This window comes from Paracoccus laeviglucosivorans (assembly GCF_900182695.1).
In the GTDB taxonomy this organism is placed as follows: Bacteria; Pseudomonadota; Alphaproteobacteria; order Rhodobacterales; family Rhodobacteraceae; genus Paracoccus; species Paracoccus laeviglucosivorans.
Map to the genome: position 1 here is coordinate 225,092 of NZ_FXTK01000004.1, position 56,989 is coordinate 282,080.

General features: G+C 63.6%; 56 protein-coding genes and 1 other RNA gene (2 of these 57 cut by a window edge). 33 read left to right on the top strand and 24 right to left on the bottom strand.

All coding sequences use genetic code 11. The annotated features are described in order from the left end of the window. The 4 genes from purB to gap form a co-directional block, all read left to right on the top strand. Positions 1-602 carry the 3' end of an adenylosuccinate lyase gene (gene purB / locus FN835_RS06695; RefSeq protein WP_142662430.1) on the top strand. Its footprint begins 715 nt before the window's first position, so 602 of the gene's 1,317 nt are visible here — the last part of the coding sequence; its start codon lies off the left edge, out of view; it ends in the stop codon at positions 600-602. Between the two features lie 60 nt (positions 603-662). After that, the gene (locus FN835_RS06700; protein ID WP_142662431.1) at positions 663-1,700 is read left to right on the top strand and encodes a FliG C-terminal domain-containing protein; all 1,038 of its coding nucleotides are present in this window, start codon (positions 663-665) and stop codon (positions 1,698-1,700) included. 65 nt (positions 1,701-1,765) lie between these two features. Continuing rightward, complete coding sequence (locus FN835_RS21190) at positions 1,766-1,909, top strand: hypothetical protein (RefSeq protein WP_185958605.1); 144 nt, start codon at positions 1,766-1,768, stop codon at positions 1,907-1,909. A gap of 151 nt (positions 1,910-2,060) precedes the next feature. Next, positions 2,061-3,062, top strand: a complete 1,002-nt coding sequence (gene gap / locus FN835_RS06705; protein WP_142662432.1) for a type I glyceraldehyde-3-phosphate dehydrogenase — start codon at positions 2,061-2,063, stop codon at positions 3,060-3,062. A gap of 80 nt (positions 3,063-3,142) precedes the next feature. On the opposite strand, the gene FN835_RS06710 is transcribed toward gap, so the two are convergent. Beyond that, complete coding sequence (locus FN835_RS06710; protein ID WP_246098664.1) at positions 3,143-3,442, bottom strand: antibiotic ABC transporter; 300 nt, start codon at positions 3,440-3,442, stop codon at positions 3,143-3,145. 138 nt (positions 3,443-3,580) lie between these two features. Here FN835_RS06710 and pyrC point away from each other — a divergent pair, with 138 nt between their 5' ends. From pyrC to FN835_RS06750, 8 genes are all read left to right on the top strand, one after another. Beyond that, positions 3,581-4,624, top strand: a complete 1,044-nt coding sequence (pyrC, locus tag FN835_RS06715) for a dihydroorotase (protein ID WP_142662434.1) — start codon at positions 3,581-3,583, stop codon at positions 4,622-4,624. After that, positions 4,621-5,292, top strand: coding sequence for an orotate phosphoribosyltransferase (locus FN835_RS06720; protein WP_142662435.1), 672 nt, complete (start codon positions 4,621-4,623; stop codon positions 5,290-5,292). The genes pyrC and FN835_RS06720 overlap by 4 nt, the downstream gene beginning before the upstream one ends. Before the next feature lie 151 nt (positions 5,293-5,443). Then, positions 5,444-6,943: a replicative DNA helicase gene (locus FN835_RS06725; protein ID WP_142662436.1), complete on the top strand. Its 1,500-nt coding sequence runs from the start codon at positions 5,444-5,446 to the stop codon at positions 6,941-6,943. Beyond that, complete coding sequence (locus FN835_RS06730) at positions 6,940-7,302, top strand: DMT family protein (RefSeq protein ID WP_142662437.1); 363 nt, start codon at positions 6,940-6,942, stop codon at positions 7,300-7,302. The genes FN835_RS06725 and FN835_RS06730 overlap by 4 nt, the downstream gene beginning before the upstream one ends. A 57-nt stretch (positions 7,303-7,359) precedes the next feature. Next, positions 7,360-8,556, top strand: coding sequence for a multidrug effflux MFS transporter (locus FN835_RS06735; RefSeq protein ID WP_142662438.1), 1,197 nt, complete (start codon positions 7,360-7,362; stop codon positions 8,554-8,556). A 64-nt stretch (positions 8,557-8,620) separates the two neighbouring features. Beyond that, positions 8,621-10,015: a helix-turn-helix domain-containing protein gene (locus FN835_RS06740; protein WP_142662439.1), complete on the top strand. Its 1,395-nt coding sequence runs from the start codon at positions 8,621-8,623 to the stop codon at positions 10,013-10,015. 399 nt (positions 10,016-10,414) lie between these two features. Then, complete coding sequence (locus tag FN835_RS06745) at positions 10,415-11,707, top strand: M23 family metallopeptidase (protein WP_142662440.1); 1,293 nt, start codon at positions 10,415-10,417, stop codon at positions 11,705-11,707. After that, positions 11,697-12,203: a bactofilin family protein gene (locus FN835_RS06750; protein ID WP_142662441.1), complete on the top strand. Its 507-nt coding sequence runs from the start codon at positions 11,697-11,699 to the stop codon at positions 12,201-12,203. Before FN835_RS06745 ends, FN835_RS06750 begins: the two co-directional genes overlap by 11 nt. Before the next feature lie 165 nt (positions 12,204-12,368). Here FN835_RS06750 and coaD read toward each other — a convergent pair whose 3' ends face one another. From coaD to FN835_RS06765, 3 genes are all read right to left on the bottom strand, one after another. Beyond that, positions 12,369-12,863, bottom strand: a complete 495-nt coding sequence (gene coaD / locus FN835_RS06755; RefSeq protein ID WP_142662442.1) for a pantetheine-phosphate adenylyltransferase — start codon at positions 12,861-12,863, stop codon at positions 12,369-12,371. Positions 12,864-12,974: 111 nt separating this feature from the next. Further along, complete coding sequence (locus FN835_RS06760; RefSeq protein ID WP_142662443.1) at positions 12,975-13,412, bottom strand: CBS domain-containing protein; 438 nt, start codon at positions 13,410-13,412, stop codon at positions 12,975-12,977. Between the two features lie 70 nt (positions 13,413-13,482). Next, the gene (locus FN835_RS06765; protein ID WP_142662444.1) at positions 13,483-14,403 is read right to left on the bottom strand and encodes a LysR family transcriptional regulator; all 921 of its coding nucleotides are present in this window, start codon (positions 14,401-14,403) and stop codon (positions 13,483-13,485) included. A 105-nt stretch (positions 14,404-14,508) separates the two neighbouring features. On the opposite strand from FN835_RS06765, the gene FN835_RS06770 reads away from it, so the two are divergent. Then, a complete protein-coding gene (locus FN835_RS06770; RefSeq protein ID WP_142662445.1) occupies positions 14,509-16,008 on the top strand; it encodes a CoA-acylating methylmalonate-semialdehyde dehydrogenase in 1,500 nt (499 codons plus the stop codon). Between the two features lie 56 nt (positions 16,009-16,064). Here the strand turns inward: FN835_RS06770 and FN835_RS06775 are convergent, their stop codons facing one another. Beyond that, the gene (locus tag FN835_RS06775; RefSeq protein WP_142662446.1) at positions 16,065-17,495 is read right to left on the bottom strand and encodes an NCS1 family nucleobase:cation symporter-1; all 1,431 of its coding nucleotides are present in this window, start codon (positions 17,493-17,495) and stop codon (positions 16,065-16,067) included. A gap of 217 nt (positions 17,496-17,712) precedes the next feature. On the opposite strand from FN835_RS06775, the gene FN835_RS06780 reads away from it, so the two are divergent. The 3 genes from FN835_RS06780 to FN835_RS06790 all read left to right on the top strand — a co-directional run bounded on the left by FN835_RS06780 (position 17,713) and on the right by FN835_RS06790 (position 20,048). Next, the gene (locus FN835_RS06780; protein WP_142662447.1) at positions 17,713-18,720 is read left to right on the top strand and encodes an enoyl-CoA hydratase/isomerase family protein; all 1,008 of its coding nucleotides are present in this window, start codon (positions 17,713-17,715) and stop codon (positions 18,718-18,720) included. Beyond that, a complete protein-coding gene (gene mmsB / locus FN835_RS06785; RefSeq protein WP_142662448.1) occupies positions 18,717-19,592 on the top strand; it encodes a 3-hydroxyisobutyrate dehydrogenase in 876 nt (291 codons plus the stop codon). Before FN835_RS06780 ends, mmsB begins: the two co-directional genes overlap by 4 nt. Before the next feature lie 195 nt (positions 19,593-19,787). Further along, complete coding sequence (locus tag FN835_RS06790; protein ID WP_142662449.1) at positions 19,788-20,048, top strand: hypothetical protein; 261 nt, start codon at positions 19,788-19,790, stop codon at positions 20,046-20,048. On the opposite strand, the gene recN is transcribed toward FN835_RS06790, so the two are convergent. The 13 genes from recN to FN835_RS06855 all read right to left on the bottom strand — a co-directional run bounded on the left by recN (position 20,049) and on the right by FN835_RS06855 (position 34,452). Then, the gene (gene recN / locus FN835_RS06795; RefSeq protein WP_142662450.1) at positions 20,049-21,692 is read right to left on the bottom strand and encodes a DNA repair protein RecN; all 1,644 of its coding nucleotides are present in this window, start codon (positions 21,690-21,692) and stop codon (positions 20,049-20,051) included. Positions 21,693-21,698: 6 nt separating this feature from the next. After that, complete coding sequence (locus FN835_RS06800; RefSeq protein ID WP_142662451.1) at positions 21,699-22,544, bottom strand: outer membrane protein assembly factor BamD; 846 nt, start codon at positions 22,542-22,544, stop codon at positions 21,699-21,701. 153 nt (positions 22,545-22,697) lie between these two features. Then, a complete protein-coding gene (gene lpxC / locus FN835_RS06805; protein ID WP_142662452.1) occupies positions 22,698-23,636 on the bottom strand; it encodes a UDP-3-O-acyl-N-acetylglucosamine deacetylase in 939 nt (312 codons plus the stop codon). 240 nt (positions 23,637-23,876) lie between these two features. Then, on the bottom strand, positions 23,877-25,535 hold the full coding sequence (gene ftsZ / locus FN835_RS06810) for a cell division protein FtsZ (protein WP_142662453.1): 1,659 nt from the start codon (positions 25,533-25,535) through the stop codon (positions 23,877-23,879). Positions 25,536-25,752: 217 nt separating this feature from the next. Continuing rightward, positions 25,753-27,087, bottom strand: coding sequence for a cell division protein FtsA (gene ftsA / locus FN835_RS06815; RefSeq protein WP_142662454.1), 1,335 nt, complete (start codon positions 27,085-27,087; stop codon positions 25,753-25,755). Positions 27,088-27,108: 21 nt separating this feature from the next. Further along, positions 27,109-28,140, bottom strand: coding sequence for a cell division protein FtsQ/DivIB (locus tag FN835_RS06820; RefSeq protein WP_142662455.1), 1,032 nt, complete (start codon positions 28,138-28,140; stop codon positions 27,109-27,111). Then, positions 28,128-29,051 (bottom strand): D-alanine--D-alanine ligase, encoded by a 924-nt coding sequence (locus tag FN835_RS06825; RefSeq protein ID WP_185958606.1) that lies wholly within the window; start codon positions 29,049-29,051, stop codon positions 28,128-28,130. The genes FN835_RS06820 and FN835_RS06825 overlap by 13 nt, the downstream gene beginning before the upstream one ends. A 122-nt stretch (positions 29,052-29,173) precedes the next feature. After that, positions 29,174-30,094: a UDP-N-acetylmuramate dehydrogenase gene (gene murB, locus FN835_RS06830; protein ID WP_142662457.1), complete on the bottom strand. Its 921-nt coding sequence runs from the start codon at positions 30,092-30,094 to the stop codon at positions 29,174-29,176. A 55-nt stretch (positions 30,095-30,149) separates the two neighbouring features. Further along, on the bottom strand, positions 30,150-30,512 hold the full coding sequence (locus FN835_RS06835; RefSeq protein WP_142662458.1) for a hypothetical protein: 363 nt from the start codon (positions 30,510-30,512) through the stop codon (positions 30,150-30,152). Between the two features lie 4 nt (positions 30,513-30,516). Beyond that, entirely contained in the window at positions 30,517-30,777 is a 261-nt protein-coding gene (locus tag FN835_RS06840) for a DUF2484 family protein (protein WP_142662459.1), read from the bottom strand. Further along, entirely contained in the window at positions 30,774-32,201 is a 1,428-nt protein-coding gene (gene murC, locus FN835_RS06845; RefSeq protein ID WP_142662460.1) for a UDP-N-acetylmuramate--L-alanine ligase, read from the bottom strand. Before murC ends, FN835_RS06840 begins: the two co-directional genes overlap by 4 nt. Next, a complete protein-coding gene (locus FN835_RS06850) occupies positions 32,198-33,286 on the bottom strand; it encodes a UDP-N-acetylglucosamine--N-acetylmuramyl-(pentapeptide) pyrophosphoryl-undecaprenol N-acetylglucosamine transferase (RefSeq protein WP_142662461.1) in 1,089 nt (362 codons plus the stop codon). Before FN835_RS06850 ends, murC begins: the two co-directional genes overlap by 4 nt. Next, a complete protein-coding gene (locus FN835_RS06855; protein ID WP_142662462.1) occupies positions 33,283-34,452 on the bottom strand; it encodes an FtsW/RodA/SpoVE family cell cycle protein in 1,170 nt (389 codons plus the stop codon). Before FN835_RS06855 ends, FN835_RS06850 begins: the two co-directional genes overlap by 4 nt. A gap of 196 nt (positions 34,453-34,648) precedes the next feature. Here FN835_RS06855 and FN835_RS06860 point away from each other — a divergent pair, with 196 nt between their 5' ends. From FN835_RS06860 to FN835_RS06895, 8 genes are all read left to right on the top strand, one after another. Next, positions 34,649-35,512 (top strand): ATPase, encoded by an 864-nt coding sequence (locus tag FN835_RS06860; RefSeq protein ID WP_142662463.1) that lies wholly within the window; start codon positions 34,649-34,651, stop codon positions 35,510-35,512. A gap of 1 nt (position 35,513) precedes the next feature. Further along, positions 35,514-36,440 carry a homoserine O-succinyltransferase gene (locus FN835_RS06865; RefSeq protein ID WP_142662464.1) on the top strand — a complete coding sequence of 309 codons (927 nt, stop codon included), beginning with the start codon at positions 35,514-35,516 and terminating at the stop codon, positions 36,438-36,440. A gap of 1 nt (position 36,441) precedes the next feature. After that, positions 36,442-37,347 carry a polyphosphate kinase 2 gene (gene ppk2 / locus FN835_RS06870; protein WP_142662465.1) on the top strand — a complete coding sequence of 302 codons (906 nt, stop codon included), beginning with the start codon at positions 36,442-36,444 and terminating at the stop codon, positions 37,345-37,347. A gap of 3 nt (positions 37,348-37,350) precedes the next feature. Beyond that, entirely contained in the window at positions 37,351-38,250 is a 900-nt protein-coding gene (locus tag FN835_RS06875; protein ID WP_142662466.1) for a TPM domain-containing protein, read from the top strand. Between the two features lie 128 nt (positions 38,251-38,378). Continuing rightward, positions 38,379-39,431, top strand: coding sequence for an ABC transporter substrate-binding protein (locus tag FN835_RS06880; protein ID WP_142662467.1), 1,053 nt, complete (start codon positions 38,379-38,381; stop codon positions 39,429-39,431). A 177-nt stretch (positions 39,432-39,608) separates the two neighbouring features. Beyond that, positions 39,609-39,963, top strand: a transfer-messenger RNA (tmRNA) gene (ssrA, locus tag FN835_RS06885). Positions 39,964-40,030: 67 nt separating this feature from the next. Beyond that, positions 40,031-41,302 (top strand): glutamate-5-semialdehyde dehydrogenase, encoded by a 1,272-nt coding sequence (locus tag FN835_RS06890; RefSeq protein ID WP_142662468.1) that lies wholly within the window; start codon positions 40,031-40,033, stop codon positions 41,300-41,302. Beyond that, entirely contained in the window at positions 41,283-42,263 is a 981-nt protein-coding gene (locus FN835_RS06895) for a hypothetical protein (RefSeq protein WP_142662469.1), read from the top strand. The genes FN835_RS06890 and FN835_RS06895 overlap by 20 nt, the downstream gene beginning before the upstream one ends. Here the strand turns inward: FN835_RS06895 and FN835_RS06900 are convergent. Further along, positions 42,260-42,913 (bottom strand): histidine phosphotransferase family protein, encoded by a 654-nt coding sequence (locus tag FN835_RS06900; protein ID WP_142662470.1) that lies wholly within the window; start codon positions 42,911-42,913, stop codon positions 42,260-42,262. The two genes, FN835_RS06895 and FN835_RS06900, sit on opposite strands and share 4 nt — an antisense overlap. 43 nt (positions 42,914-42,956) lie before the next feature. On the opposite strand from FN835_RS06900, the gene FN835_RS06905 reads away from it, so the two are divergent. From FN835_RS06905 to olsA, 3 genes are all read left to right on the top strand, one after another. Further along, positions 42,957-43,133, top strand: a complete 177-nt coding sequence (locus tag FN835_RS06905; RefSeq protein WP_142662471.1) for a DUF3553 domain-containing protein — start codon at positions 42,957-42,959, stop codon at positions 43,131-43,133. Between the two features lie 150 nt (positions 43,134-43,283). Continuing rightward, positions 43,284-44,066: an L-ornithine N(alpha)-acyltransferase gene (olsB, locus tag FN835_RS06910; protein ID WP_142662472.1), complete on the top strand. Its 783-nt coding sequence runs from the start codon at positions 43,284-43,286 to the stop codon at positions 44,064-44,066. Next, on the top strand, positions 44,063-44,911 hold the full coding sequence (gene olsA, locus FN835_RS06915) for a lyso-ornithine lipid O-acyltransferase (protein WP_142662473.1): 849 nt from the start codon (positions 44,063-44,065) through the stop codon (positions 44,909-44,911). Before olsB ends, olsA begins: the two co-directional genes overlap by 4 nt. Here the strand turns inward: olsA and FN835_RS06920 are convergent. The 4 genes from FN835_RS06920 to ubiE all read right to left on the bottom strand — a co-directional run bounded on the left by FN835_RS06920 (position 44,908) and on the right by ubiE (position 49,946). Continuing rightward, complete coding sequence (locus FN835_RS06920) at positions 44,908-46,686, bottom strand: SLC13 family permease (RefSeq protein ID WP_142662474.1); 1,779 nt, start codon at positions 46,684-46,686, stop codon at positions 44,908-44,910. The two genes, olsA and FN835_RS06920, sit on opposite strands and share 4 nt — an antisense overlap. Positions 46,687-46,788: 102 nt before the next feature. Then, positions 46,789-47,607, bottom strand: coding sequence for a TIGR00282 family metallophosphoesterase (locus tag FN835_RS06925; RefSeq protein WP_142662475.1), 819 nt, complete (start codon positions 47,605-47,607; stop codon positions 46,789-46,791). 51 nt (positions 47,608-47,658) lie between these two features. Beyond that, positions 47,659-49,194 carry a 2-polyprenylphenol 6-hydroxylase gene (gene ubiB, locus FN835_RS06930; protein ID WP_142662476.1) on the bottom strand — a complete coding sequence of 512 codons (1,536 nt, stop codon included), beginning with the start codon at positions 49,192-49,194 and terminating at the stop codon, positions 47,659-47,661. Then, the gene (gene ubiE / locus FN835_RS06935; protein ID WP_142662477.1) at positions 49,194-49,946 is read right to left on the bottom strand and encodes a bifunctional demethylmenaquinone methyltransferase/2-methoxy-6-polyprenyl-1,4-benzoquinol methylase UbiE; all 753 of its coding nucleotides are present in this window, start codon (positions 49,944-49,946) and stop codon (positions 49,194-49,196) included. The genes ubiB and ubiE overlap by 1 nt, the downstream gene beginning before the upstream one ends. 76 nt (positions 49,947-50,022) lie before the next feature. Here ubiE and mutM point away from each other — a divergent pair, with 76 nt between their 5' ends. The 6 genes from mutM to recF all read left to right on the top strand — a co-directional run bounded on the left by mutM (position 50,023) and on the right by recF (position 56,308). After that, entirely contained in the window at positions 50,023-50,868 is an 846-nt protein-coding gene (gene mutM, locus FN835_RS06940; protein ID WP_142662478.1) for a bifunctional DNA-formamidopyrimidine glycosylase/DNA-(apurinic or apyrimidinic site) lyase, read from the top strand. Between the two features lie 72 nt (positions 50,869-50,940). After that, on the top strand, positions 50,941-51,717 hold the full coding sequence (locus tag FN835_RS06945; RefSeq protein WP_142662479.1) for an enoyl-CoA hydratase: 777 nt from the start codon (positions 50,941-50,943) through the stop codon (positions 51,715-51,717). 149 nt (positions 51,718-51,866) lie between these two features. Next, complete coding sequence (gene rpsT, locus FN835_RS06950; RefSeq protein ID WP_142662480.1) at positions 51,867-52,136, top strand: 30S ribosomal protein S20; 270 nt, start codon at positions 51,867-51,869, stop codon at positions 52,134-52,136. A 525-nt stretch (positions 52,137-52,661) separates the two neighbouring features. After that, positions 52,662-54,017 (top strand): chromosomal replication initiator protein DnaA, encoded by a 1,356-nt coding sequence (dnaA, locus tag FN835_RS06955; RefSeq protein WP_142662558.1) that lies wholly within the window; start codon positions 52,662-52,664, stop codon positions 54,015-54,017. A gap of 102 nt (positions 54,018-54,119) precedes the next feature. After that, positions 54,120-55,238, top strand: coding sequence for a DNA polymerase III subunit beta (dnaN, locus tag FN835_RS06960; RefSeq protein ID WP_142662481.1), 1,119 nt, complete (start codon positions 54,120-54,122; stop codon positions 55,236-55,238). Then, positions 55,235-56,308 (top strand): DNA replication/repair protein RecF, encoded by a 1,074-nt coding sequence (recF, locus tag FN835_RS06965; RefSeq protein WP_142662482.1) that lies wholly within the window; start codon positions 55,235-55,237, stop codon positions 56,306-56,308. Before dnaN ends, recF begins: the two co-directional genes overlap by 4 nt. Here the strand turns inward: recF and FN835_RS06970 are convergent. Continuing rightward, positions 56,291-56,989, bottom strand: partial view of an adenine deaminase gene (locus FN835_RS06970; protein WP_142662483.1) — the 3' end only. 1,083 nt of this gene lie beyond the right edge of the window; 699 of the gene's 1,782 nt are visible here — the last part of the coding sequence; the start codon falls outside the window, past its right edge — the gene reads right to left on this strand; its stop codon occupies positions 56,291-56,293. The two genes, recF and FN835_RS06970, sit on opposite strands and share 18 nt — an antisense overlap.

Here is a 56,989-nt window from a genome sequence, read left to right on the forward strand (position 1 = left end):
TCGCCATCGAAATCCGCCACATGCAGCGCACCGAGGTGCTTGAGGCGGAAGAATTCTTCAGCCCCGGCCAAAAAGGCTCGTCGGCGATGCCGCACAAGCGCAACCCGGTCCTGACCGAAAACCTGACCGGCCTTGCCCGTCTGGTCCGCATGGCCGTCGTCCCCGCGATGGAGAACGTGGCGCTGTGGCATGAACGCGACATCAGCCATTCCTCGGTCGAGCGTGGGATCGGGCCGGACACCACCATCACGCTGGATTTCGCGCTGAACCGTCTGGCGGGCGTGATCGAAAAGCTGGTCGTCTATCCCGAAAACATGCTTAATAACATGAACAAATTCAAAGGTCTGGTGATGTCGCAGCGCGTGCTTTTGGCGCTGACGCAGGCCGGTGTCTCGCGCGAGGATGCTTACCGGCTGGTCCAGCGCAACGCGATGAAGGTCTGGGAACAGGGCGCGGATTTCAAGACCGAGCTGCTGGCAGATGCCGAAGTGACCGCCGCCCTGTCGCCCGCCGAGATCGATGAGAAATTCGATCTGGGCTATCACACCAAGCATGTGGACACGATTTTCGCCCGCGTCTTTGGTGAAAACGGCGGGCGTTAACCGCCTGTTCGGATTTAGCTGCCAGATTGCCCCCGAAGACACGGATTCGGGGGCTTTCTCATGTCCATCGCCATATTGGCAGCACCACAGCTGACCCATCGCCAAAAGGCTGCGGTGATCGTGCGCCAAGTGCTGGCAGAAGGTGGCGATATGGACCTTGCCCGCCTGCCCGCGCCACTTCAGGCAGAACTGGCGCAGGAAATGGCGCTGATGGGCCTGATCGACCGCGACACCCGCAATTCCGTCATCGCCGAATTCTGCGACAAGCTGGAAGCGGTGGGGCTAAGCTTTCCCGGCGACATCGACGGCACGCTGGATCTGCTGGACGGCCATATCTCGGCCGATACCACCGACCGCCTGCGCCGCATGGCTGCACTGAACGGCACGGGCGATCCGTGGGAACGCATTGCTGCGCTTTCGACGCATCTGCTGGCGGAACTGGCCCGGACCGAGGCGGTAGAGATTGCGGCCATCCTGTTTTCGCGCCTGCCCGTCCCCCGCGCGGCCGAAGTGTTCGGGCTGCTGGATCCCGACCGCGCGCGGCAGATCGCCTATTCCATGTCGCTGACCGGCACGGTCGAGGCGCCCGCGCTGCGTCGCATCGGGCTGGCTCTGATACAAGCCGCAGACGCCATCCCGCGTTCCGCGATCGAGGGCAAGGCCGTGGACAAGGTCGGTGCTATCCTGAACTTTACCCCCGCCACCACGCGCGACACGGTTCTGGCGGGACTTGATGACGATGATGCCGACTTCGCTGGCGAGGTGCGCAAGACCATCTTCACATGGGCCAATATCCCCGCCCGGATCGATCCTCGCGACATCGCCCGCATCACCCGAGAGGTCGAGGGCACGGTGCTGATCAAGGCGCTTGCGGGTTCGAAAGGGGCAAATCAGCCCACGGCGGATTTCCTGTTGGGCGGCCTCTCCTCGCGCCTGGCCGAGTCGATGCGAGAGGAGATGGAAGCTTTGGGCAAGGTCGCCAGCAAAGACGCCGAGGAAGCGATGGATCAGATCGTCGCAGCCATCCGCCGGATGGAGACGGCAGGCGATTTGTTCATGATCGCACAGGACCCGGACGAGGAGGAGATCGGTGCCTGACCCTTGCCCCCCTGTCGTGGGTGGCCTAGCACTTGGGCGCGAAACCAGGCATCGGGAAAGACAGCATGACCAACCGCATCGCTTTAGTGCTGGGCCTGATGGTGATCGCGATGTTCGCCATCGATTCCGCATTTTTCGCCGGTTCTCTGCCGCTGTTCCTGGGCAAAAAGATAGCCTCGCTGATCGAATATGTCAGCTTCTGGCGCTAACATCGGCAGGCAGGCGCGTTCCCCTGTCGAGTCAAGGCGCTAACATACGAATTTCAGAAACTTTCGCCGCTTTTCGGCCCTCTGGCATTTGCATTCGCCCGCATTTGCGGTCTATCAGCACGACGAAGCATCTCATCGGCGGAGGAATCCCATGGCTGTCAAGGTGGCGATCAACGGTTTTGGCCGGATCGGACGGAACGTGCTGCGCGCGATCATCGAATCGGGGCGCAATGATATCGAGGTCGTGGCGATCAACGATCTTGGCCCGGTTGCGACGAACGCGCATCTGCTGCGCTACGATTCGGTCCATGGCCGCTTCCCGGCTACGGTGACGGCGACCGAAGATACGATCGACGTGGGCCGCGGCCCGATCAAGGTCACCGCGATCCGCAACCCCGCCGAACTGCCCTGGGGCGACATCGACGTTATCATGGAATGCACCGGTATCTTCACCTCGAAGGAAAAGGTGCAGCCGCATCTTTCGACCGGCGCAAAGCGCGTGCTGATCTCGGCCCCTGGCGACAACGCCGACAAGACCATCGTGTTCGGTGTGAACCACGACACGCTGACCAAGGATGACATCGTCGTCTCCAACGCAAGCTGCACGACGAACTGCCTGTCGCCCGTCGCCAAGGTGCTGAACGACACGATCGGAATCGCCCGCGGCTTCATGACGACGATCCACAGCTATACCGGCGACCAGCCGACGCTGGACACCATGCACAAGGATCTGTATCGCGCCCGCGCCGCCGCGCTGTCGATGATCCCGACCTCGACCGGCGCTGCCAAGGCCGTGGGCCTGGTGCTGCACGAACTGAAAGGCCGTCTGGACGGCGTCTCGATCCGCGTGCCGACGCCGAACGTCTCGGTCGTCGATCTGGTGTTCGAAGCATCGCGCGACACCACCGTTGCAGAAATCAACGACGCGATCCGCGCCGCTGCCGATGGCCCGCTGAAAGGCATCCTTGGCTATACCGATGAGCCGCTGGTGTCCTCGGACTTCAACCACGACCCGCATTCGTCGGTTTTCCACATGGACCAGACCAAGGTCATGGAAGGCAAACTGGTCCGCATCCTGTCGTGGTATGACAACGAATGGGGCTTCTCGAACCGCATGTCCGATACTGCGGTCGCCATGGGCAAACTGCTCTGATCGCTGCCCCGCCCCGGAAAACACGAACGCGCCCCCATCGGGGCGCGTTTCGAATTTCCGGGCCATGGCTGGCGTCGGGATCAACCGCGGGTCAGGCGCTTGACATTGGCACGGGTGCGCTTGCGGTAAGGCTTCAGAGCAGCGGCCATTACCTCGTCCGCGCGCTGACCACGCCCCGCGGCGCTGATCGCGGCAAACATCGCCTCGGTCGCGGCATCGGCCTTTTCGACGACCATGCGCGTCGGTTCGGTCGCTTCCTGACGGACAAGGCCCATCATGCCCGCCGTCCGCAGCGCGATGACCATCTGCGCTTCCCATGTCATGCGCGCCATCTGGCCCCACAAAACCAACGGAGCCTGCGCCGCACCAAGATTGAACATACCGTAACCCATAACGCACTCCGATCCGTTGCCAGGGATGCGAATAGCTGCACCCGTTGGCGCCTTTTGCCAAGTCATCCTTTCGGACAGATGCCAACGGCTATTTCCATGCATCCACGCTGGGTATAGAGGGAAACCATGACGAAATCCGTAACGCTCCGCCGCCCCGACGACTGGCATCTGCATCTGCGCGATGGCGCGATGCTGGCCGCAGTTGCAGCATATTCCGGCCATTTCGGCCGTGCGATCATCATGCCAAATCTTGTGCCGCCGGTCCTGACCGGCGCGCAGGCCGCCAGCTATCGCGACCGTATTCTGGCCGCACTGCCCGAAAATGTGACGTTGCGTCCACTTATGACGCTTTACCTGACCGAAACCACCGAAGCCGCCGATCTGGTTCAGGCGCATCGCGATGGAATCATCTCGGCGGTCAAGCTGTATCCGGCAGGCGCCACGACCAATTCGGCCTCGGGCGTGCGCGATTTCGCAAAGGTCCGCCCCGTGCTTGAGGCGATGGCCGAAGCCGGCATCCCCCTTTGCATGCATGGCGAAGTTACGGATCCCGCCGTCGACATCTTCGACCGCGAGGCGGTGTTTATCGACCGCGTGCTGGACCCGATCCGGCGCGCAGTGCCGGCATTGCGTGTGGTGATGGAACATATCACCACGCAGGACGGGGTCGATTACGTCAGCGCCAACGACAATATCGGCGCAACGATCACCACGCACCACCTGGTCATCAACCGCAACCACATCCTGGTCGGCGGCATCCGCCCGCATTACTACTGCCTGCCGGTCGCCAAGCGCGAAACCCACCGTCTGGCGCTGCGCAAGGCGGCAACCTCGGGCGATCCGCGCTTCTTCCTCGGCACCGACTCGGCCCCTCATCCCGACCGCGCCAAGGAAAGCGCCTGCGGCTGCGCAGGTTGCTTCACTGCACCGAACACCATGTCGATTCTGGCACAGGTCTTCGAAGACGACGTTGCGCTGGACAAACTGGAAGGCTTCGCCTCGCTTCACGGCCCGGCCTTCTACCGCATGCCGGTGAACGACGACACCATCCGCCTGGTGAAACGCGACACGCCCGCCGCCTACCCCACCCATATCACCGCGGGGGACGAAACCGTCACCGTCTTCGACCCCGGCTTCCCGCTTTACTGGCATGTCGAGGATCAAGCATGACCCTGCCCTTCCCCCCGCGCGAGGAAATCGCCCGCCTCACAGCCCGTATGCTGCTGGAAATCAAGGCCGTGCATTTCAACGCGGCCGAGCCCTATACCTACGCCTCGGGCCTCAAGGGGCCGACATATATCGACTGCCGCAAGCTGATCTCCTATCCGCGCATCCGCTCGACGCTGATGGATTTCCTCGCGGCGACCGTGCTGCGCGATGCGGGCTTCGACGCTTTCGACAATATCGCGGGCGGCGAAACGGCGGGCATCCCCTTCGCGGCCTTCGTGGCGGAACGGCTTGAACTGCCCATGACCTATGTCCGCAAAAAGCCCAAGGGTTACGGCCGCAACGCCCGGATCGAAGGCGCGATGTCCGAAGGTCAGCGCGTCCTGCTGGTCGAGGATCTGACCACAGATGGCGGCTCGAAGCTCAGCTTCGTGGATGCCATCCGCGAAACCGGCGCGACCTGCGGCCACACTGCGGTGATTTTCTATTACGGCATTTTCCAGGAAACCACGCAGCGTCTGGCCGATCATGGCGTGCAACTGCACCACCTCTGCACATGGTGGGACGTGCTGGCCGAGGCGAAATCCCAAGGCTTCTACGACGAAGCAACCCTTTCGGAAGTCGAGAAATTCCTGACCGATCCGCGCGCCTGGCAAGCCGCGCATCCCTGATCTTCTTAGTTCTTCAAATACCCATGCCGCCCCTGCCACCTGCGCAAGGGGCGGCATTTCATTCACAGCTTATCCACAAGATATCCCGATGGACCCACGGGCGCATAAGGTGGATAAGAACCTTCTACCCAAATTACCCGGAGCCCGAGGGATGAGCGAATTGCGCGCCGTCGAAATCAGGAACCCCAGCGAGATCGCCGAAGCGGTCGCGGCTCAGGCCGTTCCCTTCTCGATCGAGGCCGAGCAGCAGCTTCTGGGCGCGCTTCTGACCAACAATGAGGTCTATGACCACGTCTCGCGCGTCATTCAGGGCAAGCATTTCTACGACCCCGTGCATCGCCGCATCTATGAGATCTGCGTCGAACGCATCGCCAAGAACGCGCTGGCAAGCCCGGTGACGATCAAGGCTTACATGGAAAACGACGCCGGCCTCAAGGAACTGGGCGGCCCGGCCTATCTGGCCCGTCTGGCGGGCGCGGCGATTTCGTCCCATGCCGCGCGGGATTATGCCCAGATGATCCGCGAATTCGCGCTGCGCCGCGACCTGATCCATCTGGGTCAGGAAATTTCGTCGCGCGCACAGACCGTCTCGGTCAGCGATTCCGCCGAGGATCAGATCAAGGAAGCCGAGCAGACGCTTTACAAGCTGGGCGAACAAGGTGTCGCGGAACGCGGCTTCCAAAGCTTCCTTGCCGCCGTCAGCGGTGCGCTGAATGCGGCCAATGCGGCATTCAGCCGGGGCGGCGGTCTGTCGGGCATCTCCTCGGGGCTGATCGATTTGGATGGCAAGATGGGCGGTCTGAACCGCTCGGACCTGATCATTCTGGCCGGGCGCCCCTCGATGGGGAAAACCTCGCTGGCCACCAACATCGCCTTCAACGTCGCCAAGGTGCACAAGATGGGCGAAATGCCCGACGGCAGCCAAGGCAGCGTCTCGGGCGGTGTCGTGGGCTTTTTCAGCCTTGAGATGTCGGCAGAGCAGCTTGCCGCCCGAATCCTGTCCGAAGCCGCCGAGGTGCCCAGCGAATCCATCCGCCGCGGTGACATGACCGAGGATGAGTTCCGACGCTTTGTCAAAGCCGCGCATGATCTGCAGAACTGCCCGCTTTACATCGACGACACGCCCGCTTTGCCCATCAACCAGCTGGCCGCGCGCGCGCGCAAGCTGAAACGGACCATGGGTCTTGATCTGTTGATCGTGGACTACCTGCAACTTCTGCGCGCCGCATCCGCCAAGGACAGCCGCGTGAACGAGGTGTCCGAGATCACCCAAGGGCTGAAAGCCGTCGCCAAGGAGCTCGACATTCCCGTCATCGCCCTGTCGCAGTTGTCGCGCGCCGTCGAAAGCCGCGAGGACAAGCGACCGCAGCTTTCCGACCTGCGCGAATCCGGCTCGATCGAGCAGGACGCCGACATCGTGATGTTCGTCTTCCGCGAGGAATATTACCGCGAACGCGAAAAGCCCGCCGACCACGAGTTGGACAAGATGGCCGCCTGGCAGCAGATCATGGAATCCTGCCATGGCAAGGCCGAGGTCATCATCGGCAAGCAGCGCCACGGTCCCATCGGCACGGTCGAACTCAGCTTCGAAGGCCGCTTCACCCGTTTCGGCAATCTTGAAAAGCATCGCAGCTGGGATAACCGCGAATGAACCTGCCTGTCCCGGTCCTGACCATCGGGTTGCTGATCGCCTCGAACATCTTCATGACATTCGCGTGGTATGGGCATCTGAAATTCAAATCGGCGCCGCTGATCACCGTGGTGCTGGTCAGCTGGGGCATCGCCTTCTTTGAATATCTGCTGCAGGTGCCCGCGAACCGCTTCGGCTATGGTCATTTCAGCGCCGCCCAGCTGAAGACCATCCAAGAGGTCATCAGCCTGTCGGTCTTCGTGCTGTTTTCATGGTTCTATCTGGGCGAGAAGATCACCTGGAACGTCGCGCTTGGCTTTGCGCTGATCTGTCTGGGCGCGTTCTTTATCTTTCATCGCTTCGGCGGTCCGGCACATTAATCGACTACCATACAAACGGCAGTTGCCTTTGTCCGCGCACCAAGCGATGACTTCGCCATGACCGCATCCGTCCGCAGACCCAGCCTGTTGACCTTGGTTTCCATCACGGGAACCGGGGCGCTTTCGATGAATATCTTCCTGCCGTCATTGCCCGGCATGGCGCGGCATTTCGACGTGCCCTATGCCACGATGCAGCTGTCGGTTTCGGGCTTTCTGGCGGTCAGCGCCGTCCTGCAACTGCTGTGCGGGCCGGTCAGCGACCGCTTCGGACGCAGGCCCGTGGTGCTGGGGTCGCTGTCGATCTTTCTGCTGGCGACGCTGGGAACGCTGCTTGCGCCCTCGGCGGGGTTGTTCTTGTTTTTCCGCATGGTGCAGGCCGTGATCACCTGCTGCTTTGTGCTGAGCCGCGCGGTCGTGCGCGACATCTTTCCGGCAGAACGCGCGGCCAGCATGATCGGTCTGGTGACCATGGCGATGTCGTTGGTCCCGATGATTGCGCCGACCATCGGCGGCGTGCTGGACGAAGGGTTCGGTTGGCGCGCCAGCTTCGTCACCATGGGCATCGCCGGCATCGCGGTCTGGCTGCTGTGCTGGTTCAACCTGACCGAGACGGCGCGCGGCGGCGGCATCCCGCTGCGCCAACAGATCGCGACCTATCCCGTCCTTGCGCGCTCGCATCGGTTCTGGGGCTATGCGCTGGCCGCGATGCTCAGCGCCGGGGGGTTTTACGCCTTTCTGGGCGGTGCGCCCTTTGTCGGGCAAAGGGTGCTGCAGATGACGCCTGCGCAGGTGGGTTACTGGTTCGCCGCGCCTTCGATCGGCTATGCGCTGGGAAATTTCATATCCGTCCGCTGGTCCACCCGTCTGGGCATGAACCGCATGATCCTGATCGGCGCGGTCACCTGCACCGTGCCTTTGGCTATCGCGCTGGTCATCGACCAGATGGGCGGACAATCCGCGCTGGTCTTTTTCGGTTCGGTCGCGTTCATGGGACTGGGCAACGGCATCCTTTTGCCCAACGCGAATGCCGGCATGATGAGCGTGCGGCCGGAACTGGCAGGCACGGCCAGCGGGCTTGGCGGCTCGATGTCGGTCGCGGGCGGGGCGGGGCTTGCAGCACTTGCCGGGGCATTTTTGCATGACGACGCGGGCGCGGCCCCCTTGCTGATCATCATGGTCGCCGTCGCGGCAGGTTCGATTGTGGCAATCCTTTGGGTCATGGCGCGCGAACGCAAGGTGCTGGGCCTGAACTGACGGGACTTGCGCGGGCGGCTTTGCAAAGCCTAGAAATGACTTTGCAAAGGAAAGGACGCAGCTCTTGGCCACGCAGAAGATCTATGCCGGGGTAGCGCTTCGCGACACGCGGGGCCGGGCTGGGCTGACGCAGCGCGCCTTTGCGGACCGGCTGGGCGTGTCGCTGCCCTATCTGTCGCAGATGGAGAACAACCACCGCCCGGTTTCAGCCGGTGTGCTGCTGCGTCTGGCGTCGGAATTCGCGGTCGATCTGGGGGCCATCGCAATGGGCGATGCCGAACGCATGGTCATGGACATGACCGAGGCGCTTGCCGACCCGATCTTTGACGCGCCCCCGCCCCGCGCCGATCTGCGATTGGCCGCGACGAACGCGCCTGCGCTTGTGCGCGCCTTTCTGGACCTGTATCGCGCCCATCGCGACGGTCAGGAACGGCTTGCGGCACTGGATGAAGCCTTGGGCGCGGGCGGGCAAAATGCCACCTCCTCACCATGGGAGGAGGTGCGCGATTTTTTCCACTATTGCGACAACTATATCGACGCGGTGGACCGTGCAGCGGAACATTTCGCCCGCAGCCATCCCGACACGACACCGCTGCAACGCGCGTTTGCCGGGCTGTCCCGGCGCGGCCTGACGGTGCAGATGGCGGAAATGGGCGGCGCTGCGGTCTATCTGCGCGATGCCAACCGCATCACGCTGAACGCCGCCGCCGGTCAAGCGACGCAGGCTTTTCAGCTTTTGCACCTGCTCGCGCTTGAGGCGCATGGCGATCTGCTGGACGCCACGCTGGAACTGGCGCGGTTTCGCAGCAACAGCGCCCGCGACATCGCACGTCTTGGGCTGGCCAATTACTTCGCGGGCGCCGCGATGATGCCTTACGGACCCTTTCTGCGCGCTGCCCGCACCGAGCGGCATGATCTTGAGCGGCTGGCCCATCTGTTCCACGCCTCATTAGAACAGGTGGCCCATAGGCTTTCCACGCTTCAACGCGGCGGTGATCGGGGCGTGCCGTTCTTTTTCGTGCGCGTCGATCAGGCGGGCACGATCACCAAGCGCCATTCGGCCACGCGGATGCAATTCGCCCGGTTCGGCGGCGCCTGCCCGCTATGGAACGTGCATCAGGCCTTCGAAACTCCGGGCCGCTTTCTGCGCCAATTGGCCGAGACGCCGGACGGGATGCGCTATCTGCTGCTGGCGCGCGACGTGTCGAAACATGCGGGCGCGTTCAACGCGCCTGTGCGCCGCTTTGCGATCGGGCTGGGCTGCGAGATCAGCCACGCCCGTGATCTGGTCTATGCCGATGGGCTTGATCTGGGCAATCCCAACCTGTTCGAACCCATCGGGGTGTCGTGCCGCATCTGCCCACGCACGACCTGTCATCAACGGTCGGTGCCACCGATGGACAGACATATTCGAATCCCCGCTGACAGGTCCGGGCCGCTGCCCTATGAAATCGCCTGATGCGCGCGAACGCAGACCGCCCGGTCTGGTTCCATAGACCTATACGAATCCCCAAGGCGAATTTGGGCATTTGCCCGGTTTTCAGGCAATTATTCAGGCCGTAAAACTTACAACCTCTTCCTACAGGCCATGCACTGATACGGCTGCGCTTTCCCGCAATACATTCGGCGCTTGCCGGGGTTTTCTAGAAAAACAGCGCATCGCCACAATTCGCGTTAAAGGCGAATACCGGCGGTTATCCACTGGCCTTACACGCTATGATCGGCGTCAATCCGCGCAGTGTGACAGCATATATTTCAGCGATGTTGCGCTTTCGTCACAGGTCGGATTTATGAGGCATCAGCCGCGCCTGCCTTTGCCCGGCCCAAGCTGCGTAGCAAACAAAATGGACCAGGGACATTGCGCATCACTCATAGCCTGAATTCAGTGCTCGAGCGCTGGTTGCCGGAACAGCGACTCTTCCTGAAATCGGACGACACGACGCGCTTCGTCAGGCTCAGCCCCTCGACGCAGCTTGTGGCGTTGGGTGGAACCGCCGTGGTGTTTGGCTGGACGATCATCGCAAGCTCGATCCTAGCCATTGACGCCGTGACCGCACATGGCACGCGCGATGAAAGCCGCCGCTCGCAGGATGCGTTCGAACAGCGGCTGACCGACCTGTCTACCGAACGCGACAACCGCGCAGCCGAAGCCGCAGCCGCGCAGAACCGCTTTTCGGTCGCGCTGGATCAGGTGTCGCGGATGCAGTCGCAGCTGCTGGAATCCGAGGCGCGCCGCCGCGAGTTGGAGACCGGGCTGGGCGTGGTGCAATCCAGCCTGCAGGCCGCCGTCAAGGAACGCAATGACGCCGTGACCCGTCTGACCGAGGCGGGAGAGGCTGCGCCCGTCGCGCGCACCGCCGAATTGCAGGCCGCGCTGGACATCGTGTCGGGCGAACTCAGCAAATCCGCCACCGACCGCGCCGATGCCGTGCGGCTGGCCGCAGATGCCAAGCGCGTCGCTGATGCGGTCACGCTGGAACGCGATCAGATCGTCGCCCGCAACGACGAAATCCTGAGCCAGGTCGAGGATGCCGTCAGCATCTCGGTGAAACCGCTGGATCAGATGTTCCGCAGCGTCGGCATGAACCCCGACGAGGTGCTGAGCACCATCCGCAAGGGCTATTCCGGCGAGGGTGGCCCGCTGAACCCGATCAGCTACTCCTCCAGCGGGGATGCCGACATCACGCAGGGCGAAGCCAAGGCGAATGAAATCCTGATCACGCTGGATCAGATGAACAGCTATCGCATTGCGGTCGAAAAGATGCCGCTGGCGATGCCGGTCAAATCCGCCTTCCGCTACACCTCACCTTTTGGGCGTCGCTGGGGACGCGCGCATGAAGGCATCGACATGGCCGCGCCGGTCGGCACCGACATCTTTGCCACTGCCGATGGTGAAGTGATTTTTGCTGGCTGGCAAAGTGGTTACGGCAACCTGATCAAGATCAGGCATGAGCTGGGCACCGAAACCCGCTATGGCCACCTGTCCAAAATCAAGGTGAAGGTGGGCCAAAAGGTATCGCGCGGCAGCCTGATTGCTGCTATGGGCAACACTGGCAGGTCGACCGGGCCGCATCTTCACTATGAAGTTCGCGTGAACGGTCGCGCCGTGAACCCCATGACCTTCATCAAGGCGGCCCAAAATGTTTTCTAAGACCCGTGTCACTGAACCCGGCCCGCGCAATCAACCCGCGCCCGAGCCGGAAACCGCGCGCAGCTTTGACACGAGCTATGACGTTCCGGCGTCGGCTGCGGCCCCCCGCACGCGCACGGCGCCGTCCGTGCTGGCCGCAGACCTGACCGTCACCGGCAATATAAAGACGCAGGGCGATATTCAGGTCGAAGGCACTATCGAAGGTGACATCCGCGCCCATCAGCTGATCGTCGGCGAAAGCGCGACCATCCGTGGCGAGATCGTGGCCGAGGAGGTCGTGGTGAACGGTCGCGTCATCGGTCGCGTGCGCGGCCTGAAAGTGCGCCTGACCGCCACCGCCCGCGTCGAAGGCGACATCATCCACAAGACCATCGCCATCGAATCCGGCGCGCATTTCGAAGGTTCGGTGCAGCGTCAGGAAGACCCGCTGGCCAATGGCGTGACGCCCAAGCTGGCCCCGCCTGCAGCGGCCCCCAAGGCTGCCGCAGACGAATAATCCGACGCATCGGTGGAAACGGTATAAGGCGGCCAATGGCCGCCTTTTTCATGTCGTGGGATCTTCCGGCCCTTGATCCGGCATCGGGTCTGGCAAGGGCGGCCGGTCGGGATCGGGGATCGGGCGCGGCTCTGGACCTGCTGGCTTTGAGCGCATCGCCTTACCCTATACCGGATAGCGCGTTTTCAGCGCATCCGCGACCGAAGGGGTCACGAATTTCGTCACATCCCCACCCAGCCGCGCGATTTCCTTGACCAGTTTGGATGCGATGGCCTGACGACGCGCATCGGCCATCAGGAACACCGTTTCGATATTGGCGTCCAGCGCACGGTTCATGCCGACCATCTGGAATTCATATTCGAAATCCGCCACCGCGCGCAGGCCGCGCACGATCACCGTCGCACCCACGTCGCGGGCGCAGTCGATCAGCAGATTTTCGAACGGATGGACAAGGATTTCGCCGCCCACCCGCTCGGTGACGGCCACGCATTCACTGCGCACCATCTCGACCCGTTCATCCAGATCGAAAAGCGGCTTCTTGTCGCGATTGATCGCCACGCCGATCACCAGACGATCGACCAGCGCCATGGCGCGCTGGATGATGTCCAGATGTCCCAGCGTGATCGGGTCGAAGGTGCCCGGATACAGACCGATACGCATGGTCTCGCCTCCCTCTCTCAACGGCTGGCGCAGCGAAACAGCTTTTGCCGCGCGATTGCAAGGGGCTGCAAACCCTTGATACGTCGCCTGTGACTTTGGTCGGGCCGGGCCTTAGTTGCCCATGATCATGCCGGTCAGGGCTTCCTTTTCCGCCGCCAGCTCCTTGAGACGGGCCGAAACCGCGTCCCCGATGGATACGATGCCCAGCATATGGCCGCTTTCATCCACGACCGGAAGGTGGCGGAACCGGCCCTGCGTCATGCGATTCAGGATCTCCAACGCATCCTCGCCGGTCGAGCAGGTCATCAGCTTTCGGGTCATCAGGTCGCTGATGGGCTGGTCCAGAACGGCCGCGCCGCGTTTGCCCAATTCGCGCACGATGTCGCGTTCCGACAGGATGCCTAGCGGGATCTTTCCATCCTCGGATACCACGATCGCACCGATGCGCTTTTCGGACAGCAGTTTCGCGGCATCCGCCACGGTCACGTCCGGGGCGACCGTGAAGATTTCGCCGCTGGCTTTCATCGACAGGATCTGGTTCACAAGCATCGCAACTCCTCCTTATCGGGCTGGCATCGGGCTGCCCATAGGGTCAGCGTTGCCGCAACCCGTGCTTGCGTCAAGTCCGCCGTTCGGCCGATGCCTCAAGGGTTGCAAGCTGTGTCTCAAGCCGCGCAACCTCGGCCCTGATCCCCTGCCCCAAGGCATCCGCCAGCCGGTTCATCCGCTGCGAGCGTCGGTCGTCAGCATAGCGCACCAGCCAGAAGCTGCGCGTCAGCGACACCTGATCGGTCAGCAGCCGCCGCACGCCGGGGTGAAAGGGAATCGCAAAGTCATGCACGATCCCAAGTCCCGCGCCCGCCCGGATCGCCTGCATCTGGACCGACACCGAGTTCGAGGTGAGCTGCGCGAAATCAACCCCTGTCTCGGTCATGTAATCCAGCTCGCGGTCAAAGATCATGTCGGGGATATAGCCGATCATGCGATGTGCCCGCAGGTCGCTGCGGTCGCGGATCGGTGGATGGGCCGCCAGATAGTCGTCATGCCCCGCCAGATGCAACCGGTAATCCGTTAGGCGCTGCACCACCAGCCGCCCGGCCTGCGGCTGCGACACGGCGATTGCCATATCCGCCTCGCGCCGCGACAGGCTGAACATGCGCGGCAGCGCGACGATCTGCAGTTCCAGCCCCGGATGCGCCTCGCATAGTCGGGCGCAGACCTGCGGCAACAGATAATTCGCGCAGCCATCCGGCGCGCCGATGCGCAATTGCCCCGACAGATCGCCCGGCCCCGACAGCGCCTCGGCGGCCACGCTTAGCGCCTGTTCGGCGGTTTCCGCATGGGGCAGCAGCCGCTCGCCCTCGGGGGCCAGCGCATAGCCTTGCGGGGTCTTGACGAACAGCTTGGCGCCCAGCCCCGCCTCAAGCCGCGCGATGCGCCGTCCGACGGTCGAGGCATCGATGCCCAGCCGCCGCCCCGCACCCGACAGACTGTCGGCACGGGCCACCGCCAGAAAGATGCGCAGGTCGTCCCAATCCATCGCCACCCCTTTGCAGAAATGCAAAACGCTTTTGCCAGACTTCCTATTTATCTGGCAATGCTGCAAGTCTAGGATTACGCCCAAGCAAAACCTCGGGAGGCTTTCATGGAAGAACTTTCGCATTGGATCGACGGCAAAGAGGTCAAGGGCACCTCGGGCCGCTTCAGCGATGTCTATAACCCCGCCACCGGCGAAGTCATTGCGCGCGTGCCGCTGGCCACCGCAGCCGAGCTGGACGCCGCCATACAAAGCGCCGCCCGCGCACAGGTCACCTGGGCCGCGACCAATCCGCAGCGCCGTTCGCGCGTGATGATGAAGTTCGGCGCGCTGATCAACGACAACATGGACAAGCTGGCCGAGCTGGTCAGCCGCGAACACGGCAAGACGCTTCCCGATGCCAAAGGCGACGTGCAGCGCGGTCTTGAGGTGATCGAGGTCTGCATGGGCGCGCCTGCGATGCTCAAGGGCGAATATACCGACAATGCCGGCCCCGGCATCGACCTTTACGCCATGCGCCAGCCGCTGGGCGTGGTCGCGGGCATCACGCCCTTCAACTTCCCGGCCATGATTCCGCTGTGGAAGATGGGTCCGGCGCTGGTTGCCGGAAACGCGATGATCCTGAAACCGTCCGAGCGCGTGCCCTCGACCTCGATCCTGCTGGCCAAGCTGGCGCAGGAAGCGGGACTGCCCGATGGCGTCTTGCAGGTCGTGAACGGTGACAAGGAAATCGTCGATGCGATCCTTGACCATGACGTGATCCAGGCCGTGGGCTTTGTCGGCTCGACCCCCATCGCGCAATATATCTATGGCCGCGCGGCATCGAACGGCAAACGCGCGCAATGCTTCGGCGGTGCCAAGAACCACATGCTGATCATGCCCGATGCGGACCTGGACAAGGCCGCAGACGCCCTGATCGGCGCGGGTTATGGCGCGGCGGGCGAACGCTGCATGGCGATTTCCGTGGCGGTTCCGGTCGGCCAGAAAACCGCCGATGCGCTGATCGAACGTCTGGTGCCGCGGATCGAAAAGCTGAAGGTCGGCCCCTATACCGGCGGCGACGATGTGGATTTCGGCCCGGTCATCACCAAGGCGTCGCAGGACCGCATCAACCGCCTGATCGCGTCGGGCGTGGATCAGGGTGCGGAACTGGTCATCGACGGCCGCGACCTGAAGATTCAGGGCTATGAGAACGGCTTTTTCTGCGGCCCGTCGCTGTTCGACCGCGTGACCCCCGACATGGAGATCTATCGCGAAGAGATCTTCGGCCCGGTCCTGACCACCGTGCGCAGCGACAGCTATGAAGACGCGCTGAAGCTGGTGATGGATAACGACTATGGCAATGGCACGGCGATCTATACCGCCGATGGCGACACGGCGCGCGATTTTGCCAGCCGCGTCAATGTGGGCATGGTCGGCATCAACTTCCCGATCCCGGTGCCGCTGTCCTATTACAGCTTCGGCGGCTGGAAGAAATCGGCCTTTGGTGACCTGAACCAATACGGCCCCGATGCCTTCCGCTTCTATACCAAGACCAAGACGGTCACGGCCCGCTGGTTCTCGGGGATCAAGGATGGTGCTGCGCTGAACTTCAAGGCGCTGGACTAAGGCACAGCCTTGGCGCCCCGCCCGGCCCTAAATGGGGCGGGCGGGGCGTTCTTGCCTTAACGATCCGAGGCGCGCAGCAGGTAATAGCACCCGCCCCCGATCGCGACCCCGAAGAACCAGCCATAGGTTCCCCACCACGACGGCAGGATCGAGGTGAAGGTCGGCAGGATCGACGAAAAGATCATCCCCACGATCAGCGCGATGAACGCCTTGCGATGCCAGCCGTTCTGGAACCGGAATTCGCCATGCTCGTCATAAAGCGCCGCCACATTGATGACGCCTTTGCGGATCAGATAGTAGTCCACCATCATGATCCCGAAGATCGGCCCCATGGTGGACCCGATGAAGTTCACGAAATGCGTGGCATTGGTTTCCCACGGTGCCCAAGGGTAAAGCACCAGCGCGATGATCGCCGCGATGACGCCGCCACGCTTGAAGCTGATATGTTTGGGCATGGTGTTGGAAAAGTCGAAGGCTGCGGATACGAAGTTCGCCACCACGTTGATCCCCAGCGTCGCCACCGCGAATGTCGCCGCCGCCAGCAGTGCAAGGAACCAGCTGTCGAACTTGGCGCTGATCTGGTCGGGATGCAGCAGCACCTCGCCATAGACATGCCATGCAGCGGTGGTGGTGACGCCTGCGACCAGACAGAATGCCAGCAGGTTCACGGGCAGCCCCCATGCATTGCCGATCCTCAGGTCACGCTCGGATTTGCAATAGCGGGAAAAGTCGCAGAAATTCAGGTAAAGCGCCGCGAAATAGGTGATCCAGGTCGCGGCCACCGCCGTCAGCGTGACAAAGCTGCCGGGTGTGCCGGGAACCCCTGCCGCGCGGGTCGCCTCCAGCAGGACTTCCTGCGGGATTTCCTCGCCAAAGCTGAAGGTGCCGGATTTGATGACCAGATAGATCGCAAGGATCAGCATCATCACCCAGACCGCAGGCCCGGCCCAGTCCTGAAAGCGGCGCACCGTCTCCATCCCGTTCTGGATGATCAGCAGCTGCGCGCCCCAGACCAGCAGATAGCAGATCACCTCCAGCGTCGAATGACCCAGGAAATGGCTGGTCTGGTGGAATTCCAGCATCGCGGGATTGCGCAGCAGCAGCGCCACGATCGCACCCGAAGCGGCAGCGCTTTGCGCCCCATACCAGAAACAGGCGACCACCGCCCGGATCAGCGCCGGAGCGTTGGCGCCGAACGTCCCGAAGCTTGCGCGGGCCAGCACCGGGAACGGCACGCCGGTCCGCACGCCGGCCAGCCCCACCATCTGCATCAGCGCATAGATCACCAGCGACCCGATGCCGATGGCCAGCACGAAGTTCACCAGACTGCCACACAGCAGAAACAGGCTGGCGGCCAGATAATAGCCCCAAAGGCTGTGAACGTCCGAAGTCCAGACGTTGAAGATGGAAAACGCGCCCCATTTCCGGTCTTCGGCCGGGGCAAGGTCTTCGTTGTAAAGGGCTGGAGAAGGATTGTTGATCTGCATGACGTCCCCACGTTCACTGCACCCGCCTTATGTGGCGGTAAAGTAATGGTAAGCCCGCATCGTTTTGCCGCGAAGGAAATTCCGGCACTTGTCATCTGCCCGTCGCATGTGGTGCAAAATTCGCGCAACAATCGCCACAGGGATAGGCGCGGGCATGGAAACAGGCAGCAGCTTCGCCAGTTGCACCCCAAGCCCACGCAAGGAGGAACAGGCACTTATGTCAGACATGATCATCCGCAAGGAAGGCCGCGCCGGTCGCATCACCTTTGACCGCCCGCAGGCGCTGAACGCGCTAAGCCACGCTATGGCGCTGGAAATCCATGCCGCGCTTGGCGGATGGCGCGACGATCCTGCGGTGTCTTTGGTCATCATCGACGCTGCAGGGGATCGCGCCTTTTGTGCAGGGGGCGACATTGCCGCCGTCTATCGCGCGGGCCTTGACGGGGATCATCAGGTCGGGCGCGATTTCTTTCGCGACGAATACCGCATGAACGCCCGCATCGCGGATTACCCCAAGCCGGTCGTGGCCTTGATGCAGGGTTTCGTGATGGGCGGCGGCGTCGGCGTCGGCGGTCATGCCAGCCACCGCATCGTCGGTGACAGCACGCAGGTCGCCATGCCCGAGGCCGGGATCGGGCTGATCCCCGATGTGGGCGGCAGCTGGCTTTTGGGCCACGCGCCGGGACGAGTGGGCGAATATCTGGGCCTGACATCGGCGCGGATGGGGCCGGGCGATGCGATCTTTGCAGGCTTTGCCGATACCTATCTGCCCGAGGCCGAATGGCCCGCGCTGATCAAGGAATTGACCCGGACGGGTGACACCGCCGCGATCAAGGGCAAGCCCCGCCCCACCGCCACGCTGGAGGGCGCGGACCTGTCCAGTTTCGGTGGGCGGACGGTCGATGAAATCATCGCCTCGCTTAAGGCGGCGGGCGATGATGCGGCGCTAAAACCATTGCTGCGTAACTCTCCGCTGTCGATGGCTGCGACGCTGGCACTGGTGCGCGCGGCGCGGGCCGATCTGGGGGTGCGTGACAGTCTGGCCCGCGAATACCGCTTCACCTATCGCGCGACGGCAGCGGGCGATTTTCTGGAAGGGGTGCGCGCGCAGTTGATCGACAAGGACCGCAACCCGCAATGGGCCGCCGACTCCAGCGACACGCATGTCCGCGCGATGCTGGCCCCCTTGGGTGACGACGATTTGAAATGGGAGGAGAGCCAATGAAAATCGGTTTCATCGGATTGGGCAATATGGGCGCCCCCATGGCGCTGAACCTTGCCCGCGCCGGACATCATGTGCGCGGCTTTGACCCCGCGACCGCGATGCCCGAAGGCGTCGATGCCGCATCCTCTGCCCCGGATGCCGCGCGGGGTGCGGATGTTGTGATCACGATGCTGCCGAACGGCAAGATCCTGCGTGATGTGGCCGCGCAGGTAATCCCCGCCATGCAGCACGGCGCGGTCTTGTGCGATTGCTCGACCGTCGATGTCGAAAGCGCGCGCGCCGTGGCCGAAATGGCCCGGCAAGCCGGGCTTGGCGCGCTGGACGCCCCGGTTTCAGGCGGGATCGGCGGGGCGGCGGCGGGCACGCTGACATTCATGGTCGGCGGCCCGGATGATGCGTTTGTCACCGTGCAGCCGTTGTTCGACGTGATGGGGCAAAAGGCCGTGCATTGCGGAACGGCGGGTGCGGGTCAGGCTGCAAAGATCTGCAACAACATGATCCTTGGCGTCACCATGATTGCCACCTGCGAGGCGTTCGCGCTGGCCGACAAGCTGGGGCTGGACCGGCAAAAGATGTTCGATGTGGTTTCGACCTCATCGGGCTATAGCTGGTCGATGAACGCCTATTGCCCTGCGCCCGGCATCGGCCCGCAATCGCCCGCTGATAATGGCTATCGCCCGGGTTTCGCCGCCGAACTGATGCTGAAAGACCTGCGGCTAAGCCAGCAGGCTGCCGAAGGGGCGGATGCCGACACGCCGATGGGCCAGCTTGCCGCTGAACTATATGCCCGCTTTGTCGAGGATGAAGACGGGAAGGGCCGTGATTTTTCCGCCATGTTGCCCCGGTTCGAGGCGCGTCAGCGGAAAGGCTGATGCGATAAGGCCACGCTTTTGCCCGATGCCCACACAAATGCCCGTGAGCATGGATCCAGATGAAAGTTGCAATCGTTGTCGGTGGGTAACCATTCATTAAGATCCGAGGCGTAACCTCTGCCAGCCATGAGACGCAGCCCGCGCAACATATCGATTGCCCTTGCCGTGATCAGCATAACGATCGCTACGGCGGGGGTGGCACAACAATCGAGCGCGCCGTTAAGCGCGCAGACCGCCATGCAGGATGTGGCGGTCAATCAGCCAGAACGTCCGCAGGTCGGCGAACGTATCTCGCCCGAAAACCTGCACCGCATCAGCAGACCAGGCCTTTACGGCATCAGCAAATCACCCGATGGCAGCGATTATGGCGTGCTGGAGGGGCGGCTGATCCGCTATGATCCGCATACGATGCAGGTGCAGTCGATCATCCGCGAAGTCGATCAGATACTGGATTGATCAGCCCTGCAACAAGGCGCGCGCGGCATCGCGGGCCGCCTTGGTGATTTCTTCGCCCGCCAACATGCGCGCGATTTCGTCCACCCGCTCGGTCCGGTTCAGCGCCGCGACATTCGACGTGGTCATGCCATCTGCGACCGATTTCGCTACGCGAAAATGATTGCCGCCAAGCGCCGCGACTTGCGGGCTATGTGTGACGACCAGAACCTGCGCCCCTTCGGACAGTCGGGCCAGCCTGCGCCCCACGGCATCCGCCGTCGCACCGCCGACGCCCCGGTCGATTTCGTCGAAGATCATCACCAGCGCATCATTGCCACGCGCCAGACAGACTTTCAGCGCCAGCAGGAACCGCGAAAGCTCCCCGCCCGAGGCGATGCGGTCCAACGGCCCCGCAGGTGCGCCGGGGTTTGTCGCCACGGTAAAGGCCACGGCATCGCACCCCTCGGGGCCCCCTTCCGCTACGGTCACAAGGGTTTCGAACACCGCGCGCTCCATCTTGAGCGGCGCAAGTTCGGCTGCCATCGCGGCATCAAGCCGCTTGGCAGCCGTGGTGCGCTGGTTGGTCAGAGCAGCAGCGGCAGTGCCATAGGCAGCGTCGGCCGCAGCCACAGCTTCGGTCAGGCGCACCAGATCGCCCGCGCCCGCATCAATGCGACCCAGACGGGCACGCAGTTCATCGGCAAGCCCCGCCAGATCGTCGGCCAACACGTCATGCTTGCGGGCCAACGCACGCAGAGCGAACAGCCGTTCCTCGGCAGTTTCAAGATCGCGCGGATCGAATTCCATCGCGTCCAGCGCGGCCTCGACGCCCGAAGCCGCCTCGCCCAATTCGATCAGCGCGCGCTGCAATGCGGCGGCCGGCGCTTCCAGCCGCCCTTCTGCGCGTTCGGCGGCATTGTCCAGCCAGCGCACGGCGTCCAACATCGCACCTTCGGCGCCTTCGGGTCCAAGCGCCTGCGCGGCACGGGCCACATCCTCGCGGATACGCTCGGCGCCTTGCATGGCGCGGCGACGGGTGTCCAGCTCGGCCTCTTCGCCCGGCTGGGGGTCCAGTTTGTCCAGTTCGGCAACGGCGTGGCGCAGGAACTCCTCCTCGCCCTTGGCGGCGGCCAGCGCGGCCTCGGCCTTGGCAAGCGCGGCCCGCGCATCGCGCCGGTCGGCCCATGCGGCACGCACGGGTGACAGGTCCACGCCCGCGAACGCATCCAGCAGCAGGCGATGACCGCGCGGGTTCAGCAGGCCGCGATCGTCATGCTGGCCATGCAGTTCCACCAGCGTTTCGGAAAGCGCCCGCAGCACCTCTCCCGAGGCGCGGCGGTCGTTGATCCAGCCGGTCTTGCGCCCATCGCCCGCATTGACGCGGCGCAGGATCAATTCGTCCGACACCGGAAAGCCCGCCTCGTCCAGCAGCGCGCGGGCGGGATGGTCGCCCGGCAGATCGAATACCGCGGTTACCTCGCCCTGCATGGCACCAGCGCGCACCAGATCGGCGCGCCCGCGCCAGCCCAGCACAAAACCCAGACAATCCAGCAGGATGGATTTCCCCGCCCCGGTTTCGCCGGTCAGGACGTTCAGGCCCGGCTGGAATTCAAGCTCCAGCCGGTCGATCAGCAGCATGTCACGGATGTCGAGATGCCGCAGCATCGTCGCTTACAGCCACTTGCCCTGAATGACCTGACGGTAAACCCGCGTCAGCCAGCTATCGCCACGCGCCTCGGGCTCTAGCCCGCGACCGCGCAATTGCTTGTAAGCATCGTCATAGAAGGGCGAGGACTGGAAGTTGTGGCCCAGAATCGCACCTGCCGTCTGCGCCTCATCGTTCAGGCCAAGCGCAAGATAGGCTTCGACCAGACGCATCAGCGCCTCGGGGGTGTGGGTGGTGGTCTGATATTCCTCGACCACGACGCGGAAACGGTTAATGGCGGCGGTGTAATGCCCGCGTTTCAGGTAATAGCGCCCGATCTCCATCTCTTTGGCGGCAAGATGGTCAAAGGCGAGGTCGAATTTCAGAATCGCGCTGCGGGCATATTCGGTGTCGGGATACTGCTCGATCACGTCGCGCAGCGATTGCAGCGCCTGGAACGTCAGGCCCTGATCGCGGCCCACTTCGTCGATCTGGTCGTAATAGGACAGTGCCAGCAGGTATTTTGCATAAGCCGCATCTTCGTCACCCGGATAGGTGTCGATGAAACGCTGGGCCGCGCCACGGGCTTCTTCGTAATCTTTGGCGCGGTGATAGGAATAAGCCTGCATGATCAGCGCACGCTTGGCCCATTCGGAATATGGGTAAAGCCGCTCGACTTCCGAAAAATAGCGCACCGCATCTTCGGGCTTGGCGCTGTTTTCCAGCTCATACTCGCCGCGCTTGTAGATTTCCTCAGCAGTGAAACTTTCGAGCGATTCGGGCGCCTTGCTGTTGTTCCCGCCACAACCGGCCAGAAGGCCGAGGGACAGGACCACCGCGACCAAGGAACCCGCCGATCTGATGCCCGCCATATTCTACCTGCCCGTCGTAATATTTTTCCGCCCCGCTGCCTGAACGCCAGCACGGCCCGGTCGTCCTAGCACAGAAATTCTGGCTGCGCAAAATGCCAAAACGCGGATTTTCCGACAGGATTGCTCACAAAGCCGAACACCGCCGCCCTAAAATCAGGCGACGGCGAGCTGGCGCAACGAATGCAGGTGGCTCGTGGCAGCCACGACACCTGCACCGGGCAGCGAACGCTGCATTTCGGGCGTGACCGTGACCCATTCCCAAGCGTCCGGCGTGGCAAACAGCGCGCGCAGCAGCTTGTTGGTCATCGCATGGCCCGCACGGTGGCCGGTATAGCGCGCCAGCAGCGGCGCACCGGCCAGCGCAAGGTCGCCCACCGCGTCCAGCATTTTGTGGCGCACGGCTTCGTCCTTGTGGCGCAGGCCGCCGGGCGACAGAATCTTGTCGCCATCGACCACGACCGCGTTCAGATAGGTCCCGCCAAGGGCCAAACCGTTTTTCTGCATCTGCACGACATCGGCCTGACGGCAGAAGGTGCGGCTGTCCATCAGTTCATGGACAAAGCTGCCATTGGCCATGTCCAGCTGCTTTTCCTGATGCCCGATCGCGGCATCGGCAAAGTCGATGTCGAAATGGATTTCCAGATGATCGGCGGGGGACAGGCGGGCAAAGCCTTCGCCATGTTCGACCTGCACCGCGCGCAGTACGCGGATCGCACGCAGGGGCGCTTCGGCCTGATAACGGATGCCTGCATCGATGATGCCCTGCACGAACGGCGCCGAGGAACCGTCGAGAATGGGCACTTCCGGGCCGTTCACCTCGACCACGGCATTGGTGATGCCGGTTCCGGCCAGCGCGGCCATGACATGTTCGACCGTCGAGACGGCGGCACCCTGCCCGTTATCCAGAAGCGTGCAAAGCTGCGACGGCGTGACGGCATTCCAGATCGCGGGGATCCGCGCGCCGTCCAGATCGCTGCGCACAAAGACGATGCCGTGATCCGCCGGAGCCGGCAGGATCGCAAGCCGCACCGCTGCACCCGAGTGCAGTCCTACACCGCGGAACTGGGCTTTCTGAGCAATGGTCGTCTGCATGGTCTTGCCTGCCTGAATCTTCGAATCGTTCTGCCGCCGGGACTTTGCCCTTTTGGTTTACGATGATGAGTTAGGCGCGGCCCCCCGGACTCTCAATTAACGAATTGTAACGGGGTGAAACAAAGCCGCCCCCTTGCAGGCAAGGTTTTGCTGCGCTGCGGCAAAATGCTGATATGTATAATGAAAAAGGACCGCCGAAGCGGTCCCTTTCGTGAAACATCCGAAAAACTTGTGATCGGATCAGTTCGCCTGGCGACGCAGGAATGCCGGGATTTCGACATTTTCATCGCTGCGATCGGGGCTTGCCAGATCGTCGAAACCGGCATCAAAGCCCGTATTGCGACGTGCGGCGACCCGTTCATTCACACGCTCGGCCAGCGTCGATGCTGCCGGTTTTTGCGCGGGCTGCTGCTGTTCGCCGTGGCCCGAGATACGCTCCAGCATCCGGCTAAGACCGCCCATGCGGCTTTGCACACGGCTGGCAACGTCCTGCGCGGGCTGGGCTTGCTGCGGCTGCTGCGGTGCTGCCGGAGCCTGCTGACGCGGTGCGGGCTGCTGTGCCGCAGCACCCTGCCCCGGTGCGCGCTGCACGGCTTGCGCCAAGCGCTGCATGACGGCATCCGACGGCTGGCCGGGTGCGGCGGCGGCGCGACGCGGCGCGACGAAGCCCGCGCCGTCGCCTTGCAGCGCATCGGCCTGGGACGGGGCTGCGGGACGTGCATCGGCGGGCTGATAGGCCGGACGGGGCATGTCATCATCATCACGCAGGGCGGGCTGCTGGATGCGGGCGGCGGGCGCTTCGGCCTGATCGGCTGCGGTCACGACGCGGCGCGGCGGGATCTGCGGCTCTTCCTCTTTCTGGGCGATGGTCGGATTCTGGGTCAGCGGATCCTTCATGCCACGACGCGGCGCGGGAACTTCCGCTGCCGAAGCGTCGATGCCGGTCGCCACGACCGAAACGCGGATCGAACCTTCCATCGAGGGGTCCAGCGTCGAGCCGACGATGATGTTCGCCTCGGGATCGACCTTTTCGCGGATCTTCTCGGCTGCCTCGTCCATCTCGAACAGGGTCAGGTCATAGCCGCCGGTGATGTTGATCAGGACGCCGCGGGCGCCGTTCAGGCTGATCTCGTCCAGCAGCGGGTTGGCGATGGCCTTTTCGGCGGCCTGCACGGCGCGGTTCTCGCCCGAGGCCTCGCCGGTGCCCATCATCGCCTTGCCCATCTCGTCCATCACGGCGCGGACGTCGGCGAAGTCCAGGTTGATCAGGCCGGGACGGACCATCAGGTCGGTCACGCCCTTGACGCCCTGATACAGCACGTCGTCGGCCATGGCGAAGGCTTCGGTGAACGTGGTTTTTTCATTCGCCAGACGGAACAGGTTCTGGTTCGGAATGATGATCAGCGTATCGACGACCTTCTGCAGCTCCTCGACGCCCTCGGCGGCCTGACGCATCCGCTTGGTGCCTTCGAACTGGAAGGGCTTGGTCACGACGCCGACGGTCAGAATGCCCATCTCGCGCGCGGCCTGTGCGATGATCGGGGCCGCGCCGGTTCCGGTGCCGCCGCCCATGCCGGCGGTGATGAAGCACATATGCGCGCCCATCAGGTGATCCACGATGTCTTCGATCGTCTCCTCGGCGGCTTGCGCGCCGATCGACGGTTTCGCACCGGCGCCCAGACCTTCGGTCACTTTCGGACCGATCTGAATGCGCGATTCCGCTTTCGAGGATTGCAACGCCTGCGCGTCGGTATTCGCGACGACGAATTCGACCCCCTCAAGCTGCTTGTCGATCATGTTGTTGACCGCATTGCCGCCTGCGCCGCCAACGCCGAAGACGGTGATGCGCGGCTTCAGTTCCTGTTCGTCGTTCAGCATCAGGTGGATCTGCCGTTCCATGTCTCGCCTGCCTTGTTTTCTGCGCCGGACATGGGCGTCCGGTCGAATCCCCGTGATAGGTTCAAGCCTATCCAGATTCTGCCTCAGCGTCACCCGAAAAACACAGACACGCCACAAAATATGGCGTTCTGTTAACCCTGTTTCGGCGGTATCTTGCCCATTCCCCAGCATCTGGTGGCGGGCCGCCCCACCACCACCGGATCAAGGCAGATTGCAACTACCAGTTGCTCTTGAACCAGCGATAAGCGCGCTTGAGACTGCGCGCCGGATAAGCCTCTGCAGGCATTTCGAAATCCCACCACTCGTCCTGCGGGTGGGCGGTCAGCAGCGCCAGACCGATGGCCGACGAAAAGCCCGGCGCAGTCGCGTTATGCGGGAGACCCTGGATGCGCAAAGGCCTGCCGATGCGGACGTTCTGGCCCAGCATTCGCGCCGCCAGAACATCCAGACCGGGGATCTGACTGCCGCCGCCCGTCAGGACGATCTGCCGCGAGGGCATGAATTCAAAGCCCGCCGCATCCAGCAATTCCGCGACTTTTTCCAGAATCTCCTCGACCCGCGGGCGCATGATGCCAATAAGGTCGGACCGGCTGATGCTGCGGCGGTCGGTTTCCCAATCCCCCGTCTCGCCGCCCAGTTCGATCATCTCGCGGTCGTCGCGGCCCGTCGCCTCGACCCCGCCATGCAGGGTCTTCAGCCGCTCGGCCACGGCATGGCTGACGCGCAGCCCCTTGGCGATGTCCATCGTGATCAGATCGCCGCCGAACCGCACCGCGTCGGCAAAGATCATGTGCTTCTTGATAAAGACCGAAACGCCCGTCGCGCCGCTGCCCAGATCGACGCAGGCCGCGCCCAGCTCCTGCTCATCCTCGACCAGCGCGGCAAGACCCGAGGCATAGGAGGCCGAGGCGACGCCCGCCAACTCCATGTCGCAGCGCCGGATGCAATGCACCAGATTGCCCGCCGCATCGCCGTCGATGGTCAGCACATGCATGTCCACCGCCAGTTTTTCGCCTGTATGTTCACGCGGATCGGACAGCCCCGAACGACCGTCCACGGCGAAATTCACCGGCTGCGCGTGCAGCACTTCGCGACCCCGCCCGAAATCAGGAACATCGCAGGCGGCCAGCACACGTGCGACGTCATCGGCGGCGACCTTGCCCGCATTCAGCCGGATTTCGCCCGCCAGCCCATAGGACGCAGGACGCGCGCCGGAAACGCAGGCGATGACATGATCCACGCGCACGCCTGCGACCTTTTGTGCCGACTGGATGACGGTGCGGATCGCGCGCTCGGTCTCGGCCATGTTGTCGATCTCGCCGAAGCGCATTCCGCGCGAACGGGTATGGGCGGTCCCGATCACGCGGAAATTCGACTGCCCCGCCATCGGACCGACACCATCGGTTTCGCGAAACTGGCCCGGCCCGTCGAATTGCAGGACAAGGCAGGCGATTTTCGAGGTTCCGATGTCCAGCACCGCGATCACGCCGCGCTGCATCGCTTGGCGGCGCATGTTGCGCATCGCACGCTGACCTTGATACAGATCCCTCATTTTCCCTGCCCTCTCAATGACCTAGCCGGTCTTCTTCGCGCTGCTTCCAGTCTTGTTCTTACCCGCAGGATCGGTCGCGGGGTCGATTGGTTTGCCGTCCGGGCCGATTTCCTGCTGCCCACGGGCGCGGCGGATGGCGTTTTGCGCGTCCAGCCCGATCTGCACCACGGGCCGCGACTGTTCGCGCAGGTCGATGACGGTGATGTCGCGTTTCAGCATGTCATTGGCGCGATCCGTCGCGATCACGTTTTCGAACGCGCGCAGCGCCCCGTCTTCGGGCAACTTGATGCGTTGGCCGCGATCCAGCACCACGTCCCAGCGGCGTTCGCCCACCCGCTCCAGACCGCGCAGGCGCGGCAGGATGGGACCGGCGGCGTCGATCAGGGCCAGCGCCTCAGTCGCGGCGCGGTTGGCGCCTTCGCCCGCGATGATCGGCAGATCGCTGCGCACATCGCGCGATGTGGCCGAGGCGACGCGGTGCCCGGTCTTGTCCAGCAGTTCGATCCCGCGCGCATGACGCCAAAGCACGGCGGGCACACGTTCCGTCACCACGGCGGACAGAATGCCGCCCGGCTGGATACGCAACTCAACCGCCTCGACAGCATCAAGCTTCAGCACACGTTCCCGCAGTTTTTCCAGATCAATTTCGAAACTTGAGGCAGGAAGATCCACGGGCAGCATCGCGCGCAGGCCCTTGTCAACGACTTCGGACGCGCCCTCGATCTCCATGCCGTGGACCATGAAGGCTTCACGGTGCTGCACACGATCGACCAGACCGTCGATGCTGCTGGACAGGTTCGCACGGCGCGTATCGTCGGACAGCCAGATGCCCGCCACCATCGCAGCAAGGAAAGCAGGCAGGCCGATTCGCACCAGACGGCGGATCAGCGGGCGTAGCATCATGCGGTTCAGGCGATAGGCCAGCCGCGACGGCGCAGGGTCGCGACGCGGAGCTGCTGCCTTGGCCTGCGGGGCGGGGCGCATGGGCGCGTGACGCACGGGCGCAGGCCGTCCGGGTTCCTGACCACGGGTGAATGGGTTCAGTCCCTGCACAGCGCCTCCTTTACGATCCAGTCGCAGAGGGCGGGGAAATCCATGCCGCTATGCGCCGCCTGCTCCGGCGCAAGCGAGGTGGGCGTCATGCCGGGCTGGGTATTGACCTCAAGAATGATCAGCCCGTCCAGACCGCGCGCCTCGTCCCAGCGAAAATCGGTGCGCGACAGGCCGCGACATCCCAGCGCGTCATGCGCGCGGACGGCGTAATCCAGACAAGCCGCCGTGATCTGGGCAGGAATATCTGCCGGGATGACATGGCGCGACCCGCCGGGCTTGTATTTGGCATCATAGTCATACCAGCCCGAAGTCACGATCTCGGTCACGCCAAGCGCACGGTCGCCAAGCACGGCGGTCGTCAGTTCACGGCCCGGCGCATAAGTCTCGACCATGACGCGGGCGGGCATCTTGTCGGAAAGCTGCGGCGGCGCGTTCGCACCGTCATACACGATATAGACCCCGACCGAGGAACCTTCGTCATTGGGCTTGACCACATAGGGCGGCGGCATCACATGGCGCTGACGCACCTCAGCGGCATCGGCGATCAGGCTTTCGACGACAGGCAGACCCGCTTCACGAAAGGCTTGTTTCGCACGGCTTTTGTCCATCGCCAAAGCCGATGCCAGCACACCTGAATGCGTATAGCGCACGCCCAGCCAGTCCATCAGGCCCTGAACGCAGCCGTCTTCGCCCCAGCGACCATGCAGCGCATTGAAGACCACATCCGGCGCGGCGGCAGCCAGTTGCGCAGGCAGATCCCTGCCCGCGTCGATTTCGGTGATTTCATAGCCCGCCTGCCGCAGCGCAACCGCGCACTCATGACCCGACGAAAGCGACACCTCGCGCTCGGCCGAGGGTCCGCCCATCAGGACTGCGACTTTCGGGGCTGTCCTGCTCGACCTGCCCGCCAATGTTTCTGCCTCATAGCCCCGGTTGATCCGGGTATTTCTATGCAGGCAGGATAGCCGTTCGGCCTTGATCGCAAAAGGGTCTTTTCGCGCGACGGGCGAAAATTTGCAGGCGAAAGGGCGGTTTACGGCTCGCCCACGCGGATGACTTCCCATTGCAGGTCGTGGCCCGAGCTTTCGCGCACCTTTTCGCGCACGAATTCGCCAAGCGCCTCAAGTTCGGCTGCGGTCGCGCCATCTGCATTGGTCAGGAAATTCGGGTGCTTTTCAGACATTTGCGCGCCGCCCAGCCGATGCCCGCGCAGACCCGCCGCGTCGATCAGCGACCATGCTTTCAGGTCATGCACGTCATCCGCCCGCCCGGTCGAAGAAAAGCCCGCCGGATTGCGGAAAGTCGATCCTGCGGTGCGGTCCTTGGTCGGCTGGCTGGCATCGCGGCGCGACAGCTGGTCATCCATCCTGGCCGCAAGTTCGGCGGGATCGCCCGCATCAGCGCGGAAGGTGGCTTGGGTCAAGACCCAACCTTCGGGGATTTCGGCATGGCGATAAGCCAGCTTCAGGTCGGCTGCGGCAATGTCCAGCATCTCGCCCCCGCGCGTGGCGACCCGGACCGAGACCAGATGATCGGCGACATAGGTGCCATAGCAGCCCGCATTCATGCGGACCGCGCCGCCGATGCTGCCGGGAATTGTGCGCAGGAATGTCAGGTCTCGTCCCGCCTCGGCCGCCTTGCGCGCGACATGGGCGTCCAGCGCCGCCGCACCTGCGGTCACGACATCGCTCTCGATCTGAATTGTGTTGAAGCCGCGGCCAAGGCGGATCACCACGCCCCGGATACCGCCATCGCGCACGATCAGGTTTGAGCCGACACCCATCGGAAACACCGCGACCGCCGGGTCCAGCGCGGCCAGAAACTGCGCCAGATCGTCTTGATCTGCGGGCTGGAACAGGTAATCCGCCGGACCACCAACACGCAGCCATGTCAGGTCGGCCAAAGAACGGTTCGGCGTCAGCGCGCCGCGCGGGGTCGGAAGCGGATATGTCATGGCGTGGTCCTAGTCAGCGGCGCGGGATGCGTCAACGGGCGTGCGGCGCGAAACCCTATTCGATGGCGGCGCAAAAGGTGCAGGCAGCACCCAACAGTGCAGTCACGATCAGATCCCAACTGACGGGCCAGTTGCGGCTGGGTATCACGCGAAAACGCATGGGGGCCTGAACGGTCAGCCAGCCGATCGTCAGCCCGGCTGCGGCGATCAGCATGATGATCATGCCCAGAACGCCAATGATCCCCGCCAGAAATCCGGCTGTCTTGGTTTCGCCGATCAGGTAGCAAGCGAGCGCCGCGCCCAAGGCCGTGCCGACGGGCAGCACGATGCGGCGGGGTTGCAGGCTTTGCGCCCTGCCGGCGCCGATCAGCGCGTAAAGGGCAAAAATCGTGATCGCGATAAGGGCCGCGATCTCCATTCGATCAAAGCGCCCCGCGGCGGCGGCGCATCGCATCCAGCGGTGGCCAGACCAGCACCGACAGGCCAAGCGCCAAGAACAGCACGCCAAAGCCCGGACCGCACAGATAGGTCAGCCAGCCCAGCACCGGCACGCCGCAGAACACCAGCCCCCAGACCGCCAAGTGGCGCCAGCTCAGCGCAACCAGCGGCAGCAGGCAGGCAAGCAAGGCCCAGATGGTCGCCGCGAGTGCCGCAACGCCGGGATGGTTGGCATATTGGATCACGCGGCTTTCTCCGACAGCCTTTCAGGTAGCGCATTGGCCCAGGTCGAGATGGTCCCCGCCCCAAGGCAGACCACCATATCGCCGGGGCGCGCCTGTTCGCGGACCAGACGGGCCAGATCGGCCTCATCGATCACGGCGCGGGCATGGCGGTGGCCGTGAGCGATCAGACCGGCCACCAGATCGTCGCGCGACGCGCCGGGGATCGGTTCCTCGCCCGCCGAATAGACTTCGGCGATGGCCACCACATCTGCTTCGTTGAAGCAGGTGCAGAAATCGTCGAACAGGTTCGACAGGCGCGTATAGCGGTGCGGCTGATGCACGGCGATGACGCGGCCCTTGGTCGCCTGACGCGCGGCCTTCAGCACGGCGGCGATTTCGACGGGGTGGTGGCCGTAATCGTCGATGATGGTGACGCCGTTCACCTCGCCCACGCGGGTAAAGCGACGACCGACGCCGCCGAATTTCGCCAGCGCGTCGCGGATCTGGGCGCGTTTCATGCCCAGATGGCGGGCAACGGCGACGGCGGCCAAGGCGTTCGAGACGTTGTGATCGCCGGGCATAGGCAGGGTGCAGCCCTCGATCACCGGGATCTCGCCATCGTTGATCTCGGCCTCGCCCTGCAGGGCGATGTCGAAATGCGCGATGCCGTTTTCATAGCGCAGATTGATCGCACGCACATCGGCCTGCGCGTTGAAGCCGAAGGTAGCGACGCGACGGTCGGTCAGCTTGCCCACCAGCGACTGCACCTCGGGGTGGTCGGTGCAGCAAACGGCCAGCCCGTAGAACGGGATGTTCGAGACGAAATCATGAAAGCCCTTGCGCAGCGCGTCGAAGCTGCCCCAGTGCTCCATATGCTCGGGGTCGATATTCGTCACGATAGCGATGGTCGCGGGCAGGCGGTTGAAGCTGCCGTCGGATTCGTCGGCCTCGACCACCATCCACTCGCCGGCGCCCGCCCGCGCGTTCGAGCCATAGGCGTGGATCACGCCGCCATTGATCACCGTAGGATCAAAGCCGCCCGCGTCCAGCAGCGTCGCCACCATGGTCGTGGTGGTCGTCTTGCCATGCGTCCCGGCAACCGCGACATTGGAACGCATCCGCATCAGTTCGGCCAGCATTTCGGCGCGGCGCACGATGGGCAGGCCACGGCGGCGGGCTTCCTCAAGTTCGGGGTTGCCCTTTTTGATCGCGGTCGAGATGACGACCACGCCCGCCTCGCCGATATTTTCGGCGCGCTGGCCCTCGAATATGGTGGCGCCCAAAGTTTCCAGCCGGTCGGTGATCTTGGACCGCTTGGCGTCCGACCCCTGCACGTCATAGCCCAGCGTCATCAGGACTTCGGCGATGCCCGACATGCCGATGCCGCCAATGCCGACGAAGTGAATGGGGCCAAGCTCGCCCGGAAGTTTGGTCGCTGCGTTCATCGCTGAAGTTCCGTTACCAGTTCTGCAAGGCGCTCGGCCGCGTCGGGGCGGGCGAGCGTTAGCGCCGCGGCTGCCATCTGGGTGGCGCGGGCGCTGTCGGAAAGAATTTCATGCATGTCGCGTTTCAGGCTGTCCGCGTCAAGCACGGATTCCGGCAGAACGCTGGCGGCACCGCTTTCGGCCAAGGCGCGGGCGTTGGCGCTTTGGTGATCGCCGGTGGCTGCGGCAAAGGGGATCAGGATGGCCGGACGCCCGATCACGGTGATGTCCGCGATCGAGGATGCCCCTGCCCGGCTGACCACCAGTTGCGCCTGCGCCAGCCGCTGCGGCACATCGTCAAAGAACGGCTTCACCTCGGCGCGGATACCGGCTTTCGCATAAGCCTCGGTCACGCGGATGCCGTCTTCGGCGCGGGCCTGATGGCTGACCGAAAGGCGCGGGCGCATGTCGTCGGGCAGATCCGCGATGGCCGTGGGCACGACGTCCGACAGCACGCGCGCGCCCTGACTGCCGCCGATGACAAGCACATGCAGCGTTTCATCGTCGGCGGGCCCGGCATAGGGCGCGCCCGCCTGATCCAGCACCGCCGCGCGGACTGGGTTTCCCGTATGGATGCCGGTCACGCCCGGCGGCAATTGCGTGGGCCATGTGCCGCATGCCACGCGGTCCACGCGGCGGGCAAAGGCCATATTGACGCGCCCCATGACGCCGTTCTGTTCATGGATCATGCGCGGAATGCGCAGGGCCAGCGCGGCGGACATGGCGGGAATGGTCGGATAGCCGCCAAAGCCCACGACAACGGCGGGCGGATCGGCCCGCATCCCGCGAATGGCCGACAGGACGCCCGCGCCGATGCGCAGGGGCACGGCCAGTTTCGCGACCGCCCCGCCCCGCGCCGTGGTGGCCGAGCTGACGATTTCGCGCGTCACCGCCTCGGGAAAGGCAGTGGCATAGCGCGCACCGCGTTCGTCGGTGGACAGCTTGACGCGCCAGCCGCGCGACAGCAGCACCTCGGCCAGCGATTGGGCGGGGAACATGTGGCCGCCGGTTCCGCCGGCGGCAATCAGGCAAAGCGGCTGGTTCACGAACGACCCCGTCCCAGAACGTCGCCCATCAGCCCCTGCGGACGCGAGCGGGTCAGCGCAAGCAGCATCCCCACCGCAATCCCCGATGCGATGACCGACGAACCACCATAGCTGACAAAGGGCAGCGTCATCCCCTTGGCGGGCAGCAGCCGCACCGCGACGCCCATATTGATCAGCGCCTGCACGCCAAAGGCGCAGGCCAGACCCGTGCCCGCGATCCGGGCAAAGGGATCGCGTTCGTCGCGCAGCCGCATCAGCGAACGAAACACCACCGTCATGTAAAGCGCGATGATCGCCAGCACCATGATCAGGCCGTATTCCTCGGCTGCGACGGCGATGATGAAATCGGTATGCGCGTCGGGCAGCGACCATTTGACCGAGCCTTCGCCGACACCCACACCAAAGAAGCCGCCTTCCTGAATGGCGTTGGTAGCATAGCCGATCTGGGTGCGCGGATCGACCTCGGCCGCCAGAAAGCCGTTGATCCGGCGGGCAAAGTGTTCGGAGGCGTTATAGGCGAAAAAGCCGCCCGCGACCGCCGTGCCCAGCACGCCGAACAAAAGCGTCAGCGGGGCGCCCGCGATGAAATACATCACGCACCACGAAAACAGCACCAGCGAGGCCTGACCGAAATCGGGCTGCAAGGCCAAAAGGATCACGACCGCCCCGGCAATGCCCGCCGAATAGCTGCGTCCGGGCGGGCCGCCCACCGACTGGCTTGCGGCCATGAACCAGGCGCAGATCGCGACGAAACAGGGCTTCAGGAACTCGGACGGCTGGACCGACATGCCGCCGGGCAGTCGCAGCCATCGCACTGCACCCTTGCCGAAGTCGGTGCCGATAAAGGGCAGCGCCAGCACGACCGCAAAGGCGACCATGAAGCCCAACACCCCGATCCGGCGCACCTGCTTGGGCGAGAAGGTCGAGACGATCAGCATCACCACCATCGCCATGCCGCCGAACACCGCCTGCCGCGAGACGTAATAGAATTGCGGAAGGTTGTTCTTTTCGGCCAGCGGCACGGATGCCGCCAGTCCCAAAAGAAGCCCCATCGCAAACAGTCCCAGCACACAGGCCAGCGACCATCGGTCCACCGTGCGCCACCAACGTGGAAGAATCGGATCACCAGCCCGCACGGGCGTGGTGCCAAAGACCATCTCGGTCATGGAAATACCGCCGTCACTGCCTCTGCCAATGCCCCGGATGGGGCTGCCCGTTTGCCGGGTCTGGGTCGAATCATAGCGCGATTGTGGCCTTGGCGCTACAGCGGAATCATTAATGTGCTGGCTCGATGCGGTTGACGGGCCTTTTATCTTGCGCGGCGGGCCTTTAACTATCGCCAGACCGCGCAAAGGATGGCCCATGCTTTACAAGACCCGCGCCGAATGGCTGTCTGCCCCGAAAAAGCGGGTGCTTTTCTTTGGCATGTCGGGCCTTGGCAAGACGTTTCTGGCCACCATGCTGCGCGGGTCCGGGCAATGGTTCCACTATTCGGTCGATTACCGCATCGGCACGCGCTACATGGGCGAACTGATCGCCGACAACTTCAAGCGCGAAGCAATGAAGGTGCCGTTCCTGCGCGAATTGCTGCTGTCGGATTCGGTCTATATCGCCAGCAACATCACCTTCGACAATCTGGCGCCGCTTTCGACCTATCTGGGCAAACCCGGCAGCGAGACGCGGGGCGGCCTGCCCTTTGACGAATACATGCGCCGTCAGGACCAGCATCGCATGGCCGAGATCGCGTCGCTGCTGGACAGCGGGCATTTCATCCGCCGCGGTCAGGAGATCTACGGCATTCCGCATTTCGTCTGCGACAGCGGCGGCTCGATCTGCGAGGTGGTGGACCCGCTTGCCGACAGCGACCCGGTGCTGGACGCGCTGTCCCGCGACATGCTGATGATCTGGATCAAGGGCAGCGACGCGCATACGGCCGAACTGGTGCGCCGCTTTGATCGCGCGCCAAAGCCGATGTATTACCAGCCCGAGTTTCTGGACCGCGCGTGGACCTCATACCGGGTTGAAAAGGGGCTTGAGGCCGAACAGGTCAACCCCGACGATTTCATCCGCTGGACCTATGCCCGCGCGCTGGCCCACCGCCAGCCGCGCTACGCCGCCATGGCCCGGCGCGGTGTCACCATTCTGGCCGAGGAAGTCGCCGAAGTCAGAACCCCCGACGATCTGAACGAACTGATCGCCAAGGCAATCGAACGAAAGGACGCCTGAGATGCCGATTACCCTGCCCAATGACCTGCCCGCCTTTGACATCCTGTCGAACGAAGGCGTCATGGTCATGTCGCCGGGTCGCGCGGCGATGCAGGACATCCGCCCTTTGCGCATCGGGTTGCTGAACCTGATGCCCAAGAAGATCCAGACCGAAAACCAGTTCGCCCGCCTGATAGGCGCGACGCCGTTGCAGATCGACTTTCAGCTGATCCGGATGTCGGACCACGAAAGCCGCAACACCGCCGCCGATCACCTGCAAAGCTTTTACCGCACCTTCCGCGAGGTCGAGGCCACCGGCGAGAAGTTCGACGGCCTGATCATCACCGGCGCCCCGATCGAGCATCTGCCCTTTGATCAGGTGACCTATTGGGACGAATTGACCCGCGTGTTCGAATGGACGCAAAGCCATGTGCATTCGACCTTTGGCGTCTGCTGGGGCGGCATGGCGATGGCGTGGCATTTCAACGGGCTGAAAAAGCATCCGCTGGACCACAAGGCTTTCGGCTGCTTCCGGCATCGCAATCTGGCCCCGGCCTCGCCCTATCTGCGGGGTTTTTCGGATGATGTGCTGGTGCCCGTCAGCCGCTGGACCGAGGTGCGCCAGGACGAGGTGGACGCAGCACCGGGCCTGCGCACGCTGATCGCCTCGGATCAGGTGGGCCCGTGCCTGCTGGAGGATGCGGGTCGGCGGGCGCTGTATGTGTTCAACCATTTCGAATATGACAGCACCACGCTGAAGGACGAATACGACCGCGACGTGGTGGCCGGCAAGGAAATCAACGTGCCGGTGAACTATTACCCGGACGACGATCCGCGTCTGGCGCCGACCAACCGCTGGCGCAGTCACGCGCATCTGCTTTACGGTAACTGGATCAACGAGATCTATCAGACCACCTATTACGACATGGCCAAAATCGGGGGCGAGTGACATGGGCAAGGACGACAAGGCACTGACGGAGCATCACCCCGACCTGCCCTATGTCGGCGCGATCACGCGGTTTTTCGAACATGACGCGCCCGATGATCTCCGCAAGGCGGTCAAGGGGGCCGATGGCAAGAAGATCCTGAACCCGGATTATCCATACCCCGAGGAGATGAAGGGCAAGGAATACGACGCGCATATGGAGGCGTTGCAACTGCAACTGGTGCGCCTGATGCGCGACGTGATCCATACCGGCAAGCGCATCGTGGTCCTGTTCGAAGGCCGCGACGCAGCCGGCAAGGGCGGCACGATCGAGCGGGTGCGGGAAAACCTGAACCCGCGTTCGGCCTATATCGTGGCGCTGCCCAAGCCCAGCGAACGCGAAGCGGGGCAATGGTATTTCCAGCGCTATGCCGACTGGCTGCCCGGCGCGGGTGAAATCGCGCTGTTCGACCGCAGCTGGTATAACCGCGGCGTCGTCGAAAAGGTCTTCGGCTTTTCGACCGACGCGCAGCGCGAGACGTTCTTTCGCCAGCTTCCGCATTTCGAAAACATGCTGGTCGATGATGGCGTCACGCTGGTCAAGCTGTGGCTGAATGTCGGCCGGGCCGAACAGTTGCTGCGTTTCCTTGACCGCGAGGCAGACCCGCTGAAGCAGTGGAAGCTAAGTTCCATCGACGTGGACGGGCTGGCGAAGTGGGACGATTACAGCGATGCGATCCGCGACACGCTGGCGCGCAGCCATTCGGGCATCGCACCCTGGACGGTGATCCGCGCCGATGACAAACGCCGCGCGCGCATTGCCGCGATCCAGACCATCCTGCGAGCGGTGGATTTCGTGGGGCGCGACGATGCTGTCATTGGCACGCCCGATGCCAGGATCGTCGGCGGCCCCGACATTCTGGCGGGCTGATCCATGCGCCGTCTGCTGGCCCTGCTGGTGCTGACGCTGGGGCTGGCCGTGCAGGCCGTGGCGCAGGATCTGCCTGAATGGCGGTCCACCACGGTCAACGACTTCGCGGGCCTGCTGACCGCCGATGACGCCCGCGTGCTGGAACGCGCCTTGACCGATCTGCGCGATCAGACGGGCGTGCAGGGCACGGTCGTCACGCTGACCGACCGCGCGCGCTATGGCGGCACGGACGGGCTGGAGCCTTTCGCGACCCGGCTGTTCAACCACTGGGGCGTAGGGGACGCCGCGCGCAATGACGGCTTCATGCTGCTGGTGCTGTCAGCCAACCGCGAGGCGCGGATCGAACTGGGCCGCGGCTATTCGCCCGAAGCTGACATTCTGGCGCAGGACATCATGCGCGGCACGCTGCTGCCCGCCATGCGCAAGGATCAGGCATCGGCGGGCATCCGGCAAACGACCGATGACATCATCCGCCTGATCGCCCGCCCCGTCGCGGCGGGCAATCCCGTGACAGCCCGCGAATCGTCGCGCGACTGGACGGGGCTTGCAGCCTTTGCGGCCTTTGGTGCGATCCTTTTGGCCATCGCGCGCAAGGCGTGGCGCAGGCGGCGCTGCCCGCAATGCAACCGCAGCGGCGTCACCACCCAGCGCACGCCGGAACGCCAGCCCTTGCCGGACGGCGGACATATGGTCGCAGCCCAGCAGATCACGCGCCACTGTCCGCATTGCGGCTGGCAGGAAAGCCGCTCGGGCGCCCTGCCCCGCATCGCCTATTACGGCGCGGCGGGCGAACTTTTGCGGCAGGAACGCAACCGCGACTATCGCGGCCCCGGCCCGCACGGCGGCGGCGGAGGCTTTGGCGGCGGATCGTCGCGGGGCGGCGGCGCGTCGGGTCGCTGGTAGGCTGCGCCCTTTCACCGGGCAGTCACGACAGAACATGCACCTGAAATGCCTGCGAATGCTTGCGGGGGTGGCGCGCTGCCGTTAGCGTTCCGTGCATACCTGCCACCCGTTTATCCATAAGGTCCCAGATGAAACTTCTGCGCTCCTCTGCCATTGCCCTGGTATTCGGCTCGGCCTTTGCCGCGCCTGCCTTTGCAGCCGATCCCGAACTGACGGTCTTCGACTGGGCCGGGTTCGAGGAACCTTCCATCTTTCAGGGCTATGTCGAAAAATACGGCGACAGCCCGACCTACGCCTTTTACGGCGACGACGATGAGGCGTATCAAAAGCTCGCCTCGGGGTTCAAGGCGGACGTCGCGCATCCCTGTTCGCAGATGGTGTCGAAATACCGCGATGCCGGCCTGATCGAGCCGTGGGACGTGTCCAAGATCCCGGCATTCTCGACGATCGACCCGCGCTTCCTGGACTCGCCCATCTTCAAGGATGACAGCGGCGTCTGGTATATCCCGACCGATTGGGGCGCGACCGCCATCGCCTATAACAAGGACAACGTGCCCCCCGAGGACGTGGCCAGCCTGAACGTCTTTGTCGATCCGAAATATCAGGGCCGCACCAGCCTGCCCGATTCGGCGGATGATGTCTGGGCGCTGGCCTATCTGGCGACAGGCACCACCGACTGGACCAAGGTGACCGACGAACAGTTTACCGCCGCCGCAGAATGGCTGCGTCAGGCCCATCAGAACGTCGCAGCCTATTGGGCCGACCCGTCGGAACAGGCGCAACTGATGGCATCGGGCGCGGTGGATGTGGCATGGTCGTGGAATGACGGCGTCGTGCTGCTGGAAAACGACGGCTTCCCGGTGGGCTTTCAGCGCGCACCGACCGAGGGCTCATCGACCTTCTTCTGTGGGTTCATCAACCTGAAGAACGGTCCGGGCAGCGAAGAAAAAGCCTATGACTTCATCAACGCATGGCTGGCCCCGACGGCTGCGAAAGGTCTTTTGGACACCATCGGTTACGGCCACACCTCGACCGCTGCGATGGAAACCATCAAGGACGAACCCGCGGTGAAGGAAGGCCTGTCCGAGGTCAGCGCCCCGATCCTTGCCCAGACCCCGAACGACCCGCAGCAGCGCGAGCGTCAGCTGCAGGAATTCGAGAAGATCAAGGCCGGGTTCTGATCGCGGCATCTGTGGCGGGGCACGTTCAACGATGTTCCTGCCGCAAGCCCAGCAATTATTGGGGAACGCGATTGCGTTCCCCTTTTTCGTTCCGTTTCTTCTACTTGCGGTTGAAGAACTGCACTGAACGGGTCAAAACATGAACGCCGTGGGAACATGGTTAACCCATGTTCTGTCACCCTTGCGCCACCTCGGCACCACCCTTATATTCTGCCTGTTCGGGTTCGCCCGGACTATGGACATAAACGCGCATGTAATAAGCGGATCGGACCCGGGGGCGGTACCCGGCGACTCCACCAAAACTCCCTCGTTGGGGGCAAATGGGGTCGAAACAGGATCGACGAACGTCTAAAGATGTTTGCTTTGTCTCGGTGAGCTACCACCGATATCGGTGCAAATTGTACAGTTGCCAACGACAACCGTGCTCCGGTCGCTCTGGCTGCGTAAGCAGCTCGGGTAACCGAAACTTAAGTCCTGTCGCTTAGCCGCGGCAGGCGGGGTCGGCAGGAACCTGGCAACAGAATCCTGCGCTTTCCCTTTATCGCTGGTTTTCCGATGCGCCCGCGCCTATCTGTTTGCGCATGAAAGGGAACGATCACATGAAAGACCTGACCACCTCTGACGCCGATGCGCTGATTGCGGATCTGGGTGCCAAGGCGCGCGATGCCGCCGCCGTGCTGGCCCAGACCACGGCCGAGCGTAAGCATGCCGCCCTGATCGGTGCTGCCGACGCGATCCTGTCCACCAAGGACGAGATCCTGGACGCCAATGCCGAAGACATGCATTTCGCCGAGGAGAAAGGTCTTTCGCCATCCATGCTGGACCGGCTCAAGCTGGACACCGCCCGCATCCGCGCCATGGCCGAAGGGCTGCGTTCGGTTGCCGCGCAGGAAGATCCGGTGGGCAAGGTTCTGACCGAATGGGATCGCCCCAACGGGCTGCATATCCAGCGGGTCGCCACGCCCCTTGGCGTGATCGGCGTGATCTATGAAAGCCGTCCCAATGTGACCGCGGATGCCGCAGCCCTGGCGCTGAAATCGGGCAATGCGGTCATCCTGCGCGGCGGTTCGGAAAGCCTGAACAGTTCGGGCGCAATCCACCGCGCGCTGGCCACCGGGCTGCGTCAGGCGGCCTTGCCCGAAGCCGCGATCCAGCTTGTCCCCACCCGCGACCGCGAGGCGGTGGCGGCCATGCTGCGTGCCCAGGGGCTGATCGACGTGATCGTGCCGCGCGGCGGCAAGGGTCTGGTCGGACTGGTCCAGAAGGAAGCCCGTGTCCCTGTCTTTGCGCATCTGGAAGGCATCTGCCACGTCTATGCCGACCGCGATGCCGATCTGGAAAAGGCGCGGCGTGTCGTGCTGAACGCCAAGACGCGGCGCACCGGCATCTGCGGTGCGGCGGAATGTCTGCTGATCGACTGGCAGTTCTACACCAAGCATGGCGACGTGCTGCTGCGCGATCTGCTGGATGCCGGGGTCGAGGTGCGCGCCGATGGCGAGTTGGCCAAGACCGCCGGCACGATCAAGGCCGACCCCTCTGATTTCGGGCAGGAGTTTCTGGACAAGATCATCGCCGTCAAACTGGTCGATGGTGTGGACGAAGCGATGGCCCATATCCGCCGCTATGGCTCGGGGCATACGGAATCCATCCTGACTGAAAATGATGCGACTGCCGAACGCTTCTTCAAGGGTCTGGACAGCGCGATCCTGATGCGCAACGCCTCGACCCAGTTCGCGGATGGCGGCGAATTCGGCATGGGTGCGGAAATCGGCATCGCCACGGGCAAGATGCACGCGCGCGGCCCCGTGGGCGCCGAGCAGCTGACCAGCTTCAAATATCTGGTCACCGGCGATGGCACGATCCGCGACTGATACGGCACCGCCGGGTCCGACCGCAAGGCAGGCCCGGCGTCTGCACGAAGACGGCAACCACCGGGTCACGCTGTTCGCGGCGCCCGGTGGCAGCGACCGCGCCGTGGTCTGCTTCGAGGCCGGGCGCGACGTGATGAACGGCTATGAGCCCACGACCTGCCCGCGCTTTGCCGAACGGCTGGGGATCGACGCGCTGACCGTGCAGACCGCGCGGCGTGACTGGTTCCTGTCCGATACCAGCGACGCCCTTGCGGCGGCGCTGGATGCGGCAACAGTGGGCTATGCGGATGTCTGCGCCACAGGCTTTTCGATGGGCGGCTATGGTGCGTTGCTTTATTCCCGCGCTGCGCATCTGCGCCGCGTTCTGGCGGTGTCGCCGCAATATTCGATCGACCCGGCAATCGCGCCCTACGACCCCGGCAGACACGAGAAATTCGCGCGCATCGGCCGCGACATGCCCTTGCCCGAAGCGCGGGGGGACACCGCGCTGCGTGGCGTCGTGATCTACGATCCCACGATCCCGGCCGACCGCGCCCATGTCCAGCGCATCAGGGCGGCGTTTCCGCACCTGAAAGCGGTGGCCCTGCCCCATGGCGGCCACCCCGCGACGGGCGTGGTTGCCGAGGCCGGGGGCATCGGCACCATATCGACGATGCTGGTGCAGCGACGGCTGGACGCGGGCCGTATCCGGCGGATGCACCGGGCGGCGCGGCACGCATCGCCCCGCTATCGGCTTAGCCTTGCCAGTGCCGCAGCAGCGCATCATGCGCCGCGCGCGGTGGTTATCCTGCAGGAACTGGCACGCGATGCCGTGCCAAAGCTGCGGCTAGAAGCCTGTCTGGCGCTGCTGACCCTGGACCCGGACGCCGGGACCGCCGCCCTATCACGCCTGCTTGATGATGTGCCCGACGCCCCGCCGTCATGGGCCAAGCGCATCGCCCGAGCCGTCGCGCGCAATTAAAACGAAATTTCTCCGCCGGTTTCGTCCAGTTCCCAATGCAGCTTGCGCTGCGCCTTTGCGGCGAAGCCTGCCAATAGCGGGAAATGCACTTCGGACGGCGCTGGTTCTGGTCGCTCGCCCGGACCGGCATCCAGCCAGGACCACAAGGCTGTGTCAGGCTTGATCCGGCTGGCGGTGGCGACCAGTCGCCAGCCCACGGCCCCCCGACAGACCAGAACGCTGCATCCCCATGGCATCGCGGTGTCCAGACACATCGCCGCCAGCAGGATCATGCGCGCCTCGGACCGGGGCAGATCGCCCTCGGCCTCAAGGCGGATGCGCAGGCGTCCGGCTTTTTCCATATCACCCAGCAAGGCGGCCAGTTCATTCGGCCCAAGCCGCTGACCCTCGGCTGCCGCACCAAAGGCCACGCGGAACCACCGGATACGGGCACGCGCCGCCTCGACGCTTTCTGCGATCAGCTGCAGTTCCGGGCTTTTGCCGATGCCGGGGAATTCGCCCGACATCTGCAACAGTTCCAATCCGTTTCCAATTGCGCCAAGCGGTGACACAAGATCGTGGCACAGGCGCGAACTGACCATCGCCGCCAGCTTGTCGGCATCGATCAGGTCTGCGGCGGGCGAGTTGCGGTAGAAAGTCAGATCGTCCATGAATGAGTTAGCCTAAAAGAATTGCCGCAGAAGGGCGAATAAGATGAATGAAATCCTTGAGCCCGGAATGATCGTGCGCCACCCCGGCGCGCCTGAATGGGGCACGGGTCAGGTTCAGTCCCGCATCGGAGATCGTATCACGGTCAATTTCGCAAATGCGGGCAAGCAGGTCGTGGACGGGCGCCACGTCAGCCTTGAGCTTGTCACGAGCAACTCCTGAAGCAGACAATTGAAGTTTATTGCAACTTTTGGCTGAGTCAATTCTACAGATGCGCGCAAAGCCCTGCCAAAGGGTCGCGCATGTTGCATTGTGTCGCTGGCCCGCCTACACGGTTGCGAACCATAACCCAATCAGGTGCCTTGCCTTAAGATGACGCCCGAAAGTTCGTATTTCGAAACGCGGCTGGCCACGGATCAGGCGGACCTGATGGCAGCGCAGCGCCTGCGCTACAGGGTCTTTGTCGAAGAACTGGGCGGCGACGGTCCACTTGTCGATCACGAGCTGCGGCTGGAACGCGACGAATTCGACGCCGTGGTCGATCATCTGGTGCTGGTGGATAACCGCCGCAGCAAGGCTGATCTGGATCATGTCGTCGGCGTCTATCGCCTGCTGCCCGGCGCGCGCGCCGCCGGGTTCGGGCGCTTTTATTGCGACAGCGAATATGATCTGGACCCGCTGCGCCGATCGGGCCGTTCGCTGCTGGAACTGGGCCGGTCCTGCATGGACAGGGACTTCCGCGGTGGTCCGGGGATGTTCCTGCTGTGGAACGCCTTGGCCGAATATGTGCTTGCACGGGAAATCCAGATCCTGTTCGGCGTCGCGTCCTTTCACGGCACGGATGTCGCACCGCTGGCGCAATCGCTGGCATGGCTGCATCACAACCATCTGGCACCCGAAACCATCCGCCCCAAGGCCCATGCGACAGGCTTTCAGGACATGGACCTGATCCCCGCCGACCAGCTTGACCGGCGCGAGGCGATGGTGGCCATGCCTCCGCTGATCAAGGCCTATCTGCGGATCGGCGGCAGCATCGGCGAAGGCGCATATCTGGACCGCGAATTCAACACGACCGACGTGTTCCTGATGGTGGATACCGCCGCAATGTCGCAAAAGCACCGCAATTTCTACGAAACCCGTCGGCAGGGCCAATGAGCGAGGCATCGGTCGAGGCCGAGGCCGGGTATCGAGGTGCCTGGCGCAGCGATGTGCCGCCGCCGCCCTTGCCGCGTCCCGGCCCGCTGGGCTGGTTTCTGATCGCGACGCGCGGGTTTGGCATCGTCTCGGTCCTGCTGCTGGGCGTCATCCTGATCCTGCCGCTGCGCTGGGTGGAACGGCTGTTCACCGGCCCGCGCCGCCCGCTGACCGGACCTTGGGTGCAGGGTGTGTGCCGGCTGTGCCTGTGGATCATGGGCCTGTGCTGCCACCGCGAAGGCCAGCCGATGCACGGGCCCGGTGCAGTGGTCGCAAACCATTCAAGCTGGCTGGACATCCTTGTGCTGAATGCTGCGATGCCGGTGTTCTTCGTCTCGAAATCCGAGGTGGCTGGCTGGCCGGGCATCAATATCCTGACCCGCGTCACCAACACGCATTTCGTCACCCGCGACCCCAAGCTGGCCCGCCAGCAGGCACTGGAATTTGCCAGCCGCACCCGCGCTGGACACCGCCTGCTGTTCTTTCCCGAAGGCACCAGCACCGATGGCCGCCGCGTCCTGCCCTTCAAGCCTACGCTGTTTCAGGGCTTCATGGACCCCGCTTTGCCCCAAGACCTTGCCATCCAACCGATGAGCGCGGTCTATCACGCCCCTGCGGGCGAAGATCCGCGCTTCTATGGCTGGTTCGGCGATATGGGGCTTGGGCCGCATCTGCTGGCCGTGCTGTCACGCCGCCGTCAGGGCAGCGTGACGGTGCATCTGCATCCCCCGATCCAGGTCGCCGGTGAAACGCGCAAGACGCTTGCGGCCAAGGCCGAAGCTGCCGTGCGCGCCAGTTTCGCCTAAAGCGGCCAGAACAGCGGGATCGTCAGGCAGGCCACGATGCCGCAGATGATGTCCAGCGGCACGCCAACCTTCACGAAATCCGAGAATTTGTAGCCGCCCGGACCATAGACCATCATGTGGGTCTGATAGCCGATGGGCGTGGCAAACGCGACCGTCGCCGAGAACATGACCGCCACCACATAGGCGCGCGGATCATGGCCCAGCGACTTGGCCAGCGCGATGGCGATGGGTGTCAGCAGGACGGCCACGGCGTTGTTCGACAGCACCTCGGTCATGATCAGACCCAGGAAATAGATGGCGATCAGCGTGAAGAAGGGCGGCAGACCTTTCAGCCAGGGTGCCACATTGTCCACAATCAGATTGACCGTGCCGGTATATTCCAGCGCCTCACCCACGGCGAGCATGGCAAAGATCATCGCCAGCAGGCGACCGTCCACAAAGGAAAACGCCTCTTCGGCATCGACGCAGCGGGTGATCAGGACCACCGCAGCAGCCATGAAGGCCAGCGCCTGAATCGGTGCCACGTCGAATGCGGCCAGCGTCACCACCGACAGCAGACAGGCGATTGCGATCGGCGCCTTGCCACGACGATAGGGCCGCGCGGCGGGGCGCGACACGTCCAGCAGCTCCATGTCGGCGGCAAGGCGGGCGATGTCTTCGGGCGCGCCTTCCAGCAAAAGCGTATCGCCGACGCGCACCACCAGATCGTCAAGCTGCCGCCCGATATTCTGGCTGCGGCGATGGGCGGCCAGCACGTAGACGCCGTAACGGCGGCGCAGACGCATATCGCCCAGACGCCGCCCGACCAGACGCGCACCGGGCGAGATCAGCACCTCAACCGTTTCCGTCGCGACCGAGGAAAGCTTATCGACCATCTGCAGGTTCTTGTTGCCCTGCATCTCCAGCAGGTCGGCCATTTCCGAACGCAGCACCACCCGGTCGCCCGGTTCCAGCACCACCTCGGACAGGTTGCGGCGCAGCGATGCGTCGCCCCGCAGCACGTCGATCAGCCGAACCGCCTCGCGCTTGAACATCGCGATCTCGGTCACGTTCTGGCCGACAAGGCTGCTATCTTCGGGGATGGCGACCTCGGTGAAATATTTCATCTCGCGCCGCTGACCCAGAAACCCGGCAAGCGAGGTGCGGTCCGGCAACAGCTTTTTGCCCAGCACCGCGAAATAGGCGATACCCGCCAACGTGATCGCGATCCCGACGGGCGCGATCTCGAAAATGGTGAAAGGCTCCATGCCCTGTTCACGCGCCACACCATCGACCAGCAGGTTGGTCGAGGTGCCGATCAGCGTGATCATGCCGCCCAAGATGGTGAAATAGCTCAGCGGCATCAGCAGCTTGGACGGCGACATGTTCAGGCGCAGTGCCAATTGGATGACGATGGGGATCATCACCGCCACAACCGGGGTATTGTTCATCACCGCCGATGCGACGATGACAAATGCAAACAGGCCGCAGACGGTGAAAAGCGGTCTGGTATCAGCCCGCGCAGTCACGATGCGCGACATCAGTTCCAGCGCGCCGGTGCGCAACAGGCCGCCCATGATCAGGAACATGAAGGCGATGGTCCAGGGGGCGGCGTTTGACAGCACGCTGCCCGCATCCTTGATGGGCAACAGCCCCAGCATCATCATCACCGCGGCAGAGCCGATCGCCACGACCTCGGGCGGATGCTTTTCGCGAATGAACTGGATGAAGGTGATGGTCACGATGACAAGCATCGCGATAGCCGCGTTATTTCCGGTCAGTTCGAATCCGAGCATGAAATTCCTGTCCCGAGGCGCCGCTGTAAATCACGGCTCACTTGATGGGAGATAGAATTATTTTCTGCCGGGCCGCAAGCGAAAGCAGGCTTCCTTCCACGATCAGGCGGAAAGATGCGTCTGACTTAGCTTGCCGCCTGCACGCACGGCTTCGATTGCGGTGGCCTTGCCTGTTCGGTCGTCAGTCGTGACGAGAACGCCCGCAAGCGTCGCTTCACCTTCGGCGGGGGTGAAGCGTTCGCTGGACATGCCGGTCAGGAATCGCCGCAGGGGTTCCGCCTTGTCCATGCCGATCACGCTGTCATAGTCGCCGCACATCCCGGCATCCGACTGATAGCCCGTGCCGCGCGGCAGGATCATCGTGTCGGCGGTGGGCACATGGGTATGGGTGCCGACGACAAGGCTGGCGCGCCCGTCGCACCAATGACCGATCGCCATTTTCTCACTGGTCGCCTCGGCGTGGATATCCACCACGGATGCCTGAACCAGCCCGCCCAGCGTATGGGTCCGCAAGACCACATCGATCGCAGAGAACGGATCGTCGAACGGGCGTTTCATGAAGACCTGCCCAAGGATCTGCGCCACCAGCACCTTGCGCCCGCGCGTCGCATCGAACACGCGCGCACCGCGACCCGGCGCGGCCTTGGAATAGTTCAGCGGCCGGATGATGCGCGGCTCACTGTCGATAAAGGACAGCATGTCTTTCTGGTCGAAAGCGTGATCGCCCAAGGTGATGCAATCGGCGCCCGCATCCAGCAGCAGCTTGGCGTGCCCCGCCGTCAGGCCCATGCCGCCAGAAGCGTTTTCGCCATTGACCACAGTGAAATCGACGCCAAGCCGCTGCTTCAGCGGGCCAAGCCCCTCGATGATGGCGCGACGGCCTGACCGGCCCATCACGTCCCCTAGATAAAGAATCCGCATGTCAGAAGCGTTATGACAAAGACATGACGCGCTCAAGAGGCAGGTGCGGACCTAGCCCAGCCATGCGCCGATCAGCGCCGATAAAAGCGCGACCCCGGCCCCAAGCGCGACGCCCGCACCAAAGCTGCGGCGGCGCGGGGTCACGACGACCTGTTCGGGTTCACGCAGCAGTTCCGGCATCCGCCGTTCAAGGAATTCGGGCAGCAGCGGGGCGAAACGCGCCAGCACCTGCGCCGAGCGGCCCAGATCGCGCACGGCAGCCTTGGGCCCCAGATTGTCGCGGATATAGCTTTCGACCACAGGGCGCGCGACTTCCCACATGTTGATCTGCGGGTCGATCGAACGCGCCACGCCTTCGACCACGACCATCGTGCGCTGCAGCAGGATCAATTCGGTCCGGGTCGCCATGCCGAAACGCTCGGTCACCTCGAACAGATAGGCCAGCAGGTTCGCCATGGAAATGCGGCTGGCATCGGCGCCGAAGATCGGTTCGCCGACCGCACGCAGCGCGCGGGCGAATTCGGCCATGTCGCGGTCGCGCGGGACATAGCCCGCCTCGAAATGGACCCGTGCCACGCGCATATAGTCGCGGCGGATAAAGCCCATCAGGATCTCGGCATAGACGCGACGGGTATATTCGTCGATTTCGCCCATGATACCGAAATCATAGATCACCACATCGCCGTCAGCCGCGACCTTCAGGTTCCCCTGATGCATGTCGGCGTGGAAAAATCCGTCGCGCAGCGCGTGTTGCAGAAAAAGCTGCAGCACACGCGCAGCAAGGCCCGGCATGTCATGTCCCGCCGCCTGCAATGCACCGACATCGCCCATGGCGACGCCTTCGGCCCAATCGGCGGTCAGCACGCGGCGCGCGCTGAGATGCCAATGCGGACGCGGAACGCGCATCCCTTCGTCGTTCTGGGTGTTTTCCGCGAATTCCGAAGCATTGGCCGCCTCGCGCCGCAGATCCAACTCGCCCGTGACGACGGATTCGAAGTGGCTGACCACATCGCGCGGCCGCAAGCGGCGCGTCGCGGGCGAGATGCGTTCGATCATCCCCGCCGCAAAGTGAAAGGCGTCGATGTCGCGCCGGAACCCCGACTGGACCGAAGGGCGCAGTACCTTGACCGCCACCTCGCGCCCGTTATCGGCACGTCGGGCACGATGGACCTGCGCGATAGAGGCGGCGGCTACAGGCTCGGAAAATTCGCTGAACAGCGCTTCGACCGGCTGGCCAAGATCTTCGGCGACGATACGGCGGGCATCGGCCTGCGAAAACGGCGGCAGGCGGTCCTGCAGCATCGATAGCTGCTGGGCCAGTTCCGGGCCGACCACATCGGGACGGGTCGAAAGGATCTGGCCGAACTTGATATAGGCCGGACCCAAGGCGGTGATCGCCCGCGTCACCGGAGGCAGGTCGGGATCGCCGTGATAGCCCAGCCACGCAAAGGGCCAGCCCAATATCCGTGCCGCAGCCCGGACGCGCGCGGGCGCATCGACTGCATCCAGCGCCACGGCCATCGCGCCGGTGCGTTCGAATGTCGCGCCGGTGCGGATCAGGCGCCAGATATTGTGCGGACCCCGCATCAGATCTTCCAGCCGGAATGCAGCGCCGCGATGCCCATGGACATGTTGCGATACTGCACGCGGCCAAAGCCCGCATGGCGGATCATGTCGGCAAAGGTCTTCTGGTCCGGGAAATTGCGGATGGATTCGACCAGATACTGATAGCTGTCGCGGTCATTGGCCACGACCTGCCCCATCGCCGGGATGACGTTGAAGCTGTAGCGGTCGTAAAGCCATTGCAGCATCGGCACGGGCATCTGGCTGAATTCCAACACCATCAACCGCCCGCCCGGCTTCAGCACGCGACGCGCCTCGGCCAGTGCATCGGGGATGCGGGTGACGTTGCGGATACCGAAGCTGATCGTGTAGCGGTCAAAGGATTCGTCGGCAAAAGGCAGCTTCATCGCGTCGCCCGTCACCCATGCAAGGCGGTCGGAAAGAAGCTCGGCCTCGGCGCGTTTGCGACCCTCGACCAGCATGGATTCCGTCATGTCGCAAACCGTGACCCGCGCGCCCGATGCGCGTTCCAAAAAGCGAAAGGCGATGTCGCCCGTCCCGCCCGCAACATCCAGCAGGTGCTGACCGTCGCGCGGGGCCAGCCAGTCCATCATCGCGGTCTTCCAGATGCGGTGGATGCCCACGCTCATCAGGTCGTTCATCACGTCATAGCGCGACGCCACGCGGGAAAAGACGCCATGGACCAATCCGGCCTTTTCTTCCTCGGCGACGGTGCGGAAGCCGAAATGGGTTTCTTTGCGCGGGTTGTCGGTCATCGAGCTTGTCCATTCTGCCTTTCGCGCCCAGATAGACCGGATGCGCGCCGCGCACCATGCGACGAATGGAAAATAAATGCCAGAACTGCCCGAGGTCGAAACCGTCCGCCGCGGATTGCTGCCCCATCTTGAAGGCCGCACCATCGCGCGGGCCGAGGCGCGTCGCCCTGATCTGCGCTGGCCCCTGCCCCCCGACCTGGTGCAGGTGGCGACGGGTGCGCGCGTCACCGGGCTGCGCCGCCGGTCGAAATACATCCTGATCGATCTGGAAAACCGCGGCAGCATCCTTTTGCATCTGGGCATGTCGGGCCGCATGGTCATCGAGGGCGAAAGTCAGGGCGATTTCCACCGCGACCCCGCGATCCTGCCGCGCCACGATCATGTCGTGTTCTGGACCGATCAGGGCACGCAGATCACGTTTAACGACGCCCGCCGATTCGGCATGGTCGATCTGGTGGCTCCTGACGCCACCCATCCGCTGCTGGGCCATCTGGGACCGGAACCGCTGTCGGATGACTTTACCCCCGCCGTGCTGGAACGTGCCTTTGCCGGGCGGCGGACGCCGATCAAATCGGCGCTGCTGGACCAGCGCATCGTCGCGGGTCTGGGCAATATCTACGTCTCCGAGGCGTTGCACCGCGCGGGCATAGATCCGCGCCGCCTGACCGGGGCCGTGACGACCGCCGAACTGCCGCCGTTGGTCGGCCATATCCGCGACGTGCTGGCCGAAGCCATCGCGGCGGGCGGATCGTCCCTGCGCGATCACCGGCAGGCCACGGGCGAATTGGGCTATTTCCAGCACGCTTTCCGCGTCTATGACCGCGAAGGCCAGCCCTGCCCCACGCCCGGCTGCAGTGGAACGATCGGTCGCATCGTGCAGTCCGGCCGCTCCAGCTATTTCTGCCCTGAATGCCAGGCCTGACCGGGTGCTGGCCTAAAGCCCGGCCTTTTGCTACGAGTCCGGGCAACTGACCCATGCGAAAGGCTAGGTTTCATGGCTTACCAGACCATCACCATCGAGATCGAGGACTATGTTGCGCTGATCCGGCTGAACCGCCCGGAGGCGCTGAACGCATTGAACTCGCAACTGATGGGCGAGCTGGCGGATGCTCTGACCGAGGCGGACCGCAACGAAAAGGTGCGCTGCATCGTCCTGACCGGCAGTGAAAAGGCCTTTGCCGCCGGTGCCGACATCAAGGAGATGGCCGAGAAAACCTTTGTCGAGGTCTATAACGACAATATCTTCGGCGCCGAAATCGACCGCATCACCGCGACCCGCAAACCGATCATCGCCGCCGTTTCCGGCTACGCGCTGGGGGGCGGATGCGAATTGGCGATGGCCTGCGATTTCATCATCTGCTCGGACAACGCGAAATTCGGCCAGCCCGAGATCAATCTGGGGGTCATCGCGGGCATCGGCGGCACGCAGCGTCTGACGCGATTCGTGGGCAAGTCCAAGTCGATGGACATGCACCTGACGGGCCGTTTCATGGACGCCGCCGAGGCCGAGCGCTCTGGTCTTGTCAGCCGGGTCGTGCCTGCCGCCAAGCTGATCCCCGAAGTGCTGACGGTCGCCAAGAAGATCGCCGAGAAATCCCAGATCGCCGCCATTGCCGCCAAAGAGGCCGTGAACCGCGCCTATGAAACGACGCTGAACGAAGGCATCCTGTTCGAACGCCGCAGCTTTCAGGCATTGTTCGCGACCGACGATCAGAAGGAAGGCATGGCCGCATTCCTTGAAAAACGCGAGGCGCAGTTCCGCGACCGCTGATTTTCGCTTGGCAATCGGGTGCGGCGCCTGTATAGGGCCAGCCTTACATGCGCGTGGGCCCGCTTAAGGCAAGATTCGAAACCATCCGGCGACGGACGGGGACGTCGGGGTTTGCGTGAACCTGATCTATAACGAAAGATAACGCACCCATGGCAAATACGCCCCAGTCCAAAAAGCGCGCCCGCCAGATCGAGCGCGTCACCGCCGTCAACAAGGCACGCCGTTCGCGCATCCGCACCTATCTGCGCAAAGTCGAAGAAGCACTTGCTTCGGGCGACGCGACTGCAGCCGCAGAAGCGCTGAAAAGCGCCCAGCCGGAACTGATGCGCGGCGTGACCAAGGGCGTCGTTCACAAGAACACCGCGTCGCGCAAGATTTCGCGTCTGGCATCGCGTGTTAAGGCTCTGGCGACCGCCTGATCCGCTGCGTCTTTTGCGCAACTAACAGTAGAATTCAAAAAGGGCACGCTCGTTTCGGGCGTGCCCTTTAACTTCGGACGAAAAGCGGCATTTGCGGGCAAAATGCTGGAAAGACACGGTTTTCGCTGTGGTGCAGCATCAATGCTGCATCCTGAGATTCGAGCGGGCAAAGTAACTGTCAAGCACGAAGATCGGTTGTCGGCGGAGCGTGCTTCTTGCTAGCTTCGATCCTGCGATTCACTTCGCACCTGGGGGACAATCCCGCTGCACCGGCTCTGCCGCCGGAACGCGGGAAGGCAGCCTGATCGGGGGACGATCAGCTACCAATGGATTTGCGGAACCGGCTGCCACCGGGTCTGTGATTCATGTCTGGACGTTGGGCCACAAGATGGCATGTCACGCTGCTTTTGCGGCGGACGGTCTTTGTATCCTATCGACCTGTCCATCCGGGCGCCGAATGCCGAATCAAAAGCACGCCGGGCAAAACGCGGCGGGGATATGGGCAACGGAACGGACATGGGCGAAATGGACAATATCTGGGGGCAGGCACGTGAGGAACTTCAAAAGATCGTCGGGGCGGACAGCTTCACGACCTGGATCGAGCCGCTGAAGCTGACCGAGGTTGACGAAGGCACTGCCTTTATCGCCAGCCCCACCCGCTTTCTGTCCGACTGGGTTTCGCGCCACTACAGCGATGAAATCCTGAAGGTGCTGGACCGCCTTGGTGCGCCCGTCCATCGCCTGAGCTTCGAGACGCGCAGCCAGCCCAGCCGCCCAGCCCAGGCCGCCGCCCCCGAAGAACCGCGCCGTGCCGCCCCGCGCGCCGCCGCTGCCGAGGAGGAACTGGCAGCGCCGCTGGATCAGCGTTTCACCTTTGACAACTTTGTCGTGGGCAAGCCCAACGAACTGGCCCATGCCGCCGCGCGCCGCGTGGCCGAAGGTGGGCCGGTGACCTTCAACCCGCTGTTCCTTTACGGTGGCGTGGGTCTGGGCAAAACGCACCTGATGCACGCCATCGCCCGCGAAACGCAGCTGCGTCAGCCCGATGCCCGCGTGCTGTATCTGTCGGCCGAACAGTTCATGTATCGCTTTGTTCAGGCGCTGCGCGACCGCACCGTCATGGATTTCAAGGAACTGTTCCGCACCGTGTCCGTGCTGATGGTTGATGACGTGCAGTTCATCGCGGGCAAGGATTCAACGCAGGAAGAATTCTTCCACACGTTCAACACGTTGGTCGATCAGGGCAAGCAGATCGTCATTTCCGCCGATCGCGCGCCGGGCGAGATCAAGGACATGGAGGAACGTATCAAGTCGCGCCTGCAATGCGGCCTGGTCGTCGATCTGCACCCGACCGATTACGAACTGCGTCTGGGCATCCTGCAATCCAAGACCGATTCCTTCCGCGTGCAATATCCGGGCCTGCAACTTGCGCCGGGCGTGCTGGAATTTCTGGCGCATCGCATCACCTCGAACGTGCGCGTGCTGGAAGGCGCGCTGCAGCGCTTGTTCGCATTCGCCAGCCTGATGGGCCGGGAAATCACGCTGGACATGACGCAGGAATGTCTGGCCGACATCCTGCGCGCCAATGACCGCAAAGTCTCGATCGAGGAAATCCAGCGCAAGGTCGCGGAACATTACAACGTGCGCCTGTCGGACCTGATCGGCCCAAAGCGCGTGCGCACCGTCGCCCGCCCCCGCCAGATCGCGATGTATCTGGCTAAGCAGATGACCTCTAGGTCGCTGCCGGAAATCGGGCGGCGTTTCGGCGGGCGCGATCACACCACGATTATGCACGGCGTCAAGAAAATCGAGGAGCTGCGCAGCGCCGATCGCAGCCTTGCCGAAGACATCGACCTGCTACGTCGTCTTCTGGAAGCCTGAGCCTCCTTGATCCTTGACCCGACGGGCAAATCTGCCACATTGCCCGTCAACCGCGCGGGCGATATTCTGGCCAGCCGCGCGACAGAGACATAAGGACCGACCATGAAATTCGCGATCGAACGTGCCGATCTGGTGAAGGCAGTTTCTCAGGCCCAGTCCGTTGTCGAGCGGCGCAACACCATCCCGATCCTCGCGAACGTCCTGATCGAAGCGACGGCGGATGGGGTCAGCTTCCGCGCCACCGATCTGGATACGGAAATCGTCTATCGCACGACCGCCCAGATCCAGCAGCCCGGCGCGACCACGGTGTCGGCCAGCATGCTTAACGACATTTCGCGCAAATTGCCCGATGGGGCGCTGGTGCAACTGACACTGGACGCCGCCTCGCAACGGCTGACCGTGCAGGCAGGGCGTTCGAATTTCAGCCTTGCGACGCTGCCGCGCGAGGATTTTCCGGTCATGTCCTCGTCCGAATATTCGGCGAATTTTGCGGCCCCCGCCTCGATCTTGCGCCGGCTTTACGACAAGTCGAAATTCGCCATCTCGAACGAAGAGACGCGCTATTACCTGAACGGCGTCTATATGCATGTGGCGCAGGGCGAAGACGGTCCCGCGCTGCGCTGCGTGGCGACCGACGGCCACCGTCTGGCTCGGATCGACGCCGCCCTGCCCGATGGTGCCGCCGACATGCCGGGCGTCATCGTGCCGCGCAAGACCGTCACGGAATTGCGCAAGCTGCTGGATGATGACGATACCGAGATCGCGGTTTCCGTCAGCGAAACCAAGGTGCGTTTCGCGACGCCGACGATCACGCTGACCTCGAAGGTCATCGACGGGACGTTCCCCGATTACAGCCGCGTCATCCCTTCGGGCAATACCCGCAAGCTCGAGGTGGATGCAGGCGATTTCGCCAAGGCCGTGGACCGTGTAGCCACCGTCAGCAGCGAACGTTCCCGCGCCGTCAAGCTGGCCTTGGACGAAGACCGGCTGGTGCTGTCCGTCAACGCCCCTGATAGCGGCGCGGCAGATGAAGAACTGCCCGTGGCTTACGCAGATGAGCCGCTGGAAATCGGCTTCAACGCCAAATACCTGCATGAAATCGCGGGCCAGATCGACCGCGAGAATGCGGTCTTCCTGTTCAACGGATCGGGCGATGCGGCGCTGATCCGCGAGGGCGGCGATACCAGCGCCGTCTATGTCGTCATGCCGATGCGCGTGTGACGCTTCACAGCCTGCACCTGACCCAGTTTCGCAGCTGGTCACGTCTGGAAATCACGCTTGATCACCGCCCTGTCGCCATTCATGGGCCGAACGGGGCGGGCAAGACCAATATCCTTGAAGCCATTTCCATGCTGGCACCCGGTCGCGGAATGCGTGGGGCCATGCCCGCCGATCAGGCCCGCAAGGGGCCGGATGTCGGCTGGCAGATCCGTGCGCTGATCGGCGAACGGCAGGTCCAGACCCGCGCCCTGCCCGGTCTCGCGCGCGAGGTGACGGTCGATGACAAGGCCAGCACGCAGCTTGCGCTGGGGCGGCTGATGCGGGTGATCTGGCTGACACCCGCGATGGACCGCCTGTGGACCGACGCGCCCGAAACGCGCCGCCGCTTTCTGGACCGCGTGACGCTGAGCTTTACCCCCGCCCATGCCGAAGACGCGCTTGGCTATGAAAAGGCCATGCGCGAACGAAACCGCCTTCTGCGCGACGAGGTGCGGGACGCGGGCTGGTATCGGGCGCTGGAATTGCAGATGGCCGATATGGGCGCGGCGATCACCCGCAACCGTCTGGACGCGATTGCGCGAATCATGGCGGCGCAGGACGGGGCCGCGACCGCCTTTCCCGCAGCCCATTTGACCTTGCTGGCGGGCGAAGGCTGCGCAGATGATCCCGACCCTGAAAGCATTACCGCGCGGCTGGCCCAGACGCGAGACCGCGACATGGCCGCCGGTCGCACGCTGACCGGCCCGCATCGCGCCGATCTGGGCGCGCATTGGGGGCCGCAGGACATGCCCGCCGCGCTGTCTTCCACCGGAGAGCAGAAGGCGCTGCTTTTGTCGCTGATCCTGGCCAACGCCCGCGCACTGGCGGATGAGCGCCCGGTCCTGCTGCTGGACGAGGTGGCGGCGCATCTGGATGCCGACCGCCGGGCCGCGCTTTATGATGAAATCACCGGCCTGTCCGCCCAGACCTTCCTGACCGGGACCGGGCCGGAATTGTTCGAGACGCTGCAAACCCGCGCGCAATTCCTAAGCATCGCGCGCGATGGCGATACATCACGGATCGACGATTAGATCGACCAGTTCAAAACTGCGCACATCGACGATACCAAGGTCCGAGATGCGCAGCTCTGGGATGACCACCAACGCCAGCAGAACATGCTGCATTACCGCGTTGTTCAACTGGCAGCCGCAATTCTGCATCGCCTTGACGATGGCTTGGGCATCGCGCGCCACTTCCATTGCGGGTTGATCCGACATAAGGCCCGCGATGGGCAGGTGCACCGTCGCCAGTTCCACACCGTCGCGAAATACCGTGACGCCGCCCCCGATGTCACCCAGATGGTTCGCCGCCGCCGCCATGCTGGCCCGGTCCGTTCCGACCACGATCATATGGTGGCTGTCATGCGCCACGGTCGAGGCGACAGCGACCCGCCCCTGATAGCCGAAACCGGACACGAAGCCGTTGACCACGCCGCCCGTGCCACGATGCCGTTCGACCAGCGCGATGTGGCAGGTATCGCCCTGCGCCTGAATCACGCCGCCTGTGATGGGCAGTTCCGCCGTCAGCGCCTTGGTCGGAGCCTGATTTTCGACCACCCCGATCACGCGGACCTGCGCGCTCTGCCCCTGCGCCGCGACGGCGAAATCATCGGCCACCAGCGCCCGCCCCAGATGGACCGAGTTGCGCGCCGCATCGGGCCAGTCGATCCGAGGGCAATCGACCAGCAATTGCCCGGCTTCGGCGACGACCTG

Excerpts from the sequence above, each read along its gene's own strand:
- FN835_RS06700 (WP_142662431.1), top strand. The coding sequence starts at position 663 with ATGTCCATCGCCATATTGGCAGCACCACAGCTGACCCATCGCCAAAAG.
- FN835_RS21190 (WP_185958605.1), top strand. The coding sequence starts at position 1,766 with ATGACCAACCGCATCGCTTTAGTGCTGGGCCTGATGGTGATCGCGATG.
- gap (WP_142662432.1), top strand. The coding sequence starts at position 2,061 with ATGGCTGTCAAGGTGGCGATCAACGGTTTTGGCCGGATCGGACGGAAC.
- FN835_RS06710 (WP_246098664.1), bottom strand. The coding sequence starts at position 3,442 with ATGTTCAATCTTGGTGCGGCGCAGGCTCCGTTGGTTTTGTGGGGCCAG.
- pyrC (WP_142662434.1), top strand. The coding sequence starts at position 3,581 with ATGACGAAATCCGTAACGCTCCGCCGCCCCGACGACTGGCATCTGCAT.
- FN835_RS06720 (WP_142662435.1), top strand. The coding sequence starts at position 4,621 with ATGACCCTGCCCTTCCCCCCGCGCGAGGAAATCGCCCGCCTCACAGCC.
- FN835_RS06725 (WP_142662436.1), top strand. The coding sequence starts at position 5,444 with ATGAGCGAATTGCGCGCCGTCGAAATCAGGAACCCCAGCGAGATCGCC.
- FN835_RS06730 (WP_142662437.1), top strand. The coding sequence starts at position 6,940 with ATGAACCTGCCTGTCCCGGTCCTGACCATCGGGTTGCTGATCGCCTCG.
- FN835_RS06735 (WP_142662438.1), top strand. The coding sequence starts at position 7,360 with ATGACCGCATCCGTCCGCAGACCCAGCCTGTTGACCTTGGTTTCCATC.
- FN835_RS06750 (WP_142662441.1), top strand. The coding sequence starts at position 11,697 with ATGTTTTCTAAGACCCGTGTCACTGAACCCGGCCCGCGCAATCAACCC.
- coaD (WP_142662442.1), bottom strand. The coding sequence starts at position 12,863 with ATGCGTATCGGTCTGTATCCGGGCACCTTCGACCCGATCACGCTGGGA.
- FN835_RS06760 (WP_142662443.1), bottom strand. The coding sequence starts at position 13,412 with ATGCTTGTGAACCAGATCCTGTCGATGAAAGCCAGCGGCGAAATCTTC.
- FN835_RS06765 (WP_142662444.1), bottom strand. The coding sequence starts at position 14,403 with ATGGATTGGGACGACCTGCGCATCTTTCTGGCGGTGGCCCGTGCCGAC.
- FN835_RS06770 (WP_142662445.1), top strand. The coding sequence starts at position 14,509 with ATGGAAGAACTTTCGCATTGGATCGACGGCAAAGAGGTCAAGGGCACC.
- FN835_RS06775 (WP_142662446.1), bottom strand. The coding sequence starts at position 17,495 with ATGCAGATCAACAATCCTTCTCCAGCCCTTTACAACGAAGACCTTGCC.
- FN835_RS06780 (WP_142662447.1), top strand. The coding sequence starts at position 17,713 with ATGTCAGACATGATCATCCGCAAGGAAGGCCGCGCCGGTCGCATCACC.
- mmsB (WP_142662448.1), top strand. The coding sequence starts at position 18,717 with ATGAAAATCGGTTTCATCGGATTGGGCAATATGGGCGCCCCCATGGCG.
- recN (WP_142662450.1), bottom strand. The coding sequence starts at position 21,692 with ATGCTGCGGCATCTCGACATCCGTGACATGCTGCTGATCGACCGGCTG.
- FN835_RS06800 (WP_142662451.1), bottom strand. The coding sequence starts at position 22,544 with ATGGCGGGCATCAGATCGGCGGGTTCCTTGGTCGCGGTGGTCCTGTCC.
- lpxC (WP_142662452.1), bottom strand. The coding sequence starts at position 23,636 with ATGCAGACGACCATTGCTCAGAAAGCCCAGTTCCGCGGTGTAGGACTG.
- ftsZ (WP_142662453.1), bottom strand. The coding sequence starts at position 25,535 with ATGGAACGGCAGATCCACCTGATGCTGAACGACGAACAGGAACTGAAG.
- ftsA (WP_142662454.1), bottom strand. The coding sequence starts at position 27,087 with ATGAGGGATCTGTATCAAGGTCAGCGTGCGATGCGCAACATGCGCCGC.
- murB (WP_142662457.1), bottom strand. The coding sequence starts at position 30,094 with ATGACATATCCGCTTCCGACCCCGCGCGGCGCGCTGACGCCGAACCGT.
- FN835_RS06835 (WP_142662458.1), bottom strand. The coding sequence starts at position 30,512 with ATGGAGATCGCGGCCCTTATCGCGATCACGATTTTTGCCCTTTACGCG.
- murC (WP_142662460.1), bottom strand. The coding sequence starts at position 32,201 with ATGAACGCAGCGACCAAACTTCCGGGCGAGCTTGGCCCCATTCACTTC.
- FN835_RS06855 (WP_142662462.1), bottom strand. The coding sequence starts at position 34,452 with ATGACCGAGATGGTCTTTGGCACCACGCCCGTGCGGGCTGGTGATCCG.
- FN835_RS06860 (WP_142662463.1), top strand. The coding sequence starts at position 34,649 with ATGCTTTACAAGACCCGCGCCGAATGGCTGTCTGCCCCGAAAAAGCGG.
- FN835_RS06865 (WP_142662464.1), top strand. The coding sequence starts at position 35,514 with ATGCCGATTACCCTGCCCAATGACCTGCCCGCCTTTGACATCCTGTCG.
- ppk2 (WP_142662465.1), top strand. The coding sequence starts at position 36,442 with ATGGGCAAGGACGACAAGGCACTGACGGAGCATCACCCCGACCTGCCC.
- FN835_RS06875 (WP_142662466.1), top strand. The coding sequence starts at position 37,351 with ATGCGCCGTCTGCTGGCCCTGCTGGTGCTGACGCTGGGGCTGGCCGTG.
- FN835_RS06880 (WP_142662467.1), top strand. The coding sequence starts at position 38,379 with ATGAAACTTCTGCGCTCCTCTGCCATTGCCCTGGTATTCGGCTCGGCC.
- FN835_RS06890 (WP_142662468.1), top strand. The coding sequence starts at position 40,031 with ATGAAAGACCTGACCACCTCTGACGCCGATGCGCTGATTGCGGATCTG.
- FN835_RS06895 (WP_142662469.1), top strand. The coding sequence starts at position 41,283 with ATGGCACGATCCGCGACTGATACGGCACCGCCGGGTCCGACCGCAAGG.
- FN835_RS06900 (WP_142662470.1), bottom strand. The coding sequence starts at position 42,913 with ATGGACGATCTGACTTTCTACCGCAACTCGCCCGCCGCAGACCTGATC.
- FN835_RS06905 (WP_142662471.1), top strand. The coding sequence starts at position 42,957 with ATGAATGAAATCCTTGAGCCCGGAATGATCGTGCGCCACCCCGGCGCG.
- olsB (WP_142662472.1), top strand. The coding sequence starts at position 43,284 with ATGACGCCCGAAAGTTCGTATTTCGAAACGCGGCTGGCCACGGATCAG.
- olsA (WP_142662473.1), top strand. The coding sequence starts at position 44,063 with ATGAGCGAGGCATCGGTCGAGGCCGAGGCCGGGTATCGAGGTGCCTGG.
- FN835_RS06920 (WP_142662474.1), bottom strand. The coding sequence starts at position 46,686 with ATGCTCGGATTCGAACTGACCGGAAATAACGCGGCTATCGCGATGCTT.
- FN835_RS06925 (WP_142662475.1), bottom strand. The coding sequence starts at position 47,607 with ATGCGGATTCTTTATCTAGGGGACGTGATGGGCCGGTCAGGCCGTCGC.
- ubiB (WP_142662476.1), bottom strand. The coding sequence starts at position 49,194 with ATGCGGGGTCCGCACAATATCTGGCGCCTGATCCGCACCGGCGCGACA.
- ubiE (WP_142662477.1), bottom strand. The coding sequence starts at position 49,946 with ATGACCGACAACCCGCGCAAAGAAACCCATTTCGGCTTCCGCACCGTC.
- mutM (WP_142662478.1), top strand. The coding sequence starts at position 50,023 with ATGCCAGAACTGCCCGAGGTCGAAACCGTCCGCCGCGGATTGCTGCCC.
- FN835_RS06945 (WP_142662479.1), top strand. The coding sequence starts at position 50,941 with ATGGCTTACCAGACCATCACCATCGAGATCGAGGACTATGTTGCGCTG.
- rpsT (WP_142662480.1), top strand. The coding sequence starts at position 51,867 with ATGGCAAATACGCCCCAGTCCAAAAAGCGCGCCCGCCAGATCGAGCGC.
- dnaA (WP_142662558.1), top strand. The coding sequence starts at position 52,662 with ATGGACAATATCTGGGGGCAGGCACGTGAGGAACTTCAAAAGATCGTC.
- dnaN (WP_142662481.1), top strand. The coding sequence starts at position 54,120 with ATGAAATTCGCGATCGAACGTGCCGATCTGGTGAAGGCAGTTTCTCAG.